The sequence below is a fragment of the Levilactobacillus tujiorum genome (assembly GCF_012641185.1).
Taxonomy (GTDB): Bacteria; Bacillota; Bacilli; order Lactobacillales; family Lactobacillaceae; genus Levilactobacillus; species Levilactobacillus tujiorum.
Map to the genome: position 1 here is coordinate 1 of NZ_JAAXLK010000023.1, position 42,441 is coordinate 42,441.

Consider the following 42,441-nt stretch of genomic DNA (forward strand, 5'->3'; position numbering starts at 1 on the left):
ACCATGAACAAGCACGATACGGCGGCAGTTGATAAAGAATTGTCGCAAATCGAAGAACAGGCCAAGATGAAGAACGGTGGTTGGTCTGAACTCTTTGGTAAGATGGTTCGTCCATCACTGATCATTGGGTTAGGCTTAGCGATTTTCCAACAAGTCATGGGTTGTAATACCGTGCTGTACTACGCGCCAACGATCTTTACGGATGTTGGTTTCGGAGTTAACGCCGCCTTGTTAGCCCACATCGGAATCGGGATCTTTAACGTGATTGTGACGGCCGTTGCCGTGATGATCATGGATAAGGTTGACCGGAAGAAGATGCTGATCTACGGGGCTATCGGGATGGCCGTTTCCCTGTTCGTGATGAGCTTTGGGATGAAATTCTCCGGTGGGTCACACGTAGCCGCCATTATTTCCGTGATTGCCTTGACGATCTACATTGCTTTCTTCTCCGCTACTTGGGGTCCTGTCATGTGGGTTATGATTGGTGAAGTCTTCCCATTGAACATTCGTGGGTTAGGGAACTCCTTCTCCAGTGTGATTAACTGGGGTGCTAACATGATCGTTTCCTTGACGTTCCCATCCTTATTGGACTTCTTCGGAACGGGGAGCTTATTCATCGGTTATGGTGTCCTTTGCTTGCTGGCCATCTGGTTCGTTCACGCCAAGGTCTTCGAAACGCGGAACCGTTCTCTGGAAGAGATCGAAGCAACATTACGGGCCAAGGCTGGTGAACCTGAAACCGCCCAAGCTACTAAATAAGTTAAGTAAAGTTTGAAATATGGATGATTTTCTCCGCCTTACCGTTCGCCAAATTTGGACCGGGATGCTGTGGGCAAGGCCCCACAGCAGGCGGAATCTCTGCCAGCCGCAGGTGACTGTCCGAGTCTATCATCCTTGCTATTCATTCTTTTAGCCTTTAGATAGTTCAATTTAAATTTGTTTGAAACTGAGATCACTTCTGTGAGGGTGGTCTCTTTTCTTTTGGTCGCAAAGCGGAGCGAGTGGCGAGTGCGGCTAGTTTTGAGCGAAAATGCTATACTGATAGAAAATTAACTAAATTTATTGCGGGGTGCCGATATGATTACAGAGTTCGAAGAGTATCTGAGTAAAATTGAAGATGATGACCAGCAGGCGCGGGTGCGGGAAGTCTTGAATTGGGTGCAGACCGAGTTTCCCCAGTTAAAACAACGTTACGCGTGGAATCAGCCCATGTTTACCGATCACGGAACCTTTATCATTGGTTTTAGTGTTGCCAAGGCCCACCTGGCATTCGCGCCGGAAGGCCCCGTCATGGAAAAATTCGCTGAACAAATCGCGGCGGATCAGTATAACCCTGGCAAGAAATTCGGACGGATTAAGTGGACCCAGCCGGTGGATTATGACTTGCTCCGGCAAATCATTGCCTTTAACATTGCGGATAAAGCGGACTGCACGACCTTTTGGCGTAAGTAGGGTTTGAAACAGCTGCCGCTACGAAACTGTGAGGCTTACCGTTTGCCCAATCTGGGGCGGAACGAGTCACCAATTGGCGGTGGGTAAATGGTACAATAGGAGAAGTTTTATAGCGGTCTTCGGCGGTTGATGGGCGATTCGTTAGGGGAGCAGTCAGCCATTAACCGCCACGGAGTAGTTTAATAATCGGGGAGATTTTTAGAATAATGCGACGAGAGAAAATACGGTTTAACCACTGGCGGTTACCGGTCTTGGCCGGGCTACTGGGCTTTGTGCTGATGACGGGGCTCTTTGCGGTCCAGGGGATGACGCCCTTTGGGGATCACAACTTACTCATCGGGGATTTGGGCACACAGTACATTCCTTTTTTTACGGATTTTATGCGATTGGTACGCACCCACAGCTGGGATCTGTACAACTTCCATCAGGCTTTCGGGGGAAGTTGGGTGCCGGTCATTGCCTACTATTTACTGAGCCCATTCAACCTGTTATTAGTCTTTTTCAAGGCGAGTCAGATTCCGATCGCCATGGCACTGTTGATTATGCTGAAAATAGCTACTGTTGCGGGAACCATGACGTTTTACCTGCAAGAGCATTGGCGCACGCAACGACCGTTCGTCATGGTCTTTGGTCTGGCCTTCGCGTTTAGTGGTTTTGTGGCGCTAAACTTCTTTAATATCATGTGGTTGGACGCCTTAATTTTTCTACCGTTAGTGACGTGGGGGCTCGATCGCCTGGTCATTACGGGGCGTACGGGTGGTTATTTCTGTTGGCTAGGCATTAGCGTGTTGACGGACTATTACCTGGGCTACATGACGTGTCTGTTCGTGGTCGCCTACTTCTTGTATTTGGTGACGGCAGAATGGCCAGCCGGTCAGACGCTGCGTGAGTGGTGGCGGGCCAAGCGGTACTTAAGTTATCGGTTTGTAGGTGCCTCACTGCTCAGTGTGGGCAGTACGCTACTCATCTTGTTACCCACGGTCTTGAGCATGCTGGTGACACCGAAGACCCAATCACAGGCAGGAAACTTTCACTTGTTCCCGTTGTTTGGGTTGGAGTTCTTTGGTCAAATGGGCGTTGGCTCGGCCAACTACCTTCAACGATTGAGTCACGGCCCGGCAATCTTTGCGTCGTCACTGGTGGTGTTACTGGCCATCGCCTACTTTGGACTGCCGCAGGTTAAACGCGCTGCTAAAGTGCGAGCGGCGAGTCTCCTCATCTTCCTATTCTTGGGGATGTGGTTGCAGGGCTTCAATACCGTGTGGCACCTGATGACGCCCCCGGCCGGCTATCCATTTCGAAACAGCTTCTTCTTCAGCTTCGTCCTGATTTTAGTGGCATCCAGTGCCTGGCAAGCGGGTGTCCAACAGCTAGCGCGACGCTGGCGCTGGGGTATTCCGGGCGGATTAATTGCCCTAATCTTACTGGGATGGGCGTTGGTGCCCCTCATGCAGACCTTAACGCAGTCTGACTACTATGCGAGCCTCCAGCCGGTCAATTGGGCAGCCGTCGTGACGGGCTTGGTATTGCTGAGCCTGACCGCGGGACTGCTGTGGCTGGGGCGGTGCCACCCTGGTTGGGTCGGATTGATCGTCGTGGTCGAATTAGTCGTTAATTTTGGATTCGCCTTAAATGGCGTGGACTATGGGAGTCAGCGGCGGTATGCACAAGCCTACGAGCAGTCGGTTAAGCGGCTTAATCCCGTGACGACGGCGACGACCCTCTACCGGGTACGCAATAATACGCCCACCGTGGCGCCGGGCTTTCACGGCCATTACAATCCGTACAATGATGGCATGTGGTTGGGATACAACGGCACGACGGCGTACAGCTCGACCATTTCAGCCAAGACGATTGCTATGGCGAAGTCGCTGGGACTCTACACCAGAAATGAACGGCGGCTCAGTCACGAAGGATTTACGCCGGTGACGGAAATGTTATTTGGCATTCACACCAAGTTGACGAAGCAGGGGAACGTTGCGGTTGGAAGTTATACTGGCATGGGGTTTGCCGTCAATCAGCGGTTCTTAACGCTTAAATTATCGGCGAATGCCATTGAAAACCAAGAGGCGATCCTCCAAACACTCCGGCCTAGTCAGCGGCCTTACTTCGTGCCCGTCGCCGCGGGGCACGACCAGGTCAAAGCCATTTGGCGGATCAATCATCATCCGACCAACTTCGTCTACAATCACGTGTGGCGGGTGACCCCTCAGGCGTCCGGTCGCATTTACCTCTTTGATCCGACGAGTTCTAGTAAGTACTCGACGATGAGTGTCAACGGCCATTCGGTGGCGCCGCGGATGATGATGGATGGCAACACGGGGATGATTAATCTCGGCGAGTATCGTCAGGGGCAAGCGTTGACGATCAAGTTTGCCAGTAATCGGCCGACGCCCAAGTCATTGGCGGTCGCCACGCTGCCGGCGGATCGCCTAGCTGCTGTGCGCCAGGTGGCCGGTCAACACGCGTTAACGCTTAAACGCCATCGGGGGCATTTGCACACCGATTATCAGGGAACGCTGCCGGCGACTACGCAGCGGCGGTGGGCCTACCTGAGCTTGCCCCATGAACAGGGCTGGCGGATTACCGTGAATGATCAACCGGTTCAGGCGCGTACGGTCTTAGGTGATATGACCGCAGTGCCATTGACGCCGGGAAAGAATCAGATTGTGATTCGTTACCACGTCCCAGGGAGTCTGCTGGGGTTGGTGCTGACCGTCGTTAGTGGTGCCACGTATGGTGTGCTATGGTATCGGCAGCGCCTGTAATTGGTAATGTATCAAAAAAAAGCTAGTCCAATGTCATCATGAATTGGACTAGCTTTTTTGAATGTGAAAGATTAACTTGAATGATTTGCGCTCAATTCGCGCGGGACGAGTGGTTAGAGTTTGGGCTGATCTTGATTTTCAGCCGCAACTTGTTTGGTGTCAACGCGTTGATTCTGTTCATCAGTTCGCACGACCAGCACGTCGACTTTGGCCATCCGACTGACGTAGGCGGTGACGGAGCCCTCAACCATTTGGGCCACGGCACTCATCCCCGTGGCGCCCAGCATGATGAGATCGCTGTGGTGGTCACGGACAAATTCGTGGGCAATCACCGTTTTAGGATTACCAAAGCGTACGTGGATGGCTAAGTCATCGTAGCCGGTTGCGGCCTTAGTAGTCGCCATCAGCGAGGTCAAATAAGCGGTCGCGTCCGTCGTTAGCTCATGAATGACGCTGCCCGGCATGGAACCGCTGGCGTAGAAGCCGTAGTGGTTAATGCGCAGAACGTTAAGCAGATCGACGTGAGCGTGATTGCGTTGGGCCACCGTCACAGCCTTTTTGAGTGCCATTTCTGCTTGGATGGAGCCATCAACGGGCACGAGAATCTGTTGATATTGTTGTCCCATAGTTAGCCTTCTTCTTTGAACAAAATAGTGTTTAAACGCGGCCTCGTAAAGTAATGGTAGCCGTATCTAAGACGTGACCATTGATTTGGTGGAGCAGGTCATTTAACCAAAAGCCATCTTCTAAGTCGAGCTTCGTGTTGAGTGCATAGATGGTGAGACTGTAATCGTGGTCGGCGTTTGGTGGGAAAGGTCCCGTGTAGTTTTGATAAACCAGCGGGTCAGTGTTGTCGACTAAAGACCCCGCGTTGCTGTTGCGGCCATGAACGTGTGGAATAGCGTTGGTCCGGGAAACGTCCATGGGAATCTCACGAGTGCTGCCGGGAAAGTTAGCGGCAACCCAGTGAATCCAGGGGAAGCCACTTACGGGCACGGCGTCAAAATCAATGAGGTTTAACGCTAATGTCTGGGTCTTCTTCGGAATCTTATGAAGCTTGATGGGAAATGACTTAACGGGTTGCCCAGCGTAGACATCATCGCCCGTGGCGTACTTGCTAAATTCATCGGCTAAAAAGCCGTTTTCTTCGGTTGGCACAACGATTCGCATGAAATCCCTCCTAGATAGTTCTTACAATCTTCATTATACCGCACTAAAATCTGCGACGCGAATATTCATGAATAATGTATAAAAATACGAATAAAGCTATTTTATCTAATATATTTTCATAATTATCTTGATTTTTGCACGAAAGGGCGTATGCTAATAACAACTTAACGAAACGGTGAAAGGATTGATGTGGATGACGCCCCAAGCAAAGATTGAAATTCTACAGCATTTGATTCAGATTCCTTCGGTGAATGATCACGAGGCCCAGGTGGCAGATTATATCGCCAGTCTCTTTGACCCCTATCCTCAAGCGAAAATTGAGAAGGTCACCTATGCGCCCGGTCGGGATAATTTGGTCGTGACGATCGGTAATGCCGGGCCGCAACTAGGGCTTTGCGGGCACATGGACGTGGTCGCTGCCGGGGATGAAGGTGCTTGGCAACACGCACCATTTGCCGGTGAAATCGTCGGTGATCAGCTCTTTGGTCGGGGTGCTTCCGATATGAAGAGTGGCTTGGCGGCGATCGTCATCACACTGCTGGAGTTCTTGGAACAAGGGACCCAGCTGCCCGGGAGCATTCGGTTATTAGCCACGGTCGGCGAGGAGACGGGGGAGTACGGCGCGGCGCAACTCACCGCGGCGGGCTATGCAGACGATTTGGCTGGCTTGATTATTGCGGAACCCAGCGGTCTGGACAACGTGGTGTATAAGGCTCGGGGCGTCATTGACTACAAGGTTGTGTCGACGGGAAAAGCGATCCACAGCGCGCAACCGGAGAAGGGGATCAATGCCATCGACAACCTGATGAAGTTTTACAATGCCGTGGGTCCGGTGATGGCGAAATACACCCAGACGGACCCCGTACTGGGCGGTTTGCTCCACAATGTTGATTTGATCTCGGGTGGTGAACAGGTCAATTCGATACCCGCGCACGCTGAACTCATGGCGAATATGCGGACGATTCCAGCCTACCCTAATCAGTTGATCTATGATGATTTGGAAGCATTGATTGCGCAGTTGAATCAGGAACCAGGCGTTCAATTGGATTTGAGTTATAGCTATCCTGAGGAGGCCATTCCCGGCGATCCGCAAGCGCCGTTGGTTCAACTGGCGAAGCAGGTGAGTGATCAGGTCTGTGGTCATGACACCCAGATTGTCGGTTCGGGTGGCGCTAACGATGGCGCTGAGTTCTTGCAAGCCAAGGCCGACTTTACCAGCATTGAAATTGGTCCGGGGAGTAACACGTCCCATCAGGTTGATGAGTATGTGTCGATTAAGGAATACCTGCAGGCCATTACGCTGTATGAAACGTTGGCGCCGGCATTTCTGAAGTTGGCACAGCGTCCGGCAACGATTTAGGTGGAAGGGAAAGAAGACTAAGGTGAAAGCCCTAGTCTTTTTTGATTGGCAATATTTAATTGAAGTGGTGTGTTAGTAATATCCATTACGCTAAACAATTAGTCGTTGCGTTTCAAGTCATGTAGGCTGAAGCGGCTGTTTTCTAAGTTCAATTTGGATGGAGCAAGGCGTAGGCGGTGTCTTGGAAGCTGAAGGATACAGCTTCAAATGGGTGTTATTCGGAAACTGCCGTTGGTATCTGATAGTTAAACAAGTAGTTGATTTAAGAACTAGCTAAACCGGAGGAGGGCAGAGGTGGAGCCAGCTGTGTCGACGGTGTTAGCCGATTTTCGGCTTACAGCGTGGGACGTGTTTGAAGACCGGTGAGTTTCCGGGCTTCAAACCGAGCCGGAGGACCGCTTCTCAGGCCGCAGGCGGTCCCCACAGCAGGCGGAATTTCTGCCAGCCGCAGGTGACGGGTTTAGTCTATCTTTGAGCACTAACTATTTAGCTAAAAACAAAAAACGCGGCTGCTCCGAAGAGCGTCGCGTTTAACGGACGAACTGTAAATTGTAGTTTCCTTGACCATCAGATGTAATCGTGTAAGTCGTGTAGCCGGCTTGAAGCCACTGATTCTTTGAAGCTTGCGCCCAGTTCTGGGCATCTTCTACTGAGGAGAAGGTGTGCACGGAATCAAAGGTGGTGGGATTGTGGCTGCTTGCCGATGAACTCGACGTACTGCTGGATGTCGCCGACGACTTGGTCTGCGATTGATCAAGTAGTTTTTGTTCACGTGACTGGACAGCGCTATTTGATTCATCGTTGATGATGTTTTGCAATTTTTGTTTTTGCGAGACGGTAATGCCATTATCATTGTAGCCATCGTATTTGGCCTTAAAGCTCTCATAGGCTTCTTGTTCCGAAACGGATGATGCTTTAGCCACTAGGGATGCGCTTGTGTTAGACGATGAGCTCGTCTTAGAGGCGGAATTATTGTGGTGATTGATACCTAAGACCAACAAAATGGCGATGGCCAATGTTAAGAGCGTCATGACCCAGGGCCACCAACGTCGCGGCTTACGAGACCGCTGACGTGTAGGTCGATTGGGATCCTGATTAAAATTATACCGTTGTACGCGTGATTTTGGTTCTTGGTTATTCAACTGAAAAACCTCCATGTCAGAAACGGTGTGAAAAAACAAGTTTGCCGCATTGACGACAAACTACCACACCCTTCATAATAACGCAAAATGGGTGCAGAAGAAAATTTTAGCCCTAAATTTTGTGATTTACGTGGCTTTATTACCACGCAAATGTCCAGCGTATTGTATGATGGTAGTGGAACTAAGTTTGAAAGGTGGTTTTTATTTTGCACAATGACATTCCTGAATTACCGCTAAACAATGGCAATCGGATTCCCCAACTGGGATTGGGTGTCTTCCAGGTGGATAATGCTGAAGATACCAAGAACGCGGTTAAGTGGGCCTTAGCTGCGGGCTATCGGCACATTGACACGGCCGCTTATTACGGCAATGAACAATGGGTAGGCGAGGCCATTCGTGAGAGTGATGTTAAGCGCGAGGATATCTTCGTGACCTCGAAGCTGTGGAACAGTGAACGGGGCTATGACGAAACCAAAAAGGCATTTCAAACAACTTTGGATAAGCTAGGTTTCGATTACCTCGATATGTTCTTGATTCACTGGCCAGCTCCCGGTTATGCGGAAAGTTGGCGGGCCATGGAAGACCTGTACAAGGCCGGTAAGATCAAGAATATTGGGGTATCGAACTTCAATCAGCAACAATTAGAGAAGTTGATGGAAACGGCGACGATTAAGCCAGCCGTTGACCAGATTGAAACGCATCCTTACTTCCAAGAAGACGACCTGCACGCTTACCTTGAAACACAAGGGATTCTGCACGAATCATGGAGTCCACTAGGTGGCGGTAAGAACAACGCGTTGACTGATCCGGTTATTAACGAATTAGCTGCCGCCCATGACGTCAGCGCCGCTCAGATTATTTTACGTTGGCACATTCAGCGTGAAGAAATCGTGATTCCTAAGTCCACACATGAAGCCCGGATTCAACAAAACCGGGATGTCTTTGCCTTTGGCTTGGATGAAGATGAGATGCGGGCCATCAGCGCTCTGGATGCTGGTAAGCGAGTAGGTCCAGATCCAGCCGATGAAGCTTGGCTCAAGCAATCTCAGACTTACTCAAGTCGTAAATAATTAGCGATAACGCGGAATATGTTGTTCTTTGGCTTGGGCCTCTAGTTGATCTGTCAATTGATTGACGACCGTTAGGGGAACCTTCGCCAAGGGACTGAGTAAGCGGGGATGGTCCGGATCGGGCACATCCTGCGTTTCCTTCAATTTAGATACCATCGAAACTAGGTCATCCTTGTGATAGCCTAGTTTTTTGGCGTAATAGATGACTTCGCGATAACTCACGTTTTTAAAGTAAAAATAGTAACAAAGTCCGGCAGCAGTAAAGTACCAAAAGATAGTCCATTCCAAACCAACTTGCTTGGGCGCAATGATTCCAGTAAAAATGGCAACCAACACGAAGGCGACGTAGAGCAGGATGGAGATGCTAGCCCAACACTGTTTGGCAGTCATAAAATTCAACTCGATTCTTGAACGATTTCGTCCAGTTTACGGGGTTAGCGACTGAATTTCAAGTTATTTTCCGTGATAAGTTAGTGAGAGTTCCAACAGTTTAAGCGACCTTCGCGGTTAGCAAGCTAAAGGTGAAATTTAAAAAGGTTCTGTAAAGGCCGTGGTATTACGCTTGAATGATTGAAAAATAGACAAACAGATAATTCCTGTCGCCTTGCCGTTCGCTAAATTTGAGCGGGATCGCTGTGGAGAGGACGGCCTAAGCCACAGGGCGGTCTTAGGCCTCGCTTTGAGCCGAAAAATCACGTCTCAAAGTCGCCATTTACCAAGAAAGTCACTTGGTAAATCCCACGGCTGAGCTCAAATTTGGCTCACTCCCGGCTACGTGGTTGTTGTCAGCTACTATTGTCTAATGCTGACGGGCCAAGTGCTTAAACCAATTTGTTAGCCAAAGACTAGTTTAACCGGAGGAGGGCAGAGATGGAGCCAGCTGTGTCGACGGTGTTAGCCGATTTTTGGCTTACAGCGTGGGACGTGTTTGGAGATCGGTGAACTTCCGAGCTTCAAACCGAGCCGGAGGACCGCTCTTCAGGCCGCAGGCGGTCCCCACAGCAGGCGGAATCTTTGCCAGCCGCAGGTGACGGGTTTAGGCTATTTTTCAGACTAAAATCCTGGTCACTTCAGCATTAGTGATGATTTTAGCTCTTTCAAAACCTTCAGGTAACAATAAATAAAATAGTTAAGATTCATTTAGGTAAACCATTCACCCCAAACGAAAGTTTCGCATTTAATGGTGAGTCGTGTATAATAGCACAGTATTGATGCAGACCGCTTTGGAAATGAGAGGTAGACGAATTGAATTTAAGTTTTGAAACCATTCAACCGGAAGATTACCAGCAGGTAGACCAATTAGTGGCCGCTGCTTTTACCCCCGCTCAAGAAAGTGCTGGAACTGAAGGCAACGTTGTCCATCGTTTGCGGGCAACGTACGACTATCAGCCCAGTTTAGAGGTTGTTGCCAAGCCCGCTGTTGATCACGTGGTGGGGCATGGCTTGTTAAGCCCTGTGACCATTCGAGGCAATTGGCATACGACCACGATTTTAGGCCTGGCTTCGCTGGCAGTTGCGCCGGAATGGCAAGGGCAGGGCGTGGGTAGCCAGCTCCTCAGTGAATTGGAAGCGCGGGCGCGTCTCGCCGGGTTCGCCGCCGTCAGTGTTGTCGGGGATATGAATTTCTTTGGTAGCCGGGGTTACGTCATGGCGGAAGATTTTTCAATTCATAATAGCCTGGCTGTGCCGATGGGCAGTCACTTGATTAAACCGTTGACAGCGGGAGCTTTAGCGCATGTTGGTGGGATGTTGGAATACCCAACCTCATTTAAATAAATTTTAGATTAGAGGTTGACGACCTTTTCTCATCGTGCTATTATCAAATCAATCAAATAACGAACGCTAATTTCCATTACCAAGTAGCGTGTCATCTGGGTGTCAGAAAGTCGGTGGTTGCTGCGAACCGATCAGGGTGATTACGACGAAATACAGTGGAATGTCCTGCTCCGGCAGGCGGAGAATAACTAGAGCCGTTACCATCTAGTGAGTGGAGTTGCTGGGTCTAGAACCAGTGGCTCAAGTTGGGTGGTACCACGGTTGAAGTCTAAAATCGTCCCTGTTGCAATAGTGATTGCAACAGGGACGATTTTTTTGTACATAATCTAGGCATAAACAAAGAGGAGCGATTTTTATGAAAGAACAAAACACGCAAGGGACACGGAAACCCGTTAGCTTTGGTGAAGCCATGTTGATTCTCTTAGCAATGTTAGTTGTCATGGGATTAGGGGTCATTAAGTTTGGCTTATCTCCAATGACGCCGGTCTTACTGGTGATTGCCTTAGTTATCTTGTGGGCAAAGTTACGCGGTGCAAGTTGGGATGATATTCACGGTGGGATTATCGACGGAATTAAGACCGGGATCATTCCTATCTTCATCTTCTTGCTAATTGGGGCATTGATTAGTGTCTGGATCGCCGCTGGGATTATTCCATCCATGATGGTCTTCGGATTTCATCTGATTTCAGCGCAATGGTTCGTGCCATCCGTCTTTCTGGTTTGCGCAATCGTCGGGACTTCTATCGGGAGTGCATTCACCATTATTTCCACGATCGGGATTGCCTTGTTTGGGATGGGGACTACGATGGGCTTCAATCCAGCCTTAGTTGCGGGTGCCATTATTTCCGGTGCCATCTTCGGGGACAAGACATCACCATTGTCTGACTCCACGAACTTAGCCTCAGCCATCGCCGAATCAGAATTGTTCGCACACATCAAGAACCTGATGTGGTCCACGATTCCTGCCTTTCTAGTTTCACTGGTGCTGTACTTCTTCATGGGCACCGGCTCATCCGATGCTAATGCCATGGGCAAGATTAACAAAACAGTTGCGACTTTGACGGCTAACTTCTCCATTACTTGGTGGGCAGCTTTACCTATTATCGTCATGTTCGTCTGTGCTTGGCGTAAAGTTCCGGCCATTGCCACGTTGTTGTTAAACGTTGGCTTAGGGATTGTGATGCTATTTATTGAAAAGCCAGCGACATCGTTGAAGAGCGTAGCAACGATGATTGAATCTGGTTTTGTATCCAAAACAGGTAACGCCAGCGTCGATGCCTTGCTGACACGTGGTGGGATTAGTGCGATGATGTCCACGGTTTCCTTGATTATTCTGACCTTGACGTTAGGTGGTCTGTTGATGAAATTCAACATTATCCAAACGGCCATGGTGCCATTAGCGCAACGTTTGAAGAATACGGGGTCCGTTGTGACGGCCGCCATCCTTTCTGGGATTGGCGTGAACGTCTTCGTTGGGGAACAGTACCTTTCCGTCATTTTGCCAGGTAAGGCGTTCAAGCAAACCTTTAACGACCGTGGTTTAGACAACTTAGCCTTAAGCCGGGTATTGGAAGATGGTGGGACTGTCATCAACTACCTGGTACCATGGGGGGTTGCCGCCGTCTTCGCTGCTAACACGTTGGGCGTTTCCACGTTGGCTTACTTGCCATTCTGCTTCTTCAGTCTGTTATCGCCACTCTTCTCCATCCTCAGTGGATTCACTGGTGTCGGCCTGAAGCGGCTACCTTCAACTGATGATCGGAGTGCCACGTCGGCTACGGTCGCAGCACCCGGTCGTGAAGGCCAAGGTGCTTAATAGGTTGGTCGTTGCTACTCAAGGATTAAGGGTTGAGGGGAAAGATACTATCAGATGTTAGGGGCAGTCTAACCCTGTCACCTGCGGCTGTCAGAGATTCCGCCTGCTGTGGGGACCGCCTGCGGCCTGAGGAGCGGTCCTCCGGTTAAGTTAGTCCTTGAATGAATACTAGCTGGGATAACAGGGGTCATTCGATAGCGATTGAGCCCATCCATAGTAGCCGTGAGTGAACCAAATTTGGACTCAGCCGTGGGATTTTCAAGTGTTCTACTTGAAAATGGCGACTTGAAGACGGGGTCTTCGGCTTCAAGCGAGGGTGGAGACCGGTCTTTGGCTCCAGCCGTCCTGCCCACAGCGTTCCAGTCCAAATTTGGCGAACGGTAAGGCGGCGGGAATCACCTATGTAGACATTAAATTGTAAGATCTGCTGAATAGAAACGAATCGTATCCTCGAAAAGGCGTGGGCCATAGTGCTCACGCCTTTTTTGCGTAGATGTAGTCGGCCGCTTGACCATTGACGGTGATTTCGTGGTGCGTTTCGTCCTCCAAATAGAAGAGGTTTAGGCTCGCATCGTATTTGGTGATACGCAGCGGCACGCCCAATGGCAACGCCAAATGCTGTAAGTAATTGACGAGCGCTGCCGACTCAAGGTAGCTCTCGAGAATGATCGTGGCGGGTGCTGTTAAGGTACTCAATCGTGTGATCGGGGTATCATCCAGCAAACGTTGTGGGTCGAGCAATCCGCCAAACGGACTGCGTTGCGGGTGATTTAAGTAGTGATTTAACGCGACGGCGGTGTCGGCGGTGAGGGTGTCAGCCATCGCCCAAGCCTGTTCTGGCACCACTGCGAGTGGCAGATGTAACTTTACCGCCAGAAAGGTCTCACAGAGGCGGTAGTGATAGAGTAGCTGACAGGCCAGTCGTTGACCAGTCTCGGTCAAGGTGACGCCCGTATAGCGCCGGCGATTGACGAGACCGGCAGACTGAAGCGATCGGGTCATTTCAGTCACGGTTGCTGGCGTCACCGCCGCAAAGTGAATAATCTGTTTATTGCTAACTCGTGGTCGAGCAAAACTACACTCGGCAATGATCTTTAAATAAGTATTGCGATGATTCAACATCCAACCAACTCCCCAGTGAATTGAAAAATAGTTAAGGCTCCCTAAAAATTATATTTCTAACTATGAATTTTAAGCGAAGCGAGCCATGGTTGCAAATCTTTTTAAAATAGGTGGCCTGAACTGGAAGAAAGTAAAGTTAACCTTTTAGACAAAATACCGCTAAATGGGCATTACAAGAAAAGTTGTTAGGGTCACGCAAAAAAAGTTTGATGGAATTTTGACTATAGAAAGCGCTAAATCAGAAAACTAAAATGGTGGGGATGTAACCGCTTAATTAACCAAAAATAATCTTAAATCTAGCACATTTTAAAGTTAAGTCAGCCTAAAAAAGTATTTGCAAAGGTTAACTTTTACGTTACAATGATCCCGGTTAGAAATTTTCGAGGAGGAGGCTTTTAACATGAGTGATAATGTTAAAAAGCACAAATTGATTGAATATGCCAACGGCCGTTCTTTGGAAGAAATCAACGGTACCGTGGCAGTTCCAAAAAATATTAGTTTCTGGAAGGCCCTGTTTATGTATTCCGGTCCTGGCGCATTGGTTGCCGTGGGATACATGGACCCAGGGAACTGGTCCACGTCAATTACCGGTGGGCAGAACTTCCAGTACTTACTGATGTCCATCATCTTGATTTCAAGTTTGATCGCGATGTTACTTCAATACATGGCGGCTAAACTTGGCATCGTGAGCCAAATGGACTTGGCCCAAGCGATTCGGGCGCGGACCAGTAAGTCATTAGGGATTGTGCTTTGGATCATGACGGAATTTGCCATCATGGCTACGGATATTGCCGAAGTTATCGGGGCTGCGATCGCGCTGTATTTGCTTTTCCACATTCCATTGGTCATCGCTGTATTTATTACGGTTTTTGATGTCTTGCTATTATTGCTGCTGACCAAGATTGGATTCCGGAAGATCGAAGCGATCGTTGTGTGCTTGATTCTGGTCATTCTCTTCGTCTTTGCTTATCAAGTCGCTTTATCTCGCCCAGACTGGGCCGGGGTCTTTGCTGGTTTGATTCCAAGCACGAAGACCATCGCTTCATCACCTACTATTGGTGGTCAAACGCCAATTACCGGGGCACTGGGGATCATCGGTGCGACCGTTATGCCACATAACTTGTACTTGCACTCTGCTATTTCACAAACCCGGCAGATCAACCACAAGGATGAAGATGACGTGGCGCGGACGGTTAAGTTCGCCAGCTTGGATTCTAACATTCAATTGACGTTGGCCTTCTTCGTTAACGCTTTGCTGTTAATCATGGGGGTTGCCGTCTTCAAGAGTGGGACTGTTAAGGATCCTTCCTTCTTCGGTTTATTCCAAGCTTTATCTGATACCAGCACCATGAGCAACGGGGTGTTAGCCGGTGTTGCTAAGACTGGGATCTTATCAACCTTGTTTGCGGTTGCTTTGTTAGCTTCAGGACAAAATTCAACGATCACCGGGACCTTAACGGGTCAAGTTATCATGGAAGGTTTCGTCCACATGCGGATGCCACTATGGTTACGGCGTTTGGTAACCCGACTGATCTCTGTTATCCCAGTATTGATCTGTGTCATGCTGACCAGTGGCAAGAGTGCCATTGACGAACACGCGGCATTGAACGATTTGATGAACAACTCACAAGTCTTTCTAGCATTTGCCTTACCATTCTCAATGCTGCCGTTATTGATGATGACGGATAGCAAGTTGGAAATGGGTAATCGGTTCAAGAACTCTTGGTGGATTAAAGGGTTGGGCTGGTTCTCCGTCTTACTATTGACGGCATTGAACCTCTACAACATGCCTGCCTCAATCTTAGCCTTCTTCGGCAGCACGCCATCAGCAGGTGATACCCTGACAGCGAACGTCATCGCTTGGACGTTGAACGTGGCGATCATTGCCTTACTTGTATGGACGGTCACGGAACTTCATCGTAGTGCTAAACGAATGGCGGCAGAAGCTGCTGCGAACAACCAAGAACTTCAATAAGGGGGAGACAACCGATGGCAACCACATTCAAACGGATTTTAGTCGGCGTCGATGATTCGGCGGATGCACTTTTGGCCTTTAAGTATGCAATTTCTCAGGCAAAACGAGACGATGCTGAGCTGGTGATTGTTTCCGTTCTTGAGAGTGACGATATGAACGTCTATCAAGCACTGGACTCCGATTACATTCACGGGGAACGCCGCGAATTGGAACGACACGTCGCCAAGTATCAAAAGCAGGCTGAAGAGGCAGGTGTTACTAAGGTAGCCATGCTAGTGGCTGAAGGTGACCCTGGTGAGACAATCGTGAAGAACGTTATCCCACACGTTGAACCGGACCTATTAATTGTGGGTTCGGAAGCCAAGAAGGGTGCCCGGCGGCATTTCGGGAGTCAAGCTGCCTATATGGCTAAATACGCACCGATTTCAGTGTTAGTTATTCGCTAAACAAATTGAATTATCAAAGCCGACAGACTTGGGAAACCTAGTCTGTCGGCTTTTTTGCTATCCGGCAAAATTACGCTCGATTAGTGTGAGCATGAATGAAGGAGTGGACAGCGTGGGCGTGTACACTGGCCGATGTACACTGGCCGATGTAAACGGGCACATGATGGATTGGGGGAGGAATGACGAATGACAACTACATTTAAACGGATTCTAGTTGGCGTTGATGATTCTAAGGATGCGCTGTTGGCTTTTGACACAGCAATTCAGTTAGCCAAACGTGATGCGGCGGAGTTAATCATTGTTTCGGTTTTGGAAAACGAGCAGCTAAATATTTACCAAACGTTGGACAGTGACTTTATTCATGGCGAGTACGATGATTTGGAAGCCCATCTACGCCAATATCAAAAGCAGGCTCAAGCTGCCGGCGTCAGCGACGTTCGCATGATGGTTACGGAAGGGGAGCCCGGAGAAAGTATTGTCAAGGACGTCATTCCAGCGGTCAAACCGGATCTCCTGGTAGTGGGCTCGCTAGCCAAGAAGGGTGTCAGTCGTTACTTCGGGAGTCAGGCTGCCTACATGGCAAAGTACGCGCCGATTACGGTATTGGTAGTTCGATGAAGCTGCGTTAATTTCGCCTTGCCGTTCGCCAAATTTGAGCTGGATCGCTGTGGGGAGGACGGCCTAAGCCACAGGGCGGTCTTAGGCCTCGCTTTGACCCGAAGAACACGTGTCAAAGTTGCCATTTACCAAGAAAGCCACTTGGTAAATCCCACGGCTGAGCTCAAATTTGGCTCGCTATCGGCTACACAGATATTGTCCTCTATATTTGCTAAGTACTGATGTATCAAGCGATTAAACCGATTTGCTAATCAAAGACTAACATAACCGGAGGAGGGCAGAGGTGGAGTCAGCTGTGTCGACGGTGTTAGCCGATTTTCGGCTTACAGCGTGGACGTGTTTGGAGACTGACGTTTTTGATCAGGTTTCAAACCGAGCCGGAGGACCGCTTCTCAGGCCGCAGGCGATCCCCACAGCAGACGGAATCTCTGCCAGCCGCAGGTGACGGGGCAAGGGGATTTTTAGTTAGCCATCCTTTGGCAGTGGTGATTAAGTAGTAAGTAAAAAACATCTCTGGAGTTGCACTTAGTGGCTACTCCAGAGATGTTTTTAGTATTTCAGAAGATTAAAGTGTTACGGCTAGTAGTTGTCGCCGTTCATGATGGAACTCTTGACGATCACGTAATCTACGGTCCGGATGTCTAATAAGTTGCGGCCACCGGCATAAGAGATTGACGATTGCAGGTCTTCTTGCATGGCATTTAAGGTGTCCGCGATGTCGCCACGGAAAGGTACCAGCATCTGTTTACCTTCAACGTTACGGTAGGCGCCCTTTTGCTTTTCGGAAGCGGAGCCCCAGTATTGCTTGAAGGTCCGGCCGTCAATGGTAAGGAGGCTACCAGGTGATTGTTGGTGACCAGCTAACATTGAGCCAATCATCACCATACTAGCGCCGAAGCGAACGGACTTCGCAATGTCACCGTTGTAGCGAATCCCACCGTCGGCAATGATTGGTTTACGCGCAGCCTTGGCACAGAGCCGCAAAGCAGCGAGTTGCCAACCACCAGTACCGAAACCAGTCTTAAGTTTCGTGATGCAAGCTTTACCAGGGCCAATACCGACCTTAGTAGCGTCAGCGCCAGCATTTTCCAGTTCACGAACGGCTTCTGGTGTGCCTACGTTACCGGCGATGACAAAACTGTCCGGCAGCTTGTCCTTGATTTGATGAATCATCCGGATAACGGCATCGCTGTGGCCGTGCGCAATATCAATGGTAATGTATTCTGGCACGAGCTTTGCCGCGGCCAATTCCTCGATAAAGGCGTGCTCGTCGGGTTTAACCCCAACGCTGATGGAGGCAAATAAGGATTTTGCGTGCATGCGTTCAATAAACCCGCGCCGTTCTTGGGGTTGGAAACGATGCATAACGTAGAAATAATCGTTTTGAGCCAGCCATACGGCTAACGGTTCGTTGATGACGGTCTCCATGTTGGCCGGCACAACGGGAATCTTAAACCGGTGGGGGCCAAATTCAATGCTGGTGTCAGCGTCGTGGCGACTCTCAATGATACATTTGTTGGGAACGAGTTGAATGTCTTCATAATCGAATACTTCAGCAGGATGCATAGTGGTCACTCCTTAATCGTAGAGGTAGTTAGGCGTTCCAGACGTCTTGTAAAATGTTGGTCTGTTCACGGTCGGGACCGACGGAAAGGGTGGCGATGTCTACCCCAACCAGTTCGGCTAACCGTTTAACGTAATTTTGGGCATTGACGGGTAATTCTTCCACGGAATGGCAGTGCGTGATATCTTCCGTCCAGCCGGGTAGCTCGTCGTAGATTGGTTGACAAGCGTCCAGGTCAATCAGACTTGCCGGGTAATGGTAAATCGTTTCGCCGTTGAGTTCGTAAGCCTTGCAGATCTTTACCGTCTTGAGGCCAGTTAAGACGTCAAGACAGTTTAAGGACAGGCTCGTTAAACCGGAAACGCGTTTAGCATGGCGTAAGACAACACTGTCGAACCAGCCAATTCGCCGGGGCCGCTTAGTAACGGTTCCGTATTCGTGGCCGGTTTCGCGGATGGTATCCCCGATTTCATCGAATAATTCCGTAGGGAACGGACCGTCACCCACGCGGGAGGTGTAGGCCTTGCAGACCCCGACGACGTGGTCGATCTTGGTTGGTCCAACACCGGCGCCGATGGTCACACCACCCGCAACGGGGTTCGATGACGTGACGAACGGGTAAGTTCCATGGTCGATATCGAGCATGACTCCTTGAGCACCTTCAAACAGAACATTCTTACCAGCGTCTAAAGCGTCGTTGACGACAACGGAAGTATCCGTTACGTGCTGCTTGATTTGCTGACCTAAAGCGTAGTATTTAGTGAAGATTTCATCGAAGTCCAAAGGTTCTTCATCATATAACTTGGTTAACACGTTGTTTTTTTCAATTAAGTTTTGCCGGAGTTTGTCGGCGAAGATATCGTGGTCGAGTAAATCAGCGACCCGGATACCCACCCGTTCGGCTTTGTCCATGTAGGCGGGGCCGATCCCTTTATTGGTCGTCCCGATCTTGTTTTCTTTCATCTTTTCTTGCGCTTGATCTAGCAAGATGTGGTAGGGCAGGATGACGTGTGCGCGATCGGAAATCCGAAGATTATCGGTCGCCACCCCATTCTCGTGCAAGTAAGCTAACTCTGCCACCAATGATTCGGGATTCAGAACCACACCGTTACCGATGACACTGGTCTTATCGGCGTAGAAGATCCCGGATGGAATCAACCGGAGTTTAAACGTTTGACCATTGAAAACAATGGTATGACCGGCGTTGTCACCACCTTGGTAGCGGGCAATGACATCAGCCTTCTCACTTAGAAAATCCGTGATCTTTCCTTTACCTTCGTCGCCCCATTGGCTACCAACTACTACTGTTGATGACATAACAACACCTCATTACTTTATTTTGCTAGGCCGAACACCCAGCAAGAATAAGTGTAACAAGTTCGGAATTAAAAAGCAACTAAAATGCGAACTATTTTTAGTTTAACTCGTGATAAAGTTCTATTTATTTCTATATAAAAGTAATTATGGGGCGCAAGTAGTGAAAAAATCTAGCTAAATTGGGATAATCTGTGGTAAGATAGCTGATGAAGCAGTAGTCGATATAATTAAAATAATGTTCGGGTTTTGACCTACATTTAGAGGAGAATACGTATGTTAGAACGTTATACCCGACCGGAAATGGGTCAGATCTGGTCGTTAGAGAATCAGTATCAGTCGTGGCTAGCCGTGGAAATTGCCATTGATGAGGCGTGGGCGCAGCTAGGTGAAGTGCCAGCCGAGGATGCCCGCAAGATTCGGGACCACGCGACTTTCGATGTTGACCGAATTGCGGAAATTGAAGCCGTGACGCACCATGATATGGTCGCCTTTACTCGGAACGTGTCGGAATCGTTGGGTGCTGAACGTAAGTGGATTCACTTTGGTGTGACGAGTACCGATGTCGTGGACACGGCGCAAGGGTACCGTCTGAAGCAGGCCAATGCGGTGATTCGCACGAGCTTGGTGATGTTGATAGCGACCCTGAAGGACTTGGCTTTACGGTACAAGAAGACCGTGATGATTGGCCGAACTCACGGGGTACAGGCTGAACCCACCACGTTTGGGTTGAAGATGGCGCGCTTTTATGAAGAAATGCAACGGAACTTGAACCGGTTTGATCGTGCGGCCGCGGAAGTGGAAACGGGCAAGATCAGTGGGGCAGTCGGCACGTTTGCCAACGTTCCACCAGAGGTTGAAGCCTTCGTGTGTGACGCGTTAGGGATTAAGCCCCAGCCGATCGCAACGCAGGTTCTACCCCGCGATTTGCACGCTGATTATGTGGCTACCTTGGCTTTGATTGGCACGAGTGTAGAGAACATTGCCACCGAAATTCGGGGATTGCAGCGTTCCGAGATCCATGAAGTGGAAGAACATTTTAATCCAGGACAGAAAGGCTCGTCAGCCATGCCGCACAAGCGGAATCCGATTGGTTCGGAAAACGTGACGGGATTGGCGCGGGTACTGCGGGGCACCATGGTCACCGCGTACGAGGATGTCAGTCTGTGGCATGAACGGGACATTTCTCATTCGTCGGCGGAACGCATGATTTTACCAGAAAGCACGACGCTACTAGATTATATGTTGCAGCGAATCAATCGTATTTTGACCAACTTGGATGTCTTCCCGGAAACAATGAAAGCCAATATGGGGCGGACATATGGTCTGATTTACAGCCAACGACTCCTGCTAAAGTTGATTGAAACGGGGCTTAGTCGTGAGGATGCGTATGATTTGGTGCAGCCATTGACGGCCCAAGCCTGGGATCAGCAGGTTCAATTCAGACCACTCGTTGAAGCTAATGCGGAAATCACGGCGCGTTTAACGCCAGAGCAGATTGAAGACGCGTTTGATTATCACTATCACTTACGCCGGGTGGACTACATTTTCCATCGGCTAGGGTTGGACTAAGACGCCATATTATAGGAGGAGCGACTCATGAAGACGACCTATTCACTGACTGATGCACAACAGAATTTCTTAGCACTGATGCAGACCGTTAATGCAGGAACCCCCGTCAAAATTGAAGGCAATCATCAAGGAGCCGTTCTTCTCAGCGCAGACCGCTGGGCAGCGATCCAACAGCAACTCACGACAACACCACCAGTCGACGCAGAACAACGCCACCGCGCCGCTCTGTACCGGGCGTGGGGGCACTTGTAAACTGCCGCCTTACCGTTCGCCAAATTTGGGCTGGAACGCTGTGGGCAGGACGGCTAGAGCCATAGAGCGGTCTCTAGCCTCGCTTGAAGCCGAAGACCCCGTCTTCAAGTCGCCATTTTCAAGAAGAGCGCTTGAAAATCCCACGGCTGAGCCCAAATTTGGCTCACTCACGGCTACGTTGGCGGTTTACTGCACGCTACGTTAGGTAAAAGGCGGCGTGGTTGCTTGCTCATGTAACCGGAGGAGGCCAATGATGGAGGCAGCTGTGTCGACGCTGTTAGCCGAGGGGGTTACTCGGGTTACAGCGTGGGACGTGTTTGGAGACTGACGGGTTTGGTCAGGCTTCGAACCGAGCCGGAGGACCGCTTCTCAGGCCGCAGGCGGTCCCCACAGCAGCCGGAATTGTTGGCAGCCGCAGGTTAGTTAGTAACAGCGTAGCACGACAAAAAGCGTATCGCCTCGGGGAGAGACGGTACGCTTTTTTCATGAGGAGTGAGGTCACTTAGGGGGAGTGACACTCAAGTTTAGAGGAGTTTGGTTAGGCTTGAGGGCGCCTAACCGAGGATTGATTCTCTTAGGGGGGAGAATCAAAGGGATTGGATAGTGAATTGAGTAGTAACAGTTATTGGCTAATTACTATGGTTATTACTATACCGAACGTTTGTGAATAGAATTGGGGGCAAGCTGTGATGACTTTTTGACCATTTGTTAAAGGAAGTCTAAACCTCTGAAGATTCATTAAAGTAGGTCTGGAGAAATTCCTCGACGTGAGCTTGATAACGCGCGGGATTGATCCAAAAGCTTTCGGCGTGAGACGCGTTCTTCACGATCCACAGTTGCTTGGCCGCGCGGGTAGCGGCGTAGTTCTCGTAGGCCATGCCAACGGGAACGTAGACGTCCTTTTCGCCGTGAATGAAGAGAATGGGGCGCGTGTTCTTTTTGAGCTGGTCGGTCGAGGTAACGTCGCCTAAGTAGTAGCCCAGCCGACGCTTGGAAATGGTGCTGACCAGCGGTTCGATGGGATACTTTGGCAGGTGGAACTGTCGCTTCAGCAGATAGGTGAGTTCAGCTTCAATGCTGGAATAGCCACAGTCGGCGATGATGGCCTTCACCTGTGGCGGCAAAGTTTCGCCCGAGAGCATTTCCATCGTGGCACCGCCCATGCTAACACCAAATAAGAGGATGCGGACGTTACTGTCCGTGCGATCGATCACCTGTTGAATCCACTGGAGGTAATCCAACCGATCGAGCCAACCGAAGCTGATATATTTACCGGCACTTTCGCCATGACCACGGTCATCTGGCAACAGGACGTTAAAACCTAGCCGATGATACATCTGGGCAAAGTTGGCCATCGTTTCGCCATTGCCCTTGTAACCGTGGGAAATGATGACGGTTTTGTCGCTAGCGGTTTCGGCAGGAATATATTCGGCAACCATGCGGTTCTTAGGGTCATGCTCGTGCAGGTACCATTTTTCCTTCTTGATGTTTTTGTACCAATCAACGTACGCGTAGTAGGCATCCGCGTATTTTTGCTTATCGGCGGAGGTTTCCGGGACATAGTTGACCCGCTTAAAGGCGAAGTTAAAGAGGTGCTCGCTGGCAACCAATGACGTTGCGGCGATTCCAATTAGGGGGAGGGTCCAAGTTAGGGTTTTCTTCTTCAATTAATCAGGTCCTTTCATCGTAGTGGGTAAAAAACAGACCAACCATAGTGCGATTAGTCTGACAAATTATTGTATTCAAGAGAGGTCTAATCCAAGTAAAGGCGTTTCAGGTCCGTGATGTCACGGTTGGACAGGCCCAGTACATCGTGGAGATAGTCTTGGGCACCGCCATACTGCGTATTCACAATTTTCGTGGCGGCATCGAAATAATCGGGACTAACCGTGTACAGGGCCCGCATGTTGGTGATAAACGTCTCGCTCATGCCCCGTTGCTGGGCCGCCGCGCTTTGCTGAGCCACTTTGTCGGCAATGATCTCGTTAGTTAACAGATAATCCTGCCGAATGATTTGGGGATCAACGCCTAGCGCGCTTAAGGCAAAGTAAGCCCCCATCCCCGTACGGTCCTTACCAGCAGTACAGTGGAAGAGCACGGACTGGTTGGGTTGGTCGTTGGCTAAAAGTGTGGCAAAGAAATCGTGGTAGGCCACCTGAGCAGAACGGAGGGTCATCATTTGCCGATAAACGTCGAGCATGTGGTTGTGACCAGATTGCTCGTCCGCAGAGAAACGTTGTTCGAGTTGTTCTTGCGTAGCCGAAGCGTCCGTCTCGTCATCGGCGGGAAAGACGGGCAGAAAATGATAGTTGACGCCGGCTGGGACCTTGTCGGGTGCCTGAACCTGTTCGTCCTTGGAACGAAAGTCCACGTCCGCCACAACCCCGTAATCGCTGAGGTGTTGCTGATCAGCGGGGGTGAGGTTAGCTAGACCGGCTGTCCGAATCAATTTTTGCCATTTGACTGTGTGCCCGTCGATCGTGGGGTAACCCCCTAATTCTCTGAAGTTGAGGCCTCCAGTCACGGCTAAAATTCGGTTATTTGTCATTAATTTCCACCCTTTCCTATCGGTCGTTACGCGTTCTATTCTAACGGTTTTTCGAGAAATTACCTAGTAATTGATTCTGAGGGGGGCGTTTTTTCGGCAAACGCTGTATACTGGCATAAGAGTCATACGTGAGAAAAAGAGAATGGTGAAGGCAAAAAGATAGGGTGATAGTCGTGAGTTTGCGTGGGAAATGGTTACTCTTCAAGACCCAGCACAGCCAGCTCAAGCAGCAGATGCAGCAGGCATTTTTACAACCCAGTCGGCAGAATCAGGCCGTCGTGCCGCATAAATTTCCACAAGACATCGTGACTAAAGAAAGAGAAGTCTTCGGCGGTCGAATTCTGACCGTGGGGTCGGGCGCGCCACTCCCGCAACATGTGATCTTGCTACATGGCGGCGCCTACACGATGCAGGGGACGATTGGTCACCGTAAATTAATGGTTGCCATGGTTCAACGGGCAAATCTGCGCGTATCCTACGTGGATTATCCGTTGGTTCCCGAGGCCACGGTCGAACAAACCGTTTCGTTTGCACTGAATGCCTATGATTATTTGCGGGCCCAGTACCCGGATGACCAGTTCTTCTTAATGGGTGATTCGGCCGGTGGCGGGCTGGCGCTGACGGTCTTACAACAACTGCAGGAACACCAGCAGTCCTTGCCAGCGGGAACCGTGTTGATTTCGCCGTGGACGGATCTCAGTATGATGAATCCGGATCTACACGTGGCGGCTAAGCGCGATCCGTTCTTGACGCTGGCGACGCTTAAGAAAATTGGGTTCAAGTATGCCGGCAATCGGCCAGTCACGGACCCCGTGGTGAGTCCCATCTATGGCAATTTTGATGATTTGGGGCCGATTATGCTGTATTACGGCACCAATGAATTGTTATGGGCGGATGATCAGCGGCTGTTACAGAAATTAGAGGCCGCTACGGGAACGCCCTTCGTAGCCCACGGGATGAAGTCCATGCTGCATGATTATATTCTGTGGCCGGAACTACCAGAATCGAAGAAGACGTTTAAAGAGATTAAGCAGTTTATTCTGACCGGCGAGTTGGTGTGAACTGAGACAGCCGTAATGCTGGTAGAAAAGGCACTTACCTTTAGGGGTATGTGAGTTTGAACCCCACCTCCGGGTTCGGATATTTTGACGGGCTGCCATTAGTCCTGCCCGTCATGTGAACTGAGAAAATAAAAGGAACCGTTCCATCACGCTGAAGTGGTAGAACGGTTCTTTATTAATTCACATATTAATTGAGCGCTTTGACCAGTCGTTTGTTGGCGGTGATGTAGTTGCCATTAGGTAAAACGAAACGGGTCGTCAGGTTTTTATTCACAATCTTTTTAACCTTCAAGACTTGGCCGCGCTTGTAGTGGGCCTTCTTATTGGTCAGATTCTTCTTGCCGTAAGCATTCACACCTTTAGGATTAATCACGGTCACTTTCTGATGCTTAGCCGCGTAGTAAACGCGTTGCGTGTACTTGGCGTTGGCGGTAATGTAACCGGTCATGCCGTCGGTCTTACTGTGGTGGTTCACGTCCTTCACCCGGTAACGCTTGACGCCGTTCTGGGATTTGGCGTAGCCCGTGACGACAAACATCGGCCGGTTGATGCGCTTCTGCTTAGCGTACCACTGCTTGCGGGCCTTCTTAGTGAAGGTGGCTTTCTTGTAGAGACCGATCTTCTTGGTGGCGTACACGACCGTTCCCTTAGGCGCGATGGTGGCCGCGGCACCGCCATTACTTAACACCGCGGAGTATGTGTACGTGACTGATTTAGCCGTGCTGCCAAATGTCCCAGTTTCCTCACCGGTCGTCTTAGTGACTGCGTACCCGTTGATGTCGAGCGGGGTGGTCTGGTAGCTGTCGCCTAACTTACCCGTCAGAACCTTGTCTGCCTTTAGCGTGTTGCCTTGGTCATCGACGTAGTGGACGGTGACTGGCTGGCTGGTAGCTGGCGTTGGGTCAGGTGTGGGTGTTGGATCGGGAGTATCTTCAAACCAGAAGCTGTAAGCCACTATCTCCGGTAGCAGACCGCTTAACTGGTAAGTGCCATCACTTTGCTTATTCAAAAGGTAAGAAAGTGGCTTATGGTAGATGGAAATGATTTGGCGGCGGGTTGCGTCTGGATCAAGGTTGGCAAGTTCTTCTGTCTTGTAATAGTTATCAAGCTTATTTTGGCTGGTAAACATGCCGTAGTAAGCGTCTTTTAAGCCGTTATAGTTAGTTTCATTACTGTTGAAGAACTTATCCATGGTAGGGAGCATAGGTGACATGGCTTCTGAAGAGAGTACTGGTCGAAGCTCTTTTTGGTAGTTAGCTTTAACGGTGTCATAGTCGATTCTACCGGTTTTTTCTTGGGCAATCTGGCTGATGATCCAAGCCTGCATATAGTATGAATCGGATGCCGATTGAATGGCTTGCTCTGATGTAACGTCTTCTTCTTCTGAGCTCATGGCATCCATGATAGACATGTTGAGATCTAGACCGTCAAAGGAATTTAGTGAAACCTTCAGATTTTGTATGGTATCGTCCGACATGTTGTAGTCGGCCTGTAGTTTATCCATATAATCAGAATCGTTAATCTGTTCAGCGGTTAAGGATTTTGGTGCATTAGGAAAAGCATATAACTTGGCATTCCCTTCCTTACTGCTAACCAAGACATAGGGCAGCTCGACGGAACTAATCTTGACGTTGTTTTTGGTATCTGTGGCCTTAGTCGTGACCGCAGTACTGTCTGAATTGTCCATACTATCCGCGTGAACCACGCTAGGACTGATGACTCCCCCAAAGAGAATCAAGGCTAAACTGGCTGTTATGAGTGTTCGTGTTGTGTTAAGCATTTAGCTCACCCCTTATACTTTTTGCTTCCTCATTAGATATCAGTATAACATAATTTTATTCATATTAAAACGTCTCAAGGTTGATGTAAAGGCAATGAAAGCGAGTCGAATTTAGACGGATAAATGTATATTAGGGGTAAAATGATGGTTGCTCAAATGAACTAACGTGGTGTAATCACATGATATATGAATGCTAGAAAAGGTTTATATAGTAATTACTCTTAAGTAAAGAGAGCTACAAAAATGCGATATGTCTGTATTTTGGCAGTACAACCGTTCTGTTTGAATATGATTGTAGGGGTATAGCAGTTTTTTGAACGGCTGGAGAAGGTGAGTGACGCATCCCAAATGAAAAAAAGAGACTGGCGTGAAAATCCAGTCTCAAAAGAGCGAAAAAATACTTAAAAAATTTTTGGGAGGAAACTGAGATTGGTTATCATGTCGGCTTAGAAAGTCGTAGACAAACCGTTGAGAAAGCGGAATGGGAGGCAAAATCCTGAATTTCTTCGCCAGGGCAAGAAAAACCGTTCCACCACATTTGCGGTGATGGAACGGTTTTTGATAGTTGATGACTTAATTGAGTGCTTTGACCAAGCGTTTGTTGGCAGTAACGTAAGTGCCGTTGCTGAGAACGAAACGGGTCGTCAGATTATGGTTCACAATTTTCTTAACTTTCAAGACTTGACCACGTTTGTAGTGGGTCTTTTTATTGGTCAGATTCTTTTTCCCATAGTCATTCACACCTTGTGGATTAATCACGGTGACTTTTTGATGTTTGGCCGCGTAGTATACCCGTTGCGTATACTTGGCATTTGCCGTAATGTAGCCGGTCAGGCCGTCGGTTTTACTGCGGTGGTTGACGTCTTTCACCCGGTAACGTTTGACACCGTTCTGGGATTTGGCGTAACCCGTGACGACAAACATTGGCCGATTGATACGTTTCTGCTTAGCGTACCACTGCTTGCGGGCCTTCTTAGTAAAGGTAGCGTTCTTATAAAGGCCGATCTTCTTGGTGGCGTACACGACCGTCCCCTTAGGTGCGATAGTGGCCGCGGCACCGCCATTACTTAATACCGCAGAGTACGTGTACGTGACGGATTTAGCAGTACTACCAAACGTGCCAGATTCTTCACCAGTCGTTTTGGTGACCGCATAGCCATTGATGTCGAGCGGGGTGGTCTGGTAGCTGTCGCCTAACTTACCCGTCAAGACCTTGTCTGCCTTAAGCGTGTTGCCCTGGTCATCGACGTAGTGGACGGTGACAGGTTGGCTGGCGGCTGGTATTGGGTCAGGTGTTTTGACAGGGTGAGCCTCACTGAGAGCAATGGGGGTTTCGTCAAGCATTGAACCATCTAGCAAGTACGTGCCATCAGCTTGTTTATGATAAAAGTTACTCATAGGCTTGAGGAACAAAGCGGTAGTTTTGGCTCGGCTGGCTGCGGGATCTAAAGCGCTCAGTTCAGTAGTGAGATGGTTTGAAAGGTAAGCTCGACTTGCGACACCGTTTACACTAATGGACAGGGCTGTCTTAAATTGGGATTCATCCGAATCAACCATGGATTGGTAGGAGTTTGCTATATTGGCATATCCGGGAACTTGCTTCAATAACGGTGCCAGCACAGTTTCATAGCTCGTCTTGGCTTCAGCTTGGGACATTTCATTATTTGCGACCTTAGTGCCAACACTGAGTGTCCACGCAGTTAAAGCTGCACCAATCCCAATTGCATTAGCGTACTCTTCAGGTGTCATACTGGTCAAACCCGCTTGTGAAAGTATGTAGGCCGCACGTGATTGGTTGAGATTCAGAGTAGTTGACAGACTATCGATATAATCTGCCCCATTTTCAATTATATCGTCAATGTAACTGTCGTTCGGATATTGTGAGCGTAGATTATCAGTATACGTGTTGTCCTTTAACTCGTTAATAGAAATAGTGTTATCTATTTTGGGATACTTGTAAAAAGTATCAACATGACCATCAGCGTATTCAATGGTGGAGTAAGGTAATCCCATACCACTGACCGTGACCGCCGTTTGTTTATCCCCAGTTGCCGTGGTTGCCGAGCTAGTCGTATCGGCATTAGCAATACTGGGTGGCAAGATTCCTCCAAAGAGAATCAAGGTTAAACTGGTCATGATGATTTTTCGTGTTGTATTAAGCATTTAGCTCACCCCTTATACTTTTTGCTTCCTCATTAGAGAGCAGTATAGCATAATTTTATTCATATTAAAACGTCCAAAGGCTGATGTAAAGGCAATAAAAGCGGGTCGGATTTAGATGGATAAATGTATGTTAGAGATAAAATGATGGTTGCTCAAATGAATTAGCGTGGTGTAATCACGTGATATATGAATACGAGAAAAGGTTTATATAGTAATTGCTCTTAAGTAAAGAGAGCTACAAAAATGTGATATGTCTGTATTTTGGCGTTACAACCGTTCTACTTGAATATGATTGTAGGGGTATAGTAGTTTTTTTGAACGGCTGGAGAAGGTGAGTGACGCGTTCCAAGTGAAAAAAAGAGACTGGCATGAAAATCCAGTCTCAAATCGGGTAAAAAATATTTTTTTAAATTCTGTTAACGACAATAGTTAAGCTCAAACGTCCACATGGTGTTTCAGTCGAGGGAACATGTGCACATCGGACCAACCCATCACGGCACCTTGGGCAACCAAAGCCAAAACCGTTCCGAAACCGATCGCGTGAAGCTGACCCGTGAAAATATAGGAGAGCACAATGATGGCGACCGGTGGAATGTAGCTGGCCCACTGCGCAATCACCGCTGAGCCGTGAAGAAAGCGGAAACGCAGGATGTAGGCGAGGTCGTCGTTGGGGTGCATGATGATATTACACCGCTGATAAATGGAGACGGCTACCGCAACCCCAAACAGTCCGATGATATCCACGATCACGCGGCCGAAGAGTCCCAACGTATTGACCCCAATCCAGTTCCAGAAGTAGCCGATCCATTCGACTAAGTAACTGAAGGGGATGATGTACAAAATGTTGGAAACGAACCGACGTCGATCGAAGTGACCAAGAAATAGCTGATTCATGATGGTGACGACGATCCCGTAGCCAAATAACGTGGTCCCCAAGGGCACGTGGATCCAATTGGACAGGTTCACGGACGACCCGGTCCACACGGCACTCCCAAGGTTGGTCGAAATTGTCAGGGCGTTAGCGGCAGAATTTAGAAAGATGGAAAACACCAAAAAACGCATGCGTTGTCCAAAGTCTTGCATCTTTGCCACAGTGACTCACCCTACTTTCTTCCGTATAGTCTCTAGTCTAGTTTAATTCTGGGTTAAAGGAAAGTTTTTTCACAAAGCCGTCGTGCGCTTGTCCGCTCGTTGAACAAAGTTTTCGAAGATTTGGCGTGACTCCGCGTGGTGCTTGTACATGTTCTCAGGATGCCACTGCACGGCCAAAATCTGGTCGCTGTCCGGGGACTCGAGGGCTTCCACCACGTGATCGTCGGCGGTCGCGGTGACCCGTAAACTGGGCGCCACGTCTTTTACCGCTTGATGATGGCGTGAGTTGACGTAAGGCCGGGACCCCACCAGCGTGCTCAACATACTGCCAGGGGTCACCGTCACGTGGTGGCTGGGCTGATTGCCCATCGCGGCCTGACTATGCTTGATCTGGGCGTCGGGGTCTTCACTTAAGTCTTGATAGAGCGTGCCACCGAGACCGACGTTGATCAGCTGCAAGCCCCGGCAAATACCGAGAATAGCTTTATTGCTGGCGACGGATTGCTTGAGGAGTTCTACCTCGAAGAGATCACGTTTGCGGTAGGTCTTCCCCAAGCGAACGTGCGGTTCCTCGTTGAAGAAGGTCGGGTCGACGTCCGCGCCGCCGAGAAAGGCAACCCCGTCAAAGAGGGGCAGGTAGTCGGCAACGTCACTAGGATCGACGCTAGGAAGAATAATCGGCAGGCAGCCCGCTTTGACAATCGCCTCAACGGCTGGTCTAGGGGCAAAAGCAGCATTTCGTTCATTGATGATGTTCGTGGCTTCGTCGAGCGTATCGGCGGGCAAAGCAATCCGTGGGCGCATAGCGTCGCTTCCTTTCAATTCGGTAATCACTGCGGCAGCACCGCAGATATAGATGATACTGATCAGTATACCCGTGCTGCTAGGGGTTTGTCACGCTGATGAGGGGGCTAAAAATCGTCGGTGCGGCGGGACTAAATATATTTTGACAAAATAGTTCACAATTTTTTTGAATAAACCTACAATAGTGTAGTAGACAAAAAAATGAAGCGAGGTAAACATGATGACAGAACGGCAAGTGATTCAAGAAATTTTGAATTCCGAAGCGATTCTTTACAGCTTTGAAAACGTCGATGAGGATTCAAAGGAATACACGCTTTTATTGAAACGACAGGACCAAGACGTGCGACCCGTTGAGGAGTTAAACGACGAAATCAAGAAGTATTTCGAAAGCGCTAACTTCGACTACAAGGAACAGTTAAATCCTGATGGCGATGCCGACATCCGCTTGGTAATCAAGCGCGTCTAGGCTTCGTTGCATTGAGTTATGGCTATGAGAATTGGGCAATTAATTGATTGAATGACAGGAGGTCGGGACAAAAGTCTCGGTCTCTTTTTATCTCTGAAATTATGCTTTGAAATTGCGTGCTAATAGATGGTCAATAAGTCAATCTTCGCTTTAGCCGTAATTATCGGATATTCCATCAGTTCAGTGTGAATGCCGGTTAGAGGTGTCAGTCTCTAAATGTAATTCTGCATTGTAAAATTGGATGAGTCAATTTTGAATATTAGCGTTCGCCATTGGTCTTCTCTGACGATGCAAGTAGAAATAGGCGGTCATTCTTTTAACTACTACTGTGAATAGGTCGGATAAAGTAGCCGTGAGTGAGTCAAATTTGAGCTCAGCCGTGGGATTTTCCAAGTGATTCCCTTGGAAAATGGCGTCTTTGAGACGTGTTTCTCGGCTCAAAGCGAGGTCAGAGACCGTTCTGTGGCTCTGGCCGTCCTGCCCACAGCGTTCCAGCTCAAATTTGGCGAACGGTAGGCGGCACTGGGAGACTGGTCTATTAGCAGATTGTTCGGTAGAATGGAAGGTATTGATTTTTAACCTTGAGGAGGAATGGACCATGACGCTAGAAGAATTGTATCGCACGATGGCTAAAGAGATGGGCCCCCAACCTTGGCTGAAGCCCGGTACGCCCTGGGCCGAGACGCCCGTAGAAATTATGTTGGGCGCGATTCTCGTGCAAAACACCAACTGGCGTAACGTGGAACCGTCATTAATCCAACTGAAGGCGCAGACCGGATTCGATCCTGCCAAGCTGCGCGAGTACACACCGGCCACGCTCATTCCCGTGATTCGGAGCAGCGGCTTCTATCAACGCAAGAGCGCGGCGATCCTATCACTCGCTGCGTGGCTGGGACGCGCCCACGATGATTTAGCAGCGTTGAAGCAACGCGACGGTGCTAGCTTGCGGAAGGAATTATTGAGCATTACGGGCATCGGGAATGAAACGGCCGACTACATTTTGATGTACACGCTGGACCACGGGACGTTCATGGTGGACACTTACGCGCGGCGACTATTTGCCTGGTTGGGGGCGGAGATGCCCAAGACCTATCCGGCATTCCAGAAAAAAGTGATGGGGCAACTCGACTTCGGCTTGGCGGACTATCAGGAGTTTCATGCCCTGATCGATGAGTTCGGTAAACGCGTTAAGACCGACGCTGACTTTGCCGAGTCCTTCCTGGCAGGGCGGCGGTTGACGGTCTAAACGAGACAAAACTTAAGGAATTGCCAAGCCGGAGGGTTACCGATACAAAATCTGGTGTTTTTAATGATGGTCGTGCTATGATTAGTGAAGTGAAAATTGGAACCGCTTCCGATTCGAAAGCAGTTATGGAGGGAGTAAATACATATGGCACTTAAACAACCGGAAGATTATATCTTGGCGATTGACCAAGGGACGAGTAGCACGCGGGCGTTGATATTTGACCACACCGGGCGCAAAGTTATCGAGGGTTACAAAGAGGTTCCCCAGTATTATCCACACGCGGGCTGGGTTGAATCGGATGCCAATGAGATTTGGAACAGTGTGTTGTCGGTGATTGCCAGCGCATTGATCGATGCGTCAATTCATCCCGAAAACATTCAAGCCATTGGGATCAGTAGCCAACGGGAAACCACGATCGTGTGGGATAAAATAACCGGCGAACCGATCTATCATGCCATCGGCTGGCAAAGTCAACAAACGGCCAGTCTTGCGAAGAAACTAGCAGCGGACGGCCGAACCAAGGCGATTAAGGACAAGACTGGGTTGGTGCTGGACGCCTACTTCAGTGCGACCAAGGTCCGCTGGATTTTGGATCACGTTCCCGGTGCTCAGGAACGGGCAGAAAACGGTGACCTGTTGTTCGGGACGGTAGATAGTTGGCTGGCTTGGAAACTCTCTGGCGGGAAGATTCACGTCACCGATTACAGTAACGCGAGCCGGACCATGATGTTCAACATTCACGATTTGCAGTGGGACCAAGATATTTTAAGCTGGTTAAATATTCCTACGGCCATGCTACCTGAGGTGAAGTCCAGTTCTGAAGTGTACGGCGTGACGCAAAACTTCCAGTTCTACGGGGTAGAAGTACCGATTGCCGGGATCATTGGGGACCAGTCCGCCGCGTTGTTGGGACAACTGGCCTTGGAGCCCGGCACCGTCAAGAACACGTACGGTGATGGGGCCTTCGTGATGATGAACACGGGGGATGAACCGCGCGCCTCGAAACACAATCTTTTGACGACGATTGCGTATAAGATGGACGGTCAGGTGACCTATGCCCTTGAAGGGTCGATCTTGGTGGCGGGCACGGCGTTGGCTTGGTTACATGAGAGCATGAAGATTATTGACAACGTGCCGGAATCGCGCCAAGCAGCCATGGCGTCGACCGATGAAGATGAGGTCTACGTGGTTCCAGCCTTTAACGGTCTGGGTGCGCCTTACTGGGATCCGGATGCCAAAGGGGCGGTCTTCGGACTGTCACGCGGGACTAACCGCAATGATTTCGTGAAGGCGACGCTACAGTCAATTGCCTATCAGACGCGTGACGTCTTACGGACGATGAAGCAGGATACTGGCATCGATATTTCTGAACTGATGGCCGACGGTGGTGCATCGCGTAATCGTTACTTGATGCAATTTCAAGCTGATATTCTCGACACGCCAGTTCAACGGGCGGCCGATGAAGAGACGACGGCCATGGGCGCGGCGATCACGGCTGGGTTAGCGGTCGGCTACTGGCAAAATATTGATGAAATCAAAGAGATTCGCAACGCCGGGCGGTTGTTTACGCCGAACATGTTACCGGATAAACGGGCCCGGTTGTACGCGGGCTGGCAACAGGCGGTCAAGGCGACCCGGGCATTCAAGCCGAATAATGAGTAAGGTAGGGGTCGCGGCCCTTACTGTTACTAATGTAAAAAGAACGATTTTTGTTGCACTAAATGAGTGACAACCTAACAAAAAGGCGCTGAGCTGGCTCAGCGCCTTTTGACTACTCTGGTGTGTGTGGGGTTACGAATTGAACCGAGAGTTCTTTGCCCGTTGCGGCAGCGATATCGCGGAGCACTTTAACCGAAACGTTCATCGTCCCCGCTTCGATCCGGGTGATGGTTGACTGTGGTTTACCCACGAGTTTGGCAAATCGATGCTGGGAAAGGGCGGTCTCTGCCCGGAGTTGGCGGACAGCCTGGGCCACTTCCGGGTTGTCCATGGCTGCGGCCGGTTGAACCGGATTGTCGAAGTCACTAGTCATTGCGTAGGATCCTTCCAAATTTAAGTTGGCGATTAACCTGGGTGATCAACGCGAGGTGTCAGTTCTGCCTGACACGATTGAGTTGGACACCAGGCTAATGGATACTGTCTAGTGTAGCGATTTTTAAGTGCGTCAGCAAGTAATCCTAGACACCCGTCAATGAAATGTAACGTAAGTCAGGCGGTTATTTATATTTAAGTTCGAGACGACTCATCCAATAACCGAGGCCAGCGCCGATTAGTAAGGCAAGACCGCTGAATGCTAAGGTTGTCCCAGTGACGCCGGCGTAGGAAATGCTTTCGGCCGCGTGGGGATTGGGCACTAGGATCAGCACGGTGCTGGCGACCACGATGCCCAAAATAAAGTGGTAGACGCGTGAGTGGAACCGGTGAATCAGGTAGTCCATCCCCTTGGAGAACAGAACCATGGCGAGACCACCACCGATGGCAATGGGGAGATAGACGCCGAGCAGGTCGAAATTTTTAAAGCCCGTCAGCATGGGGGTGAATAACCCCAGAATCAGCAGCAAATTTGAAGGGCTTAATCCGGGAACCAGAACCCCCAAGGCGATCAGTACGCCGGCAACCATGAAGCCCCAGAAATTAGCGGGGAGGGTGCCAAAGAGGTCGCTCATGGTATATAGGAGGCCGCCGCTGATGATCAGGGTGCCGAAGAACCAGCCATAGTCGGCAGCATCACGGGGATGTTGCGAACTGGCGGTGTGCATGAGCGCGGGGAGTGTGCCCAGAATGGCTCCCGCAAAGCCCCAGAGCACGATGACTTGCCAATGGGCAAGCAGGTATTCCAAGGGCGCCGATAGCAGGGCAATCCCGACGATGCCCCCCAGACCAACCGGGACGAAATACCAGAAATCACGTTTAAAGTTTTGCCGAAAATGGGCCATGAAACCTAATAGACGTTCGTAAATGCCGAGAATAGCAGCCAGAACCCCGCCAGAAACGCCGGGCAGAATGAAGCCTAAAGCGATGATAACACCCTTGAAGAAGCGTTTCACGGGACCATCGGATCGAATAGGTTGCATACGTTACTCCTTTTTAGTTAACAGTTAGATTAGTATCATCAATTTATCAAAATGGTCTGGGCAACGCAACCAAAGGACATTGGGTTGCGGCAAACTTAAGAATTAATTTGTAAAGGAATGAAAGTCATTGCTGGAATTTGACCAAAATAAACTGAAAAATGGTCTAACCCCGTCACCTACGGCTGTCAGAGATTCCGCCTGCTGTGGGGAACGCCTGCGGCCTGAAGGGCGGTCCTCCGGCTCGGTTGGAAGCCCGGAAATTCACCGGTCTTCCAACACGTCCCACGCTGTAAGCCGAGAATCGGCTAACACCGTCGACACAGCTGGCTCCACCTCTGACCTCCTCCGGTTAAGTTAGTCTTTGGATGACAAGCTACTTTAACTAATTGTTCTATTTAGCTGATAACGCTTATCGATATCCGTGTAGCCATGAGTGAGCTAAATTTGGACTCAGCCGTGGGATTTTCAAGTGGTTTACTTGAAAATGGCGACTTGAAGACGGGTTCTTCGGCTTCAAGCGAGGGACAAGACCGTTCTGTGGCTTGTCCCGTCCTCCCCACAGCGATCCAGTCCAAATTTAGCGAACGGTAAGGCGGCAGTCATCATCTATGTTGCCAATTTATTAACCATCAAAGCACAAAAAGACCCAGGACAGAAGTCCCAGGTCTTTTCCGGGTCCCAAGGTGTTGGACCACTAATCGTTATTTTTAGGTTGTGACCAGTAGCGTGCCCGGGTCAGCAGTTCCTTAGAACGCTCGTCCGCCGGCACAAAACCACGGGTAAAGAGGTGCTTGAAGTACATCATGTTGTACAGCGTTCCCCAGATAATGCCACGTAGCATTTCCCAGCCGCCGACAGCGAAGAACTGGGCCAGTTGATTGACGGGCACCATCATTGACAGCACCATCATGATGCTGAGCTCAACCCCGAGGATACAGAAAAGATTGTACCAATCACCCCGGAATAGTGTTGGAAACGGGGGAAAGATAAACATCGTCCAGGAGAAACCGACCTTGGCGATACGCATATTCCCCGTTTCGGGATTAACAACGGTTGCATAATTTGGCGGTAACGGCAGTCCTTGAGGGCCGTCACCGTTCTGGTTATCGGGATCATTATCGTTGTTAAAGCCCTTGAAAGGATCTTGCATGTCATTTGCCAACTTTCTACAGAATTCTATGTGTTCACGTTAAATAAAAGTCTAACACGAAAACCCGCGACTGCCTATTAATCTATTTATCCCCACAAAGCTAGTGGGATCATTAACTACGGCGACTGAGCTTCACAACCGCTTCACAGCGGGCCGTCTGCGGCATCATGTCGACTGATTGGATGTAGTCCACATGATAGTCGTGCGCGAGTTCAACGAGATCTTTGGCGAGGGTCGATGGGTTGCAGGATACATAGACCAGCTTGGTGGGACGAACGGCCAAAATCGTTTCGATCAGGGTGGCGTCCAGGCCGGTGCGCGGAGGATCAACCACGATGGCATCGGGATGGAAACCAGCCATGACCCATTTTGGTAAGAGCTCTTCGGCGGTGCCTAACTCGTAGTGAGCGTTCGTGATGCCATTGGCCGCGGCGTTTTCGTTGGAATCGGCAACGGCCTCGGGGATGACTTCCATCCCCCGGACTTCCTCGGCCACGTTGGCCAGGGACAAGCCGATGGTTCCAATCCCGGAGTAAGCATCAACGACATTTTCGCCGGGTTGTAGGTTCAAGGCCTTCTTGGCTTCGGCGTAGAGGACTTCCATCTGGTAAGGATTCAACTGGAGAAAGGCCCGTGCGGAGAGCTTGAATGCCAAACCGTCAATCTTTTCGGTGATGGCTTCGGCGCCCGCCAAATGCCGGGTGTCGTCGCCCCAAACTAGGGAGGTCTTGCCCGGATTGACGTTTTGCATGACGGAGGTCACTTCTGGTAACTCCGCGGCAATTCGCGTGAGCAGGTCGTGTTTGTGTGGTAATTTCGGCGAATTGGTGATGAAGACCAATTGGACATCGTCGGTGTGAGCTGCGGCCCGAACGACCAGAGTTTTGACGATCCCAGAGCCTTGTTCCTCATCATAGATGGGCATGTCGAGATCTTGGAGCATGCCCACGACTGCCCGCATGACGTGCATCGTCACGGGCATTTGGACGGAACAGGTTGGCAGGTCGACGAGGTCGTGGCTGCGTTCGGCGTATAGGCCGGCCTCAACCTGGCCTTCGGCGTTGCGGCGCACTTGAAATTGAGCCTTGTTGCGGTAGGCGTAAGGGTCATCCATGCCCAGAGTTGGGCGCAAATCGTAGTGCCGGTAGCCTTCTGGTTGGTAGCGTTCCAGGGCTTGGGCGACCACGTCTCGCTTGAATCTTAATTGGGCAGGGTAGTCTAAATGTTCCAATTCGAAGCCCCCGACTTGATCGGCATAGCTGTCGCGAGGTTCCACACGGTGGGGGCTGGTCTTACGAATCCGGTGAACCTTGGCGCGTAAGTAACGGGTTGCCACGCTGGTAACCTCGGCGACGACTTCTTCATCGGTAAGGGCGCCGGGAACAAAGACGGCCATGCGCTTGTAGTAGCCGATGCCTTCCCCGTTGATCCCCATCCGTTTGATGGTTAAAGGAAAACGTTGCCCAACTTCGACTTGAACCTGCGGCGTTTCGTGGCGGCGGTTAGTTGAGCGATAGTGATTGCCGCCAGCTTGGCGGTGAGTGTTGCGGTTATTATAATTACCGCGGTGAGACTTTGAATCAAAATTTGCCATATTTTCTCCTAATTAGGTTGACTTGCATACCATGAATCGGTACTTCCGAACAGTTACGGTCTTGAACATTATACCAAACTTTGTCGGTCCCCGGGGCTGCGAGGGTTTTTCGGATAAATGAAGCCGTTTCCATAGGCAAGCTAGTGGCATTTAGGTATAATCGATTTATATGTAACGCGTGAGAACTATTGTCTTTGACGCTGTGTGGGGATTGAAAGATGGCGGTAGCACGCGCCTTACCGTTCACCAAATTTGAATTGGGACGCTGTGGGCGGGACGGCTGGAGCCTAAGAGCGGTCTCCAGCCTCGCTTTGAACCGAAAACCACGTTTCAAAGGTGCCAGTTACCAAGCGAACACTTGGTAACTCCCACGGCTGAATTCAAATTTGGCTCACTCACGGCTACATAGAATGTTGGAACAACTGTGAGAACCCATGCAATCGAGTGGCGTTGACGCTAATATTGCGGTTGAATGGTAGCGTAACCGGAGGAGGCCAATGATGGAGGCAGCTGTGTCGACGCTGTTGACCGAGGTACCTCACTCGGTTTACAGCGTGGGACGTGTTTGGAGACTGACGGGCTTGGTCAGGCTTCGAACCGAGTCGGAGGACCGCTCCTCAGGCCGCAGACGTTCCCCATAGCAGCCGGAATCGTTGGCAGCCGCAGGTGATGGTATGGTTTAGCATCTGTGGCTCTAGCCGTCCGCCCACAGTGTTCCAGCCCAAAGTTGGCGAACGGTAAGGCGGAGGGTACAGGACACAGTAGCCAGTCAGGCTACATAAGAAGCATTGAGAGGAGATGAGGCCCGTGAGTCTGTTGGAATTAAAGCAGGTGGGCTATCAAGTTGGGGACACCCCGATTCTACAGGACATTAACCTGACGATTGATCAGGGCGAATGGGTCACGTTAACCGGACCATCCGGCGGCGGTAAATCAACGTTGGTTAGAATCATGGCGTCGCTGTTGAGCCGTACCAGTGGTGAGTTGTCCTTTGCGGGACGCTCAATTGATGACTATGACCCGATTGCTTACCGGCGCCGAGTATCGTATAGCTTTCAACAGCCGACTTTGTTTGGCGCAACGGTGCGGAACAATCTCCAGTTTCCTTATCAAATTCGGCAGCTGCCCTTTGACCAGCAACGAGCAGTGACGGCGCTGAAATACGTCGGCTTAACAGCTGCTGATCTCGATAAGGCCGTGGTAGACCTGTCGGGTGGTCAGCGCCAGCGGGTGGCCTTACTCCGCAACGTGATGATCTACCCAGAAGTGTTGATTTTAGATGAGGTGACGGCCGGGCTAGATGCTGATAACAAGGCGTTTGTCTGGTCGATGATTCGGCATTTTAACGTCGATGACGGGATCACGATCGTCGCCATCACGCATGATCAGGCGGAGATTGATGCGGCTAAACGGCTGGTTACCTTGGCCGATGGACGCCTGGTGGGAGGTGCGCAATGAATTTAGCGGTAAATAATCAGTCACTGATCTTGGCATTGGGCCTCGTGATGATCGCCTTGGCTATTGGCTGGCACGAAAAATTGGGGATTGACCGCGACATGATCATCGGCGTGGTCCGTGCCGTTGTCCAACTCTTTGTGGTGGGGTACCTGTTGAAATACGTGTTTCGAGTGAATAGTATTTGGCTAACGGCCACGTTAATTTTAATCATCATCTTTAATGCCAGCTACAATGCCAAACAGCGTAGCCAAGGGATTCCGCGGGCGCTGCCCATTTCATTGGGGGCGATTCTGATCAGTACCGGCGTTACGCTGGGCGTCTTAATGTTAGCGGGGGCCATTAAATTTATCCCGTCACAAATGGTGCCCATCTCCGGGATGATCGCGTCCAACTCGATGGTGGCGATTGGCTTGTGCTACCGTAATCTCAACGCGGAGTTCAAGCAGGAACGCCAAGCGGTGCTGGAAAAACTAGCGCTGGGCGCCGATTTGAAGGATGCATCGCGAGATATTGTGCGCGCCAGCATCAAGACGGGGATGCAACCGACGATTGATTCCGCCAAGACCATGGGGATTGTGAGCCTACCGGGGATGATGTCCGGGTTGATCTTCGCGGGGGTTGATCCCGTGCGGGCGATTAAATACCAGATCATGGTGGTCTTCATGCTAATGTCGGCCACGAGTATTGGGTCGGTCTTGGCCTGTTACTGGGCTTACCGGGAATTTTATAATGAACGAAAACAGTTAGTTGGTCCGTCAAATTAGGAGGTAAATGAAATGTCACATCGAAAAGTTGCGTTAGTTACGGGAGCGTCATCAGGAATTGGCAATGCGATTGCCCGCAGTCTGCATCGTAATGGGGTTACCGTTTATGCAGGGGCTCGGCGCGTCAGTCGGATGAACGACTTGGACGATCTGGGGATTACGACGTTGGCGTTGGATATCACCGACGCTGACAGCGTGGAACATGTGGTGGATCGGATTGTCAGCGAGACGGGCAGAATTGATATTTTAGTCAATAACGCCGGTTATGGCCTGATGGGTGCCGTGGAAGAGGTGCCCCTGGAACAAGCGCAAGATCAATTCGATGTGAACTTGTTTGGCGCTGCCCGGTTGATTCAGTCGGTGCTCCCCATGATGCGGCAGCAACACGCCGGTCGAATTGTCAACGTGACTTCGGTGGATGGCAAGGTGGCCCAGCCGTTTGGGGCGTGGTACGTGGCGTCTAAATTTGCGCTGGAAGGTTTGTCAGATGCGTTGCGGTTGGAACTCGCACCCCAGGGCATTCACGTGGCCGTAATTGAGCCGGGTGCGATCCAGTCGGAGTGGGCCGATATTGCGGCGGATCATCTGCGGGCCACCTCGGCGCACGGCCCGTATGAAGCCGGGGCGAGTCGTGCGGCAGCAATTTTAAAAGCAGTCAAACAATTCTCGAGTAAGCCGCAAGTGATAGCCCGGTTGGTGGATAAGGCGGCGCTGGCTCGCCGGCCCAAGACGCGGTATTCAGCCGGCGCTGGGAGCCAAGTCTTGTGGGCGCGACGTTTTCTCTCGGATAAGGCCATGGATCACCTGTGGCAACTTATTGGTAAGACGGCTGAACAGATTACCCGGTAACACGAGAATCGTTGACGTGGCCGAAAAACCTGTTATGCTGGAATTAACCAGAACACTAGGGGTGTCCACGATGGACTGAGATGCGGGAGAACCCGTGATCCCTTGGAACCTGTCAAGTTGGAACTTGCGAAGGGAATGTGTCGTGGCACTTAGGGCCGCCGGTTCACTACTTTGTGAGTGAATCGGCGGCCCGTTTTTGTTCGCCCCTAGTGATGGTTAACAGGTTGACCAGCCATTGAAGCTGGTGAATGCGTTAGTATCCGCTTAACGGGACGGTAAATAACCATGGAACATTGGCTTATTTTACTGATCTAAAGGTTGAAAGAGTAATAACAGTCGGACTAAAACTGGGCAACGTGGCGGTTTCCTGCCGCCTTACCGTTCCTCAAATTTGGACTGGAACGCGGCGGGGAGGACGGGACAAGCCACAGAGCGGTCTTGTCCCTCGCTTGAAGCCGAAAAAACCGTCTTCAAGTCGCCATTTACCAAGAAGATCACTTGGTAAATTCCACGGCTGAGTCCAAATTTGACTCACTCACGGCTACGTGGAAGTTGGCAATTTCTGTTTGCTGAGTTCTGACTGCGGGTGGTTCAGCTAGTTCGTAAGTCAAATACAGCTGAACCAAAGGAAGATTGAGCTGAAATCGGTTTGCATAGTACTCTTGGTCGACTGAGATAATGGCTGTCACGTCCGTTATCGACTGAAGTGAAACTACCAGAGTAGCCGTATTCTCCACCTGTTGTTTTGATAAAACACAACCAGAGCCGGAGGAGGCCAGGGATGGAGCCGGCCGTGAAAGTGGTGTTAGCTGGCGATTTTCCAGCCAGCTTTACAGTACGGGCGAATTTGAAGACACGGTTCTGACCCGTACCCCAAAAGTTGGAACAAACTAGAGGGGTATAAATCATGGTTGTTTCAGTTGAAAATAAGATTAAAGCTGTCGAAGACTATCTTAGTGATCGTGGTGAATCGTA

Annotated in this window: 36 protein-coding genes and 1 riboswitch; of the genes, 19 read left to right on the plus strand and 17 right to left on the minus strand. The window is 50.1% G+C overall.

Going from position 1 to position 42,441, the window contains the following annotated elements; genetic code table 11:
* From HF569_RS10415 to HF569_RS10425, 3 genes are all read left to right on the plus strand, one after another.
* Positions 1 to 759, plus strand: a 759-nt coding sequence (locus HF569_RS10415) for an MFS transporter (RefSeq protein ID WP_168902375.1), incomplete at its 5' end; no start/stop codon positions are given.
* A 318-nt stretch (positions 760 to 1,077) separates the two neighbouring features.
* Positions 1,078 to 1,452 carry an iron chaperone gene (locus HF569_RS10420; RefSeq protein ID WP_211089713.1) on the plus strand — a complete coding sequence of 125 codons (375 nt, stop codon included), beginning with the start codon at positions 1,078 to 1,080 and terminating at the stop codon, positions 1,450 to 1,452.
* Positions 1,453 to 1,658: 206 nt separating this feature from the next.
* Positions 1,659 to 4,220: a YfhO family protein gene (locus tag HF569_RS10425; RefSeq protein WP_168902376.1), complete on the plus strand. Its 2,562-nt coding sequence runs from the start codon at positions 1,659 to 1,661 to the stop codon at positions 4,218 to 4,220.
* A 113-nt stretch (positions 4,221 to 4,333) separates the two neighbouring features.
* On the opposite strand, the gene HF569_RS10430 is transcribed toward HF569_RS10425, so the two are convergent.
* Together HF569_RS10430 and HF569_RS10435 are read right to left on the minus strand one after the other, a co-directional pair.
* The gene (locus HF569_RS10430) at positions 4,334 to 4,846 is read right to left on the minus strand and encodes a universal stress protein (RefSeq protein WP_168848961.1); all 513 of its coding nucleotides are present in this window, start codon (positions 4,844 to 4,846) and stop codon (positions 4,334 to 4,336) included.
* A 31-nt stretch (positions 4,847 to 4,877) separates the two neighbouring features.
* Positions 4,878 to 5,390 carry a YbhB/YbcL family Raf kinase inhibitor-like protein gene (locus tag HF569_RS10435; protein WP_168902377.1) on the minus strand — a complete coding sequence of 171 codons (513 nt, stop codon included), beginning with the start codon at positions 5,388 to 5,390 and terminating at the stop codon, positions 4,878 to 4,880.
* A gap of 193 nt (positions 5,391 to 5,583) precedes the next feature.
* On the opposite strand from HF569_RS10435, the gene HF569_RS10440 reads away from it, so the two are divergent.
* Entirely contained in the window at positions 5,584 to 6,750 is a 1,167-nt protein-coding gene (locus HF569_RS10440; RefSeq protein ID WP_168902378.1) for an ArgE/DapE family deacylase, read from the plus strand.
* A 530-nt stretch (positions 6,751 to 7,280) separates the two neighbouring features.
* Here HF569_RS10440 and HF569_RS10445 read toward each other — a convergent pair.
* The gene (locus tag HF569_RS10445; protein WP_232842611.1) at positions 7,281 to 7,781 is read right to left on the minus strand and encodes a hypothetical protein; all 501 of its coding nucleotides are present in this window, start codon (positions 7,779 to 7,781) and stop codon (positions 7,281 to 7,283) included.
* A gap of 317 nt (positions 7,782 to 8,098) precedes the next feature.
* Here HF569_RS10445 and HF569_RS10450 point away from each other — a divergent pair, with 317 nt between their 5' ends.
* Entirely contained in the window at positions 8,099 to 8,962 is an 864-nt protein-coding gene (locus HF569_RS10450) for an aldo/keto reductase (RefSeq protein WP_168848956.1), read from the plus strand.
* Here the strand turns inward: HF569_RS10450 and HF569_RS10455 are convergent, their stop codons facing one another.
* The gene (locus tag HF569_RS10455) at positions 8,963 to 9,352 is read right to left on the minus strand and encodes a hypothetical protein (RefSeq protein ID WP_168848955.1); all 390 of its coding nucleotides are present in this window, start codon (positions 9,350 to 9,352) and stop codon (positions 8,963 to 8,965) included.
* Positions 9,353 to 10,207: 855 nt separating this feature from the next.
* On the opposite strand from HF569_RS10455, the gene HF569_RS10460 reads away from it, so the two are divergent.
* Entirely contained in the window at positions 10,208 to 10,738 is a 531-nt protein-coding gene (locus HF569_RS10460) for a GNAT family N-acetyltransferase (protein WP_168848954.1), read from the plus strand.
* 355 nt (positions 10,739 to 11,093) lie between these two features.
* Positions 11,094 to 12,554 (plus strand): Na+/H+ antiporter NhaC, encoded by a 1,461-nt coding sequence (gene nhaC, locus HF569_RS10465; RefSeq protein ID WP_168902380.1) that lies wholly within the window; start codon positions 11,094 to 11,096, stop codon positions 12,552 to 12,554.
* Positions 12,555 to 13,028: 474 nt separating this feature from the next.
* Here nhaC and HF569_RS10470 read toward each other — a convergent pair whose 3' ends face one another.
* On the minus strand, positions 13,029 to 13,676 hold the full coding sequence (locus tag HF569_RS10470; protein ID WP_168848952.1) for a metal-dependent transcriptional regulator: 648 nt from the start codon (positions 13,674 to 13,676) through the stop codon (positions 13,029 to 13,031).
* Positions 13,677 to 14,076: 400 nt separating this feature from the next.
* On the opposite strand from HF569_RS10470, the gene HF569_RS10475 reads away from it, so the two are divergent.
* The 3 genes from HF569_RS10475 to HF569_RS10485 all read left to right on the plus strand — a co-directional run bounded on the left by HF569_RS10475 (position 14,077) and on the right by HF569_RS10485 (position 16,715).
* Positions 14,077 to 15,651 (plus strand): Nramp family divalent metal transporter, encoded by a 1,575-nt coding sequence (locus HF569_RS10475; protein ID WP_168902381.1) that lies wholly within the window; start codon positions 14,077 to 14,079, stop codon positions 15,649 to 15,651.
* A gap of 14 nt (positions 15,652 to 15,665) precedes the next feature.
* Positions 15,666 to 16,097, plus strand: a complete 432-nt coding sequence (locus tag HF569_RS10480) for a universal stress protein (RefSeq protein ID WP_168848950.1) — start codon at positions 15,666 to 15,668, stop codon at positions 16,095 to 16,097.
* 186 nt (positions 16,098 to 16,283) lie between these two features.
* Positions 16,284 to 16,715, plus strand: coding sequence for a universal stress protein (locus HF569_RS10485; RefSeq protein ID WP_168902382.1), 432 nt, complete (start codon positions 16,284 to 16,286; stop codon positions 16,713 to 16,715).
* Between the two features lie 579 nt (positions 16,716 to 17,294).
* Here the strand turns inward: HF569_RS10485 and HF569_RS10490 are convergent.
* Both HF569_RS10490 and HF569_RS10495 read right to left on the minus strand, forming a co-directional pair.
* Complete coding sequence (locus HF569_RS10490; RefSeq protein WP_168902383.1) at positions 17,295 to 18,281, minus strand: GMP reductase; 987 nt, start codon at positions 18,279 to 18,281, stop codon at positions 17,295 to 17,297.
* A 28-nt stretch (positions 18,282 to 18,309) separates the two neighbouring features.
* Positions 18,310 to 19,596, minus strand: a complete 1,287-nt coding sequence (locus tag HF569_RS10495) for an adenylosuccinate synthase (RefSeq protein ID WP_168902384.1) — start codon at positions 19,594 to 19,596, stop codon at positions 18,310 to 18,312.
* 273 nt (positions 19,597 to 19,869) lie between these two features.
* Between HF569_RS10495 and purB the strand changes: the two genes are divergently transcribed.
* Together purB and HF569_RS10505 are read left to right on the plus strand one after the other, a co-directional pair.
* Complete coding sequence (gene purB, locus HF569_RS10500) at positions 19,870 to 21,165, plus strand: adenylosuccinate lyase (RefSeq protein WP_168902385.1); 1,296 nt, start codon at positions 19,870 to 19,872, stop codon at positions 21,163 to 21,165.
* Between the two features lie 27 nt (positions 21,166 to 21,192).
* Complete coding sequence (locus HF569_RS10505) at positions 21,193 to 21,417, plus strand: type II toxin-antitoxin system Phd/YefM family antitoxin (RefSeq protein WP_168902386.1); 225 nt, start codon at positions 21,193 to 21,195, stop codon at positions 21,415 to 21,417.
* Positions 21,418 to 22,136: 719 nt separating this feature from the next.
* Here the strand turns inward: HF569_RS10505 and HF569_RS10510 are convergent.
* Both HF569_RS10510 and HF569_RS10515 read right to left on the minus strand, forming a co-directional pair.
* The gene (locus tag HF569_RS10510; protein WP_168902387.1) at positions 22,137 to 23,084 is read right to left on the minus strand and encodes an alpha/beta hydrolase; all 948 of its coding nucleotides are present in this window, start codon (positions 23,082 to 23,084) and stop codon (positions 22,137 to 22,139) included.
* A gap of 86 nt (positions 23,085 to 23,170) precedes the next feature.
* Complete coding sequence (locus tag HF569_RS10515) at positions 23,171 to 23,965, minus strand: tyrosine-protein phosphatase (protein WP_168902388.1); 795 nt, start codon at positions 23,963 to 23,965, stop codon at positions 23,171 to 23,173.
* Positions 23,966 to 24,138: 173 nt separating this feature from the next.
* Between HF569_RS10515 and HF569_RS10520 the strand changes: the two genes are divergently transcribed.
* Positions 24,139 to 25,026 carry an alpha/beta hydrolase fold domain-containing protein gene (locus HF569_RS10520; protein ID WP_168902389.1) on the plus strand — a complete coding sequence of 296 codons (888 nt, stop codon included), beginning with the start codon at positions 24,139 to 24,141 and terminating at the stop codon, positions 25,024 to 25,026.
* A 187-nt stretch (positions 25,027 to 25,213) separates the two neighbouring features.
* Here HF569_RS10520 and HF569_RS10525 read toward each other — a convergent pair whose 3' ends face one another.
* The 4 genes from HF569_RS10525 to HF569_RS10540 form a co-directional block, all read right to left on the minus strand.
* Entirely contained in the window at positions 25,214 to 26,806 is a 1,593-nt protein-coding gene (locus HF569_RS10525; protein WP_168902390.1) for a DUF5776 domain-containing protein, read from the minus strand.
* Positions 26,807 to 27,379: 573 nt separating this feature from the next.
* The gene (locus HF569_RS10530; protein ID WP_168902391.1) at positions 27,380 to 28,969 is read right to left on the minus strand and encodes a DUF5776 domain-containing protein; all 1,590 of its coding nucleotides are present in this window, start codon (positions 28,967 to 28,969) and stop codon (positions 27,380 to 27,382) included.
* A 435-nt stretch (positions 28,970 to 29,404) separates the two neighbouring features.
* Positions 29,405 to 30,061, minus strand: a complete 657-nt coding sequence (locus HF569_RS10535) for a YczE/YyaS/YitT family protein (RefSeq protein ID WP_168902392.1) — start codon at positions 30,059 to 30,061, stop codon at positions 29,405 to 29,407.
* A gap of 69 nt (positions 30,062 to 30,130) precedes the next feature.
* Positions 30,131 to 30,865, minus strand: coding sequence for a gamma-glutamyl-gamma-aminobutyrate hydrolase family protein (locus HF569_RS10540; protein WP_168902393.1), 735 nt, complete (start codon positions 30,863 to 30,865; stop codon positions 30,131 to 30,133).
* Positions 30,866 to 31,085: 220 nt separating this feature from the next.
* Here HF569_RS10540 and HF569_RS10545 point away from each other — a divergent pair, with 220 nt between their 5' ends.
* From HF569_RS10545 to glpK, 3 genes are all read left to right on the plus strand, one after another.
* Complete coding sequence (locus tag HF569_RS10545) at positions 31,086 to 31,331, plus strand: hypothetical protein (RefSeq protein ID WP_168848928.1); 246 nt, start codon at positions 31,086 to 31,088, stop codon at positions 31,329 to 31,331.
* Between the two features lie 598 nt (positions 31,332 to 31,929).
* Positions 31,930 to 32,577 carry an endonuclease III domain-containing protein gene (locus tag HF569_RS10550; protein ID WP_168902394.1) on the plus strand — a complete coding sequence of 216 codons (648 nt, stop codon included), beginning with the start codon at positions 31,930 to 31,932 and terminating at the stop codon, positions 32,575 to 32,577.
* 144 nt (positions 32,578 to 32,721) lie between these two features.
* Positions 32,722 to 34,239, plus strand: coding sequence for a glycerol kinase GlpK (gene glpK / locus HF569_RS10555; protein WP_168902395.1), 1,518 nt, complete (start codon positions 32,722 to 32,724; stop codon positions 34,237 to 34,239).
* Positions 34,240 to 34,348: 109 nt separating this feature from the next.
* On the opposite strand, the gene HF569_RS10560 is transcribed toward glpK, so the two are convergent.
* The 4 genes from HF569_RS10560 to rlmD form a co-directional block, all read right to left on the minus strand.
* Positions 34,349 to 34,609: a helix-turn-helix domain-containing protein gene (locus HF569_RS10560; protein ID WP_168902396.1), complete on the minus strand. Its 261-nt coding sequence runs from the start codon at positions 34,607 to 34,609 to the stop codon at positions 34,349 to 34,351.
* A 184-nt stretch (positions 34,610 to 34,793) separates the two neighbouring features.
* Positions 34,794 to 35,651: a DUF368 domain-containing protein gene (locus tag HF569_RS10565; RefSeq protein ID WP_168902397.1), complete on the minus strand. Its 858-nt coding sequence runs from the start codon at positions 35,649 to 35,651 to the stop codon at positions 34,794 to 34,796.
* A 694-nt stretch (positions 35,652 to 36,345) separates the two neighbouring features.
* On the minus strand, positions 36,346 to 36,801 hold the full coding sequence (locus HF569_RS10570; protein WP_168848923.1) for a DUF2628 domain-containing protein: 456 nt from the start codon (positions 36,799 to 36,801) through the stop codon (positions 36,346 to 36,348).
* Between the two features lie 112 nt (positions 36,802 to 36,913).
* Positions 36,914 to 38,395: a 23S rRNA (uracil(1939)-C(5))-methyltransferase RlmD gene (gene rlmD / locus HF569_RS10575; RefSeq protein ID WP_168902398.1), complete on the minus strand. Its 1,482-nt coding sequence runs from the start codon at positions 38,393 to 38,395 to the stop codon at positions 36,914 to 36,916.
* 798 nt (positions 38,396 to 39,193) lie between these two features.
* Between rlmD and HF569_RS10580 the strand changes: the two genes are divergently transcribed.
* From HF569_RS10580 to HF569_RS10590, 3 genes are read left to right on the plus strand one after another with little or no spacing between them, the layout of a single operon-like run.
* The gene (locus tag HF569_RS10580) at positions 39,194 to 39,853 is read left to right on the plus strand and encodes an ABC transporter ATP-binding protein (RefSeq protein WP_168902399.1); all 660 of its coding nucleotides are present in this window, start codon (positions 39,194 to 39,196) and stop codon (positions 39,851 to 39,853) included.
* Positions 39,850 to 40,617: an ABC transporter permease gene (locus tag HF569_RS10585; RefSeq protein ID WP_168848920.1), complete on the plus strand. Its 768-nt coding sequence runs from the start codon at positions 39,850 to 39,852 to the stop codon at positions 40,615 to 40,617. Before HF569_RS10580 ends, HF569_RS10585 begins: the two co-directional genes overlap by 4 nt.
* A 12-nt stretch (positions 40,618 to 40,629) precedes the next feature.
* On the plus strand, positions 40,630 to 41,466 hold the full coding sequence (locus HF569_RS10590) for an oxidoreductase (RefSeq protein WP_168902400.1): 837 nt from the start codon (positions 40,630 to 40,632) through the stop codon (positions 41,464 to 41,466).
* A 47-nt stretch (positions 41,467 to 41,513) separates the two neighbouring features.
* Positions 41,514 to 41,619: riboswitch (TPP riboswitch) on the plus strand.
* Positions 41,620 to 42,441: the final 822 nt, after the last annotated feature.

Coding starts and splice junctions, on each gene's coding strand:
- HF569_RS10455 (WP_168848955.1), bottom strand. CDS start 9,352: ATGACTGCCAAACAGTGTTGGGCTAGCATCTCCATCCTGCTCTACGTC.
- glpK (WP_168902395.1), top strand. CDS start 32,722: ATGGCACTTAAACAACCGGAAGATTATATCTTGGCGATTGACCAAGGG.
- HF569_RS10580 (WP_168902399.1), top strand. CDS start 39,194: ATGAGGCCCGTGAGTCTGTTGGAATTAAAGCAGGTGGGCTATCAAGTT.
- HF569_RS10565 (WP_168902397.1), bottom strand. CDS start 35,651: ATGCAACCTATTCGATCCGATGGTCCCGTGAAACGCTTCTTCAAGGGT.
- HF569_RS10585 (WP_168848920.1), top strand. CDS start 39,850: ATGAATTTAGCGGTAAATAATCAGTCACTGATCTTGGCATTGGGCCTC.
- HF569_RS10540 (WP_168902393.1), bottom strand. CDS start 30,865: ATGCGCCCACGGATTGCTTTGCCCGCCGATACGCTCGACGAAGCCACG.
- HF569_RS10435 (WP_168902377.1), bottom strand. CDS start 5,390: ATGCGAATCGTTGTGCCAACCGAAGAAAACGGCTTTTTAGCCGATGAA.
- HF569_RS10480 (WP_168848950.1), top strand. CDS start 15,666: ATGGCAACCACATTCAAACGGATTTTAGTCGGCGTCGATGATTCGGCG.
- HF569_RS10530 (WP_168902391.1), bottom strand. CDS start 28,969: ATGCTTAATACAACACGAAAAATCATCATGACCAGTTTAACCTTGATT.
- rlmD (WP_168902398.1), bottom strand. CDS start 38,395: ATGGCAAATTTTGATTCAAAGTCTCACCGCGGTAATTATAATAACCGC.
- purB (WP_168902385.1), top strand. CDS start 19,870: ATGTTAGAACGTTATACCCGACCGGAAATGGGTCAGATCTGGTCGTTA.
- nhaC (WP_168902380.1), top strand. CDS start 11,094: ATGAAAGAACAAAACACGCAAGGGACACGGAAACCCGTTAGCTTTGGT.
- HF569_RS10470 (WP_168848952.1), bottom strand. CDS start 13,676: ATGTTGAATCATCGCAATACTTATTTAAAGATCATTGCCGAGTGTAGT.
- HF569_RS10475 (WP_168902381.1), top strand. CDS start 14,077: ATGAGTGATAATGTTAAAAAGCACAAATTGATTGAATATGCCAACGGC.
- HF569_RS10525 (WP_168902390.1), bottom strand. CDS start 26,806: ATGCTTAACACAACACGAACACTCATAACAGCCAGTTTAGCCTTGATT.
- HF569_RS10445 (WP_232842611.1), bottom strand. CDS start 7,781: ATGACGCTCTTAACATTGGCCATCGCCATTTTGTTGGTCTTAGGTATC.
- HF569_RS10495 (WP_168902384.1), bottom strand. CDS start 19,596: ATGTCATCAACAGTAGTAGTTGGTAGCCAATGGGGCGACGAAGGTAAA.
- HF569_RS10515 (WP_168902388.1), bottom strand. CDS start 23,965: ATGACAAATAACCGAATTTTAGCCGTGACTGGAGGCCTCAACTTCAGA.
- HF569_RS10570 (WP_168848923.1), bottom strand. CDS start 36,801: ATGCAAGATCCTTTCAAGGGCTTTAACAACGATAATGATCCCGATAAC.
- HF569_RS10425 (WP_168902376.1), top strand. CDS start 1,659: ATGCGACGAGAGAAAATACGGTTTAACCACTGGCGGTTACCGGTCTTG.
- HF569_RS10420 (WP_211089713.1), top strand. CDS start 1,078: ATGATTACAGAGTTCGAAGAGTATCTGAGTAAAATTGAAGATGATGAC.
- HF569_RS10490 (WP_168902383.1), bottom strand. CDS start 18,281: ATGCATCCTGCTGAAGTATTCGATTATGAAGACATTCAACTCGTTCCC.
- HF569_RS10590 (WP_168902400.1), top strand. CDS start 40,630: ATGTCACATCGAAAAGTTGCGTTAGTTACGGGAGCGTCATCAGGAATT.
- HF569_RS10545 (WP_168848928.1), top strand. CDS start 31,086: ATGACAGAACGGCAAGTGATTCAAGAAATTTTGAATTCCGAAGCGATT.
- HF569_RS10560 (WP_168902396.1), bottom strand. CDS start 34,609: ATGACTAGTGACTTCGACAATCCGGTTCAACCGGCCGCAGCCATGGAC.
- HF569_RS10440 (WP_168902378.1), top strand. CDS start 5,584: ATGACGCCCCAAGCAAAGATTGAAATTCTACAGCATTTGATTCAGATT.
- HF569_RS10430 (WP_168848961.1), bottom strand. CDS start 4,846: ATGGGACAACAATATCAACAGATTCTCGTGCCCGTTGATGGCTCCATC.
- HF569_RS10505 (WP_168902386.1), top strand. CDS start 21,193: ATGAAGACGACCTATTCACTGACTGATGCACAACAGAATTTCTTAGCA.
- HF569_RS10485 (WP_168902382.1), top strand. CDS start 16,284: ATGACAACTACATTTAAACGGATTCTAGTTGGCGTTGATGATTCTAAG.
- HF569_RS10550 (WP_168902394.1), top strand. CDS start 31,930: ATGACGCTAGAAGAATTGTATCGCACGATGGCTAAAGAGATGGGCCCC.